This window comes from Arthrobacter sp. E70, from assembly GCF_058266945.1.
The window spans coordinates 229,398-272,147 of the sequence record NZ_JBYQFR010000008.1 but is presented as its reverse complement, the minus strand read 5'-3'; the positions used below and the strand labels follow the sequence as shown (position 1 = coordinate 272,147).

The window sequence follows — 42,750 nt, the reverse complement described above, 5'->3', positions numbered from 1 at the left end:
AGGCCCCATCTGGACCTTGGCCTTGATCCACTCCGGCTTGCGTTCGACCGGAACGGCAGCGTTGCGCTGCTCGATCCGCAGCATCTTCCGGCCTTCAGGTGCCAATGTCACAGTAGAGCTCCTTCAGGGCTCGAAACCAATGCTTCTTCGTGCTTGCGGAATTCCTCCACAAACCGGTCCACGATGTGGGCCGGATGGATGTCCTGGCCTGTCTCCAGGGACATCGTGGTCACCCCCGCGTCGGTGATGCCGCAGGCGATGATCTGGCCATATGGCGCGAGGTCGTTGCTGCAGTTGATGGCGACGCCGTGCATGGTGACGCCGTTCAGGACGCGGATGCCAATGGCGGCGATCTTGCGGTCCGGGCCCTTGGCGTCGGCCTTGATCCACACGCCGGCGCGGCCCTTGATGCGCTCGGCATTGATGCCGTAGTCCGCCAGGACGGTGATCATGATCTCTTCGAGGCGTTCAACGTAATCCCGGATGCCGGAGCGGTTCTTCAGCTTCAGGATGGGGTAGGCGATCAACTGTCCGGGCCCGTGCCACGTCAGTTTTCCGCCGCGGTCCACCGGAACGACAGGCGTGCCGTCGAACGGCCGTTCGTGGTCCTCGGTGAGCTTGCCGGCGGTGTAGACGGCGGCGTGCTCCAAAAGCAGGACGGTGCTGGGGGCAGCGCCGGCGACAACCTTGTCGTGGAGTTCGCGCTGGGCATCCCAGCCGTCCATGTAATCGACAAAGTCAGGGGCAAGACCCAGCTGTGAAAACTCAAGAGTCATGGCATCCAGCTTAGACCCCGCAGCCGCAGCGGCCCGGTTTAGTGTCCAAGCTCACCGCCCGCTCCCATTGTGACTGTTGTGGCGGGGCTGTGGATAACTTCTGCAGCCGGACGGAAACTCCGTTAGACATGATCCATGGATGATGCACAGGCACCTGAGGTGCCGGGGTACGACGTCGGCCGGCTGCTGGGCAGGGGCGGCAGCGCTGATGTGTGGCTGGCCAAGGAACAGCGGACCGGCCGGGACGTGGCACTCAAGTGCTTCCGGACTGGCGGCAGCAGGGTCAGGGGCAGCTCCCACATCACGGAGGACGACATGAGGAGGGAGATCCGCATCCTGTCGGTCCTGGACCATCCGCACCTCATCAGGTCGCACCATGCCGTCCCTTTGGCGGGTTCCGGCGACGCTGCGGCCCTGGCCATGGATTACGCCGCCGGTGGTTCGCTGGCACAGCTGCTGGGCGCCCGCGGCAGGATCAGCGTGGGGGAGACCGTCACGGTCCTGACTCCCATCGCCCAGGCGCTTGGCTACCTGCACGGGAAGGGCATCACGCACTCAGACGTAGCGCCCGGGAACGTGCTGTTCACGGGGCAGGGCAAGCCGATGCTCTCCGATGTGGGTGTTGCCCGGATGATCGGGGACCCGGGCAGCACGGAGCTTCCCGGCACCTCTGGCTTCCTGGACCCGGCACCCGTGGATGCCGTGCGTGCCGGGCTCCAGCCCGAACGGGACGTCTATGCGGCAGCAGCCCTGGGCTGGTTCTGCCTGACAGGCGAGGCGCCGGCCCGCACCGCCGAGCGGCCGCCGCTTTCCCTGCTGGTTCCCGGCGTTCCCAGGGAACTGGCCCTGGCACTGGAAGCCGGGCTCAATGAGGACCGGCGGCAGCGGCCCACGGCCATGGCACTGGCGACAGCCGTGTACCGCAGCGCCGCGCCGTTGCCGGTTGACCTCGCTGATGCCGTCCACCCCTCTGTGATTCCCGAACTGCTGACCCGCCGGCACGATCCGGGGCGGGACTCCGGCGCCGGGCTCACGGGCAAACTTCGTGGCATGTTCCGGCGGGCGACGTGCCGCCTGACCCGGCGGGCGCCGTCGGCCCCGAGGATGCCCTTTCCGCAATCGGCACGTACCGTCCCCGCCCGTGGAAAGCACGCGGACTCCCGTGCCTGTGGCTCTGCGTGGTCCAACGCACCGGTCCTGCGCGCCGCCGCCGTGCCGGTCCTGGCGGCAGCTGGAGCGGGAATCTGGTGGCTCGCGGCGCTAGCCGGCACCGCACCCGGCGGTCCGGCAGGCGGTTCCCGTCCCGAGCCGGCTGCGTCACTGGTTGCCGGCCCGGTCGCCGAAGAAGGAACGAGCGGCGACGATGAGACCAGCAGCAAGCGGAGCAGCACAGACGCGGCGCGGACCGATACTGCCGGCCTCGATGGTGTCCGCCGGCAAGCGCGGTCGACAGATCCGCTGCTGGCCGTGACCGGAATGGCCGCACTGCGGGACCATGCACTCAGCAGTGGCAGCCTGGAGCTGCTGGAGGCGGTCAACGCGCCCGGCTCACCCGCAGCTGCGGCAGATCAGCGTCTTGCCGGGCAGCTGGACGGTGCGGGCCTTCGGCTGGACGGATTCACCAGCACTGTGTCGGACCTGTCGGTCGATGACGGGGCAAGCCCAGGGCGCGCGGTGGTCGGGCTGACCTTGGCCACCTCCGCCTACCGGACGGTGGATGGCGGCGGCGCGGAGGTGGCAGCAGGTACTCCCAGCGCTGCCCAACGGCTCAGGCTGGTCCTGGTGCGGGTGGCCGAGCAGTGGAGGATCAGCGAGATCCTGCCCGGCGGCTAAGCTCCGGCTGCACGTCGAGCAATCCTCCCGCGAGCAATCCTCCCGCGAGCAATCCTCCCACGCGACTAGCCCCGGCCCCCGCTGTGCCGCCCTGCCACCCAGCGGGCCCCTGATTCCAGTTCCCTGTGCTGCCACTGGAAACCGGCGGAAGAAAGGACCGCGGGCTCCATGCGCTGGCTGTACAGCAGGAGCTCCTCGGCCAGGCCCGGCATCACGGTGCGCAGCACAGGGGCAGGCACGCGGAACACAGCCGGCCGGTGAAGAGCGCCCGCCAGGGCCGCGACGGTGGTGTTGACGTCCGATTGCTCGGGGGCGGACAGGTTGACCGGGCCAGTGACCGTGGAGTCGAGCAGGAAGAGGAAAGCGGCTGAAACATCGGGAAGTGTTACCCAGGGCCAGAACTGCCGGCCGCTGCCGAACGGACCCCCGAGGCCAAGGCGCAGCAGGGGGAGCAGCCGTCCCAGGGCCCCGCCCGAACGGCTGAACACTATCCCGGTACGCGGCGTCACGACGCGCACCCCGGACGGCGCCGCCAAGGCAGCCTGCTCCCACTCGACACAAATCCGGGCAAGGATGCCGGAACCGGCTGGCGCGTCTTCGCGCAAAACGGTATTGCCGGCATCACCGTAGTAGCCCGAACCGGACTGGCTGATGAACGTCTTCGGTGGGGAATCCAGCTGCGACATGGCCCGGACGAGGGTCCTGGTTGGCCCCAGCCGCGAACTGAACAGTTCCCTTACCCGCCTCCGCGTCCACGGCCTGTCCCCGATCCCGGCGCCGGAAAGATTCACGACGGCGTCGGCGCCGGCAAGTGCGTGCGGGTCCAGGGATCCTGTCGCAGGGTCCCAGCGGATCTCGGCCGCATGGGCGGGTGGGCGCCGTACCAGTGTCACCACCGAGTGGCCGGCGTCGTGGAAGGCCTTGGACAGGGACGTGCCGATGAGCCCGGAGGCGCCGGACATGACGATGCGCATGGTCCATCTCACCACGGCCACGGCCTCCCGGCACCTCCCGCGGCCCCGGGGAGGGTTGACTATGATCAAACGATGACCTCTTCGAGCTACCTCCGTTTTCCGCATGTGCACGGCGATCTGGTCACCTTCGTGGCCGAGGACGACGTGTGGATTGCGCCCCTGGACGGCGGCAGGGCCTGGCGTGTTTCCTCACTCCAGCTCCCTGCCCGCAACCCGCGCTTCACCCCGGATGGCCAACGCCTGGTGTGGAGCGTTGTTCAGGGAACGGCTCCGGAGGTCGTTTCAGCGCAGGTGGACGGCGGCGGCTACCGCCAGTTGACCTACTTCGGCCACAGCACCACCAAGGTGAAGGGTTTCACTGCCCATGGGGAGGTAGTGGTCACCAGCGCCTTCCGCCAGGCGGAGAGCCGGCATACCTACGCTTACAGCGTGCCGCTCGACGGCGGCTGGGCGCAGGAACTGCCGTACGGGCCGGTCGAATCGGTAGCCTTCGGACCGGAAGTGGGCGATGAGCGCCCGGTGGTGCTGGGAAGCGTGCTGTCCCGTGAGCCGGCGTGGTGGAAACGGTACCGTGGCGGCACTGCCGGCAAGTTGTGGATCGATACCGACGGCAATGGCGAATTCGACCGGCTGCTGCCGGACCTCGAGGGCAACCTCACCGACCCCCTGTGGGTGGACGGCAGGATCGCCTTCCTGTCCGACCACGAGGGCTACGGCAACCTGTATTCGGTCCTGCCCAGCGGCAAGGACCTGCGCCGGCACACTGACCACCAGGACTTCTACGTGCGGCACGCCGCCACAGACGGCAAGCGGGTCATCTTCGAGTCCGCAGGTGAACTCTGGGTCCTCCACGACCTGGGCTCGGACGCGGTCAAGCTCGACATCACCCTCGGCTCGGCCTCACAGAGCCGGCGGCCCGCGCTCCTCGATGCCGCCAAACATCTCGGAGCGGTGGTTCCGGACGGCACCGGCGCCGCCAGCGCTGTCGAGTCACACGGTACGATCCACTGGCTGCGGCACAAGGACGGCCCGTCCCGCATCATCGAGGCCACGCCCGGCGTCCGGGGGCGGCTGCCGCGGCCCCTCGGGGACGGCCGCGTCGCCTACATCGCAGACCACGACGGCGTTGAGGCGCTGCACATCAAGGACATCGCCGCTCCTGTCCTGCAGGGCACCGCAGGCGCGCCGAAGAATGACGTTACCGCGCAAACCGGCATTGGGAGTTCGGCGGCGACACCAGGCCACGCTCCGGGATCCGCGGAGGGGCAGGAACCGGTGCAGCTGCCACAGCCGGTGCCCGCGTCCGGTGCTGCAGTCCTCGCGGGGCACAGCAGCAGTCACGCTGCGGCCGACGACGAGCAGCAGGCCGATGTTGCCCCGGATACCTCGGCGTCCGTGGCAGACGCGCAGTCCGCCGTAGTGGGAGGGGGCATCAGCGTGCCTACGCCCGCGCGCGCCAGTTCCCTGGAAGCAAGCCCGGACGGCCGGTGGATCGCCCTCGGCACCTCATTCGGCGACGTGCACGTGGTGGACACACGCAGCGGGGACCTTTCGCAGGTTGCCAGCATCGGCGAAGGCAGCATTTCCGAGCTGGCGTGGTCTGCGGACTCACGCTGGCTGGCATGGTCGGAGCCGGTGACGTCCTTCGGGTCGCGGAGCAGACTGCGGCTTGCCACGGTGGACAACCTGGCTGCCGAACCGGTGGAGGTCACCGACGGCCGCTTCCGTGACGCGTCCCCGGCCTTCACCCCGGACGGTAGATTCCTGGCCTTCCTGTCCAACCGCAGCTTCGATCCCGTCTACGACGGGCACTCGTTCGACCTTTCCTTCCCCAGTCCCATCAAGCCCTACCTGGTGGCACTCGCCTCCGATACGCCGTCGCCCTTTGGCCCCTCGGTTGACCCCGCCGGCCCGGAGCCGGAAGCCGAAAGTGAGGCTGGCGGCAGCAGCGCGGCCAACAGCGGGGAAGACGCCGTCCATGTGGATGCGGAGGGACTGGCCCACCGCGTGATTGGCGTTCCGGTGCCGCAGGGCAACTACAGCTCGCTGAAGGCCGTTGACGGCGCGCTGCTGTGGCTCGACTCCGTCCTGGCCGGCGTCACCGGTGACGGCAAGGCCAGCCAGGAGGACAAGGACGCCCGCCCCAGCCTGGTGCGGTACGACATCGCGCAGCGCAGGAAGTCGACCCTGGTGGATTCGCTGGACAGCTACCGGCTCTCCGGCGACCGCAGCAAGGTGGTGCTGGTTTGCGACAAACAGGTCACCGTGGTCCCGGCCGACGCCAAGGCCGAAGAGGAATCCGGCAAGGTGGTCAAGGTGGACCTGGGCCGGATCCGGGTCATGCTGGACCCCGTCAGCGTCTGGGGACAGGCATTCGACGAAGCCTGGCGGCTGCAGCGCGACTTTTTCTGGACCGAGGACATGGCCGGCCAGGACTGGGAATCCATCCACGCCCGCTACCGCCCCCTGGTGGACCGGCTGGGATCCCACGACGACCTCGTGGACCTGCTGTGGGAACTGCACGGCGAACTGGGAACCTCGCACGCCTACGTCCGGCCCGCCGCCGTGACCGAACGCGGGAGCCGCGGCCAGGGGCGGCTGGGCGCAGACCTCGCCCACACCGCCGCCGGATGGGAAATCACCCGAATCCTGGCCGGGGAGTCCTCCGACCCCCTGGCAACCTCGCCCCTGACGCGGCCGGGCGTCGGGGCAAAGGCGGGGGACATCCTGCTGGCCATCGACGGCGTCCCCTTGTCCGGGAGCGTCACTCCGGCCATGCAGCTTGTCGGCGCCGCCGGCCGCGCCGTGGAGCTGACCCTCCTCAACGGCCCGGCACACGGCCCTGCCGCCGGCACCCAGCGCAGGGTCGCCGTCGTGCCCGTCAAGGATGAGGAACGTCTGCGCTACCAGGAATGGGTGGCCGGCAACCGGAGGACGGTCCGGGAAGCCTCCAACGGCACCTTCGGCTACCTGCACATACCGGACATGATGGCCAACGGCTGGGCGCAGCTGCACCGCGACCTCGACACCGAAACCGCATTGGACGGCCTGATTGTCGACGTCCGCCGGAACCGCGGGGGCCACACCTCGCAGCTTGTTGCCGAACTGATCGGCAGGAAGGTCACCGGCTGGAGCATGCCGCGCGGCGAGAAGCCCCGGACGTATCCGCACCACGCACCGCGCGGACCGGTGATCATCCTTGCCGATGAGTTTGCCGGTTCCGACGGGGACATCATCACCCAGGTCTCAAAGCTGCGGGGAATCGGACCGGTCATCGGCACCCGCACCTGGGGCGGCGTGGTGGGCATCGACAACCGCTTCGCGCTGGCCGACGGCACCGGGGTAACCCAGCCCCGGTACGCCACCTGGTTCGGTGGCGGTGTGGGCTGGAGCGTGGAGAACCACGGCGTGGACCCGGACATCGAAGTGGCGTTCCCGCCGCACGCGTACGCCGCAGGCCGCGATCCCCAGCTGGAATACGGCATCAGCGCCCTGAAGGAAATGATCCAGGAACTGCCCACCGACCGTCCGCCGGCCCGTGAGGGGTACCGCCGGCTGCGCCCGGCGCCCCTGCCCGCCCGCAGCCAGGGAAGCTAGCAGGCGCCTCCGGCAGCACTGCCGCCAGGGACCAGCTGCCGCCGGGGACCGAAAAGGCCCTGCCCACCGGACAACGTTCCGGCGGGCAGGGCCTTTTCGCAGAGGCGACAGGTGCGGGTCAGGACTCCAGCGTGGCGTCCATCGTGATGTCGATGCTTGCCAGGGCGCCGGATACCGGGCAGCCTACCTTGGCTTCGCCGGCGATTTTCTGGAACTCGTCTTCGGAGATACCGGGGACCCTGGCCGAAACGGTCAGGTGGCTGCCGGTGATGCCCGTGCCGGGAACAAAGGTGACATCGGCCTTGGCGCGGACTTCCTCCGGCGTGTGGCCCGCCTTTGCCAGTTCGTTGCTGAAGGCCATGGAGAAGCAGGCCGCGTGGGCGGCGGCGATGAGTTCCTCCGGGCTGGTCTTGCCGTTGGCCGCTTCAGTGCGTGCCTTCCAGGTGACATCGAACGTGCCCAGGCCCGAGGTGGCCAGGGAGGTGGTTCCCGCGCCCTCCGTCAGGTTGCCGTTCCATACAGCGTTTGCTGAACGGGTTGCTGCCATGATCACTCCTCACATCGTTTCGTCTTGGGGCCGGCACGGTTTATTGCTGCCGGTCCCCGCCGTTGTCCATCCTAGGGACCACGCCCCTCCGGCGCACAGGGTGTCCGCTGTCAGAGGATTATGACCACTCGGGTTGCCTTACTGCCAGAGGGTGGCGAGGGCGACGTTCACCAGCGCCAGGCCGCCCACGCCGTGCGCGAGGCCCGTGGAGACCGGCTGTCCGGTCTTTGCCTTGCGGGTCCCCACGACGGTCAGGACGGCCACCACAATGGCAATGACCAGCTTGATGCCCAGCTTGGCGTAGTTGGGGTTGGCGTCGGGCAGGAACGGGATCAGGCCCATCATCGCAACGCCCGTCAGGAGTTGCAGGAAGGCGCCGTCCCGCTGGCGCGGGTGCACGGTGGGTTCACGCATGGTGGCGATCCAGTAGCCAACGATCATGGCGGCGCCGACGACGTGCAGGAACACCAGGAAATTGAACAGAATAGTCATGGCTCCAGCTTAGCCAGTCAGTTCTACAGCCCGTAGCACAACCACGCAGGAAAGGGCCGGCCGGGATGGCCGCTTAACGGCGACGGCGGCACCCGCCATTGGTGGGGTTCCCACCGCAGGCGCGTGCCGCCGTCGTTTGCCGGCTGCTTCGCTTACAGTCCGAGGTCCGCTTCGAAGGCGCCTTCTTCAAGGCGTGCCTTCAGCGTCTGGAGGAACCGGCCGGCGTCCGCGCCGTCCACCAGGCGGTGGTCGTACGTCAGCGACAGGTACATCATGGAGCGGATAGCGATCGAGTCGTCGCCGTTTTCATCGGCCACCACCACGGGGCGCTTGACGATGGCGCCGGTGCCGAGGATGCCCACCTGCGGCTGGTTGATGATGGGGGTGTCGAACAGGGCGCCCACCGAACCGATGTTGGTGATGCTGAAGGTGCCGCCGGACAGCTCGTCCGGGCCGATCTTGCCATCACGGGTGCGGGAGGCGACGTCGGCGATTTTGCCGGCCAGTCCCGCAAGGTTCAGGTTGCCGGCGTCGGCGATGACGGGAACCAGCAGGCCCTTGTCGGTGTCGACGGCGATCGCCAGGTGTTCGGCGTTGTGGTACGTGATCTCCTGCTTGTCCTCGTCGTACGCAGCGTTGAGCTTGGGGTGCTGCTTGAGGGCCTCAGCCACTGCCTTCGCGATGAAGGGCAGGAAGGTCAGCTTGGTGCCGTTCTGGGCCTGGAACGAGTTCTTGGCCCGGGCACGCAGCTTGGCGACCTTGGTCATGTCCACTTCGTGGACCTGGGTCAGCTGGGTGGAGACTTCCAGGGACTCGCGCATGCGCCGGGCGATGACCTGGCGGATGCGGGGAGCCTTCTGGGTGGTGCCGCGCAGCGAGGAAGCAGCTGCGCCCGCTGCGGCCGGAGCGGCTGCGGCCGGGGCTGCTGCCGGAGCCGCAGCAGGAGCGGCCTTGGCCTCGGCGGCGGCGATCACATCCTGCTTGCGGATACGGCCGCCAACGCCGGTGCCGGAGAGCGAGGAGATGTCCACGCCGTGCTGGTTGGCCAGCTTGCGGACCAGGGGAGTGACGTAGCCGGACTCGGAGCCACCGGCAGGTGCTGCCTCCTGGGCTGCAGGAGCAGCAGCAGGCGCGGGGGCCGGTGCTGCTGCCGGGGCCGGAGCAGCCGCAGGGGCGGGCGCTGCAGCGGGAGCAGGTGCTTCCTGCTTGGGGGCTTCCTGCTTGGGCGCTTCGGGTGCCGCTGCCGGAGCCGGGGCGGCCTGCGGAGCTGCGGCCGGTGCGGCGGCAGCGCCGGCGCCGATGACGGCCAGGACGGAGCCCACCTCAGCGGTTTCGTCCTCGTTGACCCGGATCTCCTGCAGGGTACCGGCAACGGGGGACGGGATTTCGGTGTCCACCTTGTCGGTGGAAACTTCCAGCAGCGGCTCGTCTACCTCGACGGAGTCGCCGACTGCCTTCAGCCAGCGGGTAACCGTACCTTCGGTGACGCTCTCGCCCAGCGCGGGGAGGGTAACCTCGTGGCTCTCGCCGCCACCGGCAGCCGGAGCTGCTGCAGGTGCCTCTTCGGCGGGTGCTGCTGCGGGTGCCTCTTCGGCGGGAGCTTCTTCAGCCGGCGCAGCGGGTGCTTCCTGTGCGGGCGCCTCTTCCGCGGGAGCTTCCGCGGCAGGGGCGGAACCGCCGCCGGAGCCGTCACCGATGCGCACCAGGGGTGCGCCGACCTCGGCGGTCTCGTCTTCAGCGACCAGGATTTCTTCAATCACGCCAGCTACAGGAGAGGGGATTTCAGTGTCTACTTTGTCGGTGGAGACTTCGAGCAGCGGCTCGTCCACCTCTACCCGGTCACCCACCTGCTTGAGCCAGCGGGTGACGGTTCCTTCGGTGACGCTCTCACCGAGGGCGGGCAAGTTAACGGATTCAGACATGTCGTCCCCGTTCTCCTTATTGATCTTTAGTGCGAATGAATGCTGCCATGCTGGAAGCCTAGTGCACCCGGCCGGACGGGCCGGGTGCACCGGGCCTGGTAATGCTGGGGAAGGCTAGCCGTGAAGCGCCTTGCCGGCGAGGGCCAGGTGGGCTTCGCCCAGGGCCTCGTTCTGCGTCGGGTGGGCGTGCAGCAGCTGGGCCACATCCTCCGGGTAGGCTTCCCAGTTCACGATGAGCTGGGCCTCGCCGACCTGCTCGCCCATGCGGGCGCCGATCATGTGGACGCCCACCACGGGGCCGTCCTTCTGGCGGACCAGCTTGACCAGGCCGGAGGTGCCCAGGATGGAGCTCTTGCCGTTGCCGGCCAGGTTGTATTCCTGCGTCTGGACCTGGTCCTCGCCGAACTTTTCCTTGGCAGCCTTCTCGGTGTAGCCCACGGTGGCGATTTCGGGCTCGGAGTAGGTGACCTTGGGGATGTTGATGTCCTCCACGACCACCGGCTTCAGGCCGGCGATTTCCTCGGCCACGAAGATGCCCTGCTGGTAGCCGCGGTGGGCCAGCTGGACACCGGGGACGATGTCGCCCACGGCGTAGATGTTGCCGACCCCGGTGTGCAGGCGCTCGTTGGTGATGACGAAGCCGCGGTCGATGGTGATGCCCGCTTCCTCGTAGCCCAGGTTGGCGGTCACGGGGCCACGGCCCACGGCCACCAGGAGGAGGTCGGCTTCGAACGTCTTGCCGTCAACCAGGGTGACCTTGACGCCGTCGTCATTCTGCTCGACGCCCTGGAAGAACACGCCGGTGGAGAACTTGATGCCGCGCTTCTTGAACGCGCGTTCGAAGTTCTTGACGATGGTGGCATCCTCGTTCGGGACCAGCGAGGGCAGGCCTTCGACGATGGTGACGTCCACGCCGAAGGACTTCCACACCGAGGCGAATTCGACGCCGATGACGCCGCCGCCGAGGATGATGGCGCTCTTGGGGATGAAGTCCATGGTCAGGGCCTGGTCGGACGTGATGACCTTGCCGCCGATTTCGAGGCCCGGGAGGGTGCGCGAGTAGGAGCCGGTGGCCAGGACAATGTTCTTGCCCTTGTAGGCGGTGCCGTTCACCACGACGGTGTCGGTGCCCTGCAGCTTGCCTTCGCCTTCGATGACGGTGATGCCCTTGGACTTGATAAGCCCCTGCAGGCCCTTGTACTTGCCGGCGATGATGCCGTCCTTGTACGCGTTGACAGCGTTGATGTCGATGCTGTCGAGGGTGACGTTCACGCCGTACTTGGCGGAGTCACGGGCATGGTCGGCCAGTTCTGCCGAGTGCAGCAGTGCCTTGGTGGGGATGCAGCCGTTGTGCAGGCAGGTACCGCCCAGCTTGGCCTTCTCCACGAGGCCGACGGTAAGGCCCAGCTGTACTGCCCGCAGCGCCGCGGCGTACCCGCCGCTGCCGCCACCGAGTACCAGGATGTCGAATTCTTGCGCAGTTGCCTGATCGGCCACTTAAACGCTCCCTCGCGTGAACGATGACACGGTCAGCGCGCATCATCTGGTCTTGGAACTTGCACTGCCGTGATTATGTCAGCAGGGCAACTCTCTTGCATTTGTGACTACCGTGGTTCACCTTAGCGAACCACCTATCCATGCTCCACCTTGGCGCCGCGTTTGTGGAGCGCTTGTGTCCAGTGTCACGCGGCTTTGTGGCACAGGGATCTCCTGCGCCACAAAGCCGCGCGCCACCGCGGCTGCAGCCCGTCCTCAGGCCGCCGCCAGGATGTCTTCCACGTAGGCAACCAGGGTCCGGACGGTGCAGCCCGTGCCCTGCTTGTGCGTGTAGCCGTACGGGCTGCCGTTGTTGAAAGACGGTCCCGCGATGTCGATGTGCGCCCAGGGGATCTGTTCGCCCGCCTTGTCCTTACCCACGAACTCGCGCAGGAACACGGCCGCGGTCATCATGCCGCCGTGGCGTTCGCCGATGTTGGCGATGTCCGCCACCTGCGAGTCCAGGCTCGGGCGGAGTTCCTCCGGCAGGGGCATGGGCCACACCAGTTCCCCGGCGCGGTCCGCGGCGGCCTTCAGCGCCCCCGTGACGGTCTCCGTTCCCATGACGCCCGCGGTCCGGTTGCCGAGGGCGATCAGCTGGGCCCCGGTCAGGGTGGCGACGTCGATGATGGCGTCCGGGTATTCGCGGCTGGCGGCAACGATGCCGTCCGCCATCACCAGCCGGCCTTCGGCATCCGTGTTGAGTACTTCCACGGTCTTCCCGCCAAACATGGTGAGGACATCCGCCGGGCGGGACGCAGCGCCGGAGGGCATGTTCTCGGCGATGCAGAGCCAGGCGGTCGCCTTGACGGGCAGGCCCAGGCCGGCGAGGGCCAGGACGGTGTTAAGGACGACGGCGGCGCCGGCCATGTCGCTCTTCATGTCGCCCATGTGCAGGGCCGGCTTGATGGAAATGCCGCCGGTGTCGAAGGTGATGCCCTTGCCGACGAGGGCAATCTTCCTGGTGGCCTTGGCAGGGGAGTACTCGACCTTGACGAGGCGGGGCTGGCGGGCAGAGCCCTTTCCGACGCCCATGATGCCGCCAAAGCCTTCCTTTTCAAGGCGCTTTTCATCCCAGACCGTCACCTTGACAGGCAGCCCTTTCGCGAGGTCCTTGGCAGCCTCGGCGAAGGACTCCGGGTAGAGGTGGCTGGGGGGAGTGTTGACGAGCGAACGGGTGGAGTTCACAGCCTTGGCCACCAGCCCTGCCCGCTTGAGGACCGTGCCAAGATCGCTGCTGGCGGCCAGTTCGGTGAAGATGACCGCATTGCGGACCGGGTCCTTGAGGCCGTCGCTCGAGGAACGGAATTCGGTGAAGGAGTAGGCGCCCATCGCTGCACCCTCGGCGACCGCGGCGACGTCCTCCACGGTCGCCGTCGGAAACGCGAGGGTGACGGTGGCCAGCCCTGCCAGCTGCCGCACGGCCGATCCGGCGGCGCGGCGCAGCGATTCGCCGGTGAGGGGCTTGCCGTCCTGGACCTTGCCCACGCCGGCGAGGACCAGGATGCCGGATCCGGTTTCGGGCAGGCCGGGGAGGCGGACCAGTTGGTCCGCGGCGCCCGTCACGCCGAGCGGCTTCAGGGAATCGGCAAGGGCCTCGGCGGACTTGGCCGTCAGCGGGTTGTCCAGCAGGACGGGCCCGTCGGTTCCCTGCCCCACCCCGATGACCACGGCGTCGCTGGTGCCCTTCAGGCCCCGCGAGACGGTACTAAGGTTGATTTCAGTATTCTTGACCACAGGGATGAGTCCTCAATTCTCGAAAACGTTCGGGCAGGGATGCATGTTGGGCGCTCTGCCATGGTGGCCCGGATGCGGCCGTTCTGGACGCGGCCCGGTACGTGCAGGCCCGCCTGGCAGGCCAGTTCCGATCGTAGCCCTTCCCCTGCACGGCGGGAGAATTTCCTGAGAGGTGCGCCACACCGGCCGCCGGAATGCCCGCCACGCCGGCCGCGTTATGCATGATGTCCGCCCATACCTTTGAAAGGAATATGCCGTGCTTGAACGGATTTCCGGCTCCCTGCTGGACCCGGATGCGCTTTATGCGAGCAACATCGAGCTGTTCCACAGCCCTGAGCTGCGCGGGCTGAACCTGGTCATGGGGTTCACGGGCTTTGCCGATGCCGGGCACGTGGTGAAGCAGATCAACGCCGAGCTGCTGGATTCGCTGGACGCCCAGCCCGTCGCTGTGTTCGACGCCGACCAGCTGATCGACTACCGCTCCCGGCGGCCGCACGTGACGTTCGTCGAGGACCACCTGCAGGACTACCAGGAACCCCGCCTGGCGCTGTACAGGCTCGTCGACGGCCTTGGCAACCCGTTCCTGCTCCTGGCGGGTTTCGAACCGGACCTGCAGTGGGAGAGGTTCGCCCGCGCCGTGGTGAACATCGTCGAGAAGCTCGACGTCAACCTCGTTACCTGGATCCATTCCATTCCCATGCCCGTGCCCCACACCCGGCCCGTTGGCGTGACCGTGCATGGCAACCGGCCGGACCTGATCGAGGGCATCTCCGTGTGGAAGCCCACTGTTGAAGTTCCTGCCGCCGTCGGCCACATCCTGGAGCTACGCCTGGTCGAAGCCGGACGCAACGTGGCCGGGTACGTCATCCACGTCCCGCATTACCTGGCTGAAGCCGAATACCCCACGGCGGCCGTGGCGGGGCTGGAATACCTCGGTGCTGCGGCCTCGCTGATGCTGCCCACTGACAGGCTGCGTGAATCCGGCCGTGAAGTCAGCCGCCAGATCGCTGAGCAGATCGAGGCGTCCGAGGAGGTCCAGCAGGTGGTTTCCCGGCTCGAGACCCGGTACGACGAGAAGGCTGACGGCATGGTGCGCCGCTCACTGCTGGCCAATGAAAATGACGAGCTGCCCGACGCCGACGTGCTGGGTGCCGCAGTGGAGGCCTACCTTGCCCGGGAGAACCCCGGGCAGTAGTCCTTGTCACAGCTGCCGGGAAAGCGGCTGCCCGCCGGGCACAATGACATGGTGACTGCACCCCGCGCCTGGCTTATCTGGACCATCGGAATTTTCGGATACCTGGTGGCCGTGGCGCAGCGGACGTCCTTCGGCGTGGTGGGGCTTGAGGCCACGGAGCGGTTCCATGCCACGGCCTCCGCCATCTCCTTCTTTACTGTCCTCCAGCTGCTGGTATACGCAGGACTCCAGATCCCCGTCGGCGTGCTGGTGGACAGGTTCGGTTCGCGCGCCATGATCGCCGGCGGCGCCGTCCTCATGGGCCTGGGCCAGCTCCAGCTTGCCTTCGCCGACAGCATTCCCGGCGGTGTCGCCGGCAGGGTCCTGGTCGGCGCCGGTGACGCCATGACGTTCATCTCAGTGATCCGGCTCATCCCGCTGTGGTTCGCCCCGGGCCGGGTGCCCCTGGTAACCCAACTGACAGGCATGTCCGGGCAGCTGGGCCAGCTGTTCAGTGTGCTGCCGTTCGCGTTCGTCCTGCACGCCGCAGGCTGGACCCCGGCGTTCCTGATGCTGGCCGGAATGTCCGCGCTCGCCGTCGTACTGGTGGTATTGCTCCTGCAGGACGTCCCGCCCGGCACCGAACGCCCGCATGCCCGGCAGGGGCTTCGGGCCACGGGGGCCTCCCTGGCCAGGGCCTGGCGGCAGCCCGGGACCCGGCTGGGAATGTGGAGCCACTTCACGATCCAGTTCAGCGGTACCGTGTTCGCGATGACCTGGGGCTACCCCTTCCTGATTTCCGGCCAGGGCCTTGAGGCCGGTACGGTGGCCGCCCTGATGGCGCTGTACGTTGCTGCCGCCATGGCCGTGGGGCCCTTTATCGGCCGCTTCGTCTCCCGCCACCCCCTGCGCCGCTCCACCATGGTGCTGCTGATCGCGGGGGCCACCGCTGCGGCATGGGCTGCCGTCCTGCTGCTGCCCGGGCGCGCTCCGCTGTGGCTGCTCGCCGGCCTCGTGGTGGTGCTCGCCATCGGGGGCCCCGGGTCCATGATCGGCTTTGACTTCGCCCGGACCTTCAACCCCGCGCACCGGATCGGCACGGCCACCGGCATCGTGAATGTGGGCGGGTTCATTGCTGCCCTCGTATCGATCTTCCTGATTGGCCTGGTACTGGACGTCCTCTACGCCACCGGATTCTCGCAGGGAACGCTGTACGGCCTGGAGCCTTTCCGCCTGGCCCTCAGCATCCAGTTCCTGGTCCTCGGTGCCGGTGCGGCGGCGATCCTCGCCACCCGCCGGAAGGTGCGCCGGCAGATGGCTGCCCAGGGGATCGTGGTCCCGCCGCTTCGGGCCGCGCTGGCCCGGCAGCGCCGTGAGAACCTCGCCCGCCGCCGCGAACCGGCGGCCACTGACGACTGAAAGGCCCCTGTCCGCAGGCCTCTGCCGGGCAGGATGACATTCCCGTGCGGGAGCGTGGGTGACCAGCTGCCAGGGCGGCCGCACTGGTCCTCCACCAGCCCTGTCCCAGTGCCGTTTTGCACATAGCCGAATTCGCGGCTGCCATCGGTTGACCCGCCCGCGGAAGCTGGAGCCATGACAGCTCCTGAACGATTGACAGTCCGCGGCCCGGAGGACATTCTCGGCTTCATTCCCCACACGCTGGGCTACTGGCCCGCGAACAGCCTGGTGGCCATGACCCTGCACGGGACCAGGCTCGGGGCAACACTCCGCCTCGACCTCCCCGTGCCCCCGGTCCGGGCTGACCCCCGGGCCTTCGCCCGGGCCGTCCGCCGCTACCTTGAGTCAGACCACGACGCGGACGGCTCACTGCTGGTGCTCTTCGCAGGCGGCGACACGGCAGTGCCCTCCGGAAACCAGCGGCTCTTGTCGCAGGTGCGGTCTGTCCTGGACCAGGCAGGGATGCCCGTGCGGGAAGCCTGGTGCGTCGGTGACGAATACTGGCGCGACGCTTTCTGCACCGACCCGTCCTGCTGCCCCTTTCCCGGCCGGCCCGTGCAGCAGATCCGCGACAGCACGTTGAATGCAGAGATGGTGTACCGCGGCAGCAGTGTTGGTCCGGCGCCGCGGGCCGGCCGTGCCCCTGCTCCTGCCGTTCCGGCGCTCCACCGGGCAGCCGTCCTTGAGGCGGAGGCGGCGTGGGCGGAGGAGCTCGCCGGCCGGACAGCTGACAGGGCGCAGTTCAACGCCGTGCTGGACTGCTGGGAAAGTGTGCTGGGGATGCCCGAATCCGAGCCCTGGTTGCCGGAGGTGGAACGCGACGCGTTCCTGCGGGCCACGCTGCTCTCCACTGTCTGGCGGGACGCGGTCCTCATCATGGCGGCAGCGGGCAGGCACGCCGCCGAGGCCGGTGCCGGGCAGTTCGGTCTGCTGGACGGCAGGTCGGACGCTGACGGAACCGCTGGACCAGGTGAGATGCCGCCCGTGCTCCCGCCCGCACTGTCGGCGGAACGTCCCGCCGGTGGACCGCTGCGGATCGTCCCATCCGGCAGGGAACTGGGCGGGTGCGGGAAAAGCAGCCCCCGGGGCACTGTCGGCGCCGCTACCCCTGGATACGGGGATGTCCTGATGGGCGTAGCCCCGCAACTTCCGCACTGGACCAGCCTTGACCGCCTGGACCGGATCTTCGAACAGCTCGCAGCACTCGGCGGGCAGCCGGCGGCAGCCGCCTTCACCGGCCGGGGCTGGATTGCCTGGTGCCGCGGCCGGGGTTCGTACGCCGCAGCGTATTTGGGCCAGGCCCTCGAAGTTGACCCGGACTACCGGCTGGCAGGCCTGCTGCTGGAACTGGTGGGCCGTGGCGGCGTCTGCGGCTGGGCGGCGCGGAAGGAGGCTGCCTGGCAGAAATTCCGGGACGAGCCGGCGCCGCCCAGGTGAGGGTGCACGGGAGGGAGCACGGGAGGAAGCACTGGAGGGAACGGGACCGTGGGAGAGGGTAACCCGTGCAGGTCCTTGGGCCTGGACGGCGTTGCAGTAACGGAAGCGGCAGGGGAGGCCGGATCCGGCCAAATCATGAGACAATGGATGCCGAGACCCGGTTGGGTCCGTGTATCGGGTGTTTGTAATGTGCCCCGCGTGGGAACATTACAGCCGCGCCGGCAGTTGTCTTAAGTGACTCTGACGGCCGTGGTGGCGCTTGGTTTTCACCACGGACTTGACAGGGTCATAGTGGTGTTGCCCGTATGGTGATTCCACAGACCACCGCTAGAAAGGTTTTCTGTGACCCCGTCTTCCACGAAGAAGGATTCCGCCGCCCAGGACGTCTTGTCCCCTGAGGAGAAGCAGGCCGCGACCAATGCCAAGCGGGCAGCTACGCGGGCAGCCAACAAGGCTTCGGCCGGTGACGCTGCAGCGGACGGCAAGCGCGAGCCCAAGAAGCGCGGGCCCAAGCCCGGCGCCAAGGCTGCAGCGGAAGCTGCGGGCAAGTCCGCTGCCGGTGACGTTGACGCGGACGACGCAGCCGACGTCGAAGAGGAATTTGACGAGAGTGCCCTCGAGGGACCGGACGCGGTTGAGGACACCGACACGGACACCGACGAGGAACCTGCAAAGGCTGCTGCCGGTTCCGGCAAGGGCTTCGTCTACTCGGACGCCGACGACGACGATGCCCCCGTCCAGCAGGTCATGTCCGCCGGTGCCACGGCCGACCCCGTCAAGGACTACCTGAAGCAGATTGGTAAGGTCGCGCTGCTCAACGCCGAGCAGGAAGTGGACCTTGCGCTCCGGATCGAGGCCGGCCTGTTCGCCGAGGAAAAGATCGCTGCTGACGACGGCTCAATGGATCCGAAGTACAAGCGCGAACTCGAGTTCATCATCCACGACGGCAAGCGCGCCAAGAACCACCTCCTGGAGGCCAACCTCCGCTTGGTGGTATCGCTGGCCAAGCGCTACACCGGCCGCGGCATGCTGTTCCTGGACCTGATCCAGGAAGGCAACCTTGGGCTGATCCGCGCCGTGGAGAAGTTCGACTACACCAAGGGCTTCAAGTTCTCCACCTACGCTACGTGGTGGATCCGGCAGGCCATCACCCGCGCCATGGCAGACCAGGCCCGCACCATCCGTATCCCGGTGCACATGGTTGAGGTCATCAACAAGCTGGCGCGCGTCCAGCGGCAAATGCTGCAGGACCTGGGCCGCGAACCCACGCCCGAAGAGCTGGCGCTGGAACTGGACATGACCCCGGAAAAGGTCGTGGAGGTCCAGAAGTACGGCCGCGAACCCATCTCGCTCCACACCCCGCTCGGCGAGGACGGCGACTCCGAGTTCGGCGACCTGATCGAGGACTCGGAGGCCGTGGTTCCGGCCGATGCCGTGAGCTTCACCCTGCTGCAGGAGCAGCTGCACTCAGTGCTGGACACCCTGTCCGAACGCGAGGCCGGGGTCGTTGCCATGCGCTTTGGCCTGACCGACGGACAGCCGAAGACTTTAGACGAAATCGGCAAGGTCTACGGCGTCACCCGCGAACGCATCCGCCAGATCGAATCCAAGACCATGTCCAAGCTCCGCCACCCCTCGCGGTCGCAGGTGCTCCGGGACTACCTGGACTAGACCCGGGTTTGGCGAGGGCCGATCCCTGTCCATCGAGGATGGATGGGGATCGGCCCTCGCCGCTTAACGCGCGGGCCCGCAGCGGCAGCCCTTAAACGCCGGTGGGACCGTTCCTCAACGGAAGGGTCCCACCGGGTTCGTTGCTACCGATGCTCATCTAGTCGATCTCAACGGCAGCTTTCTCGTGAAGCTTTCCCGTTTCGTCGTGCCAGTCGGAGCTCAACGGCTTGAGCGTCGCCTCGACTGCACGGGCGTGGTGGCCGCAGAACAGCAGCTCACCGCCGGAGGACTCGAGTACAACCCGCACATACGCCTGAGCTCCGCAACGGTCGCACCGGTCCAGTGCGTTGAGTGTGCGATCTGCCACTGCTGTTGTCATATCGGCCTCCTTAGTAGATCTGTACATCTATATAACCAGCATTCGTATCCAAACCAGCGCAAGGATGGGGCAAGTTCGCTGTCCGCGTATCCACAAGGTTCGGTCAAGAATGGCCCATCGCATCACCGCCGCGAACGCTGGTGGCGCGCTGCACACCCGCTTCCGGGTGTGGCAGACGGGTGTGCCGTGCGCGTCCGACTACCCTAGAGGGAGCGGTTTTAGCTCCCGCTTCCACGTTCCTCGAAGGAGTTCATCACCAGTGGCACCAAGCTCTGAGTACACTGCCCGGCACCTCTCCGTGCTGGAGGGCCTCGAAGCCGTCCGCAAGCGGCCGGGCATGTACATCGGTTCAACGGACTCGCGCGGCCTCATGCACTGCCTCTGGGAAATCATCGACAACTCCGTGGATGAGGCCCTGGCCGGCTTCGGCCACGACATCCGGATCATCCTCCATGCTGACAACTCCGTGGAAATCCACGACGACGGCCGCGGCATCCCGATCGACAAGGAACCCAAGACCGGGCTCACCGGCGTCGAAGTGGTCTTCACCAAGCTGCACGCCGGCGGAAAGTTCGGCGGCGGCTCCTACACGGCCTCCGGTGGCCTGCACGGTGTCGGAGCCTCCGTGGTGAACGCCCTGTCCTCGCGTCTGGACGTCGAGGTGGACCGCGGCGGCAAGACCTACCGGATGTCCTTCCGCCGCGGTGAGCCGGGCCGGTTCAAGGACACCGGATCCCGCCTGGACCCGTCCGCACCCTTCACTCCGTTCGTCGAGGACTCCGTCCTGGACGTCGTGGGCAAAGCCAAGAGGGGCGTCACGGGAACCCGCATCCGGTACTGGGCCGACCGGCAGATCTTCACCCCGGACGCCAAGTTCTCCTATGACGACCTCGTGGCCCGTGCCCGGCAGACTTCCTTCCTGGTGCCCGGCCTCAAACTCACCGTGCGCGACGAGCGCAAGCTCCCGGGGACCCCGGCCGAGGCCGGGCCGCACGAGGAGGTCTTCCACCACGACGGCGGCATCTCCGAATTCGTCGATTTCCTCGCAGCCGATCCTGCCGTCACGGACGTCTGGCGGCTCCACGGTTCGGGCAAGTTCAAGGAAACGGTCCCCGTCCTGGACGATCGCGGGCACAGCCAGCTGGCCGAGGTGGAGCGCGACTGCGAAGTGGACGTGGCGCTGCGCTGGGGGATCGGCTACGACAGCACCGTCCGCAGCTTCGTCAACATCATCTCCACCCCCAAGGGCGGCACCCACCAGTCCGGCTTTGAACAGGCCCTGGTGAAGACGTTCCGCAAGGCAGTGGAAAACAATGCACGCAAGCTCAAGGCCGGCAACGACAAGATCGAGAAGGACGACATCTTCGCCGGCCTCACGGCGGTCCTCACCGTCCGGCTCGCCGAGCCGCAGTTCGAAGGCCAGACCAAGGAGATCCTGGGCACCTCCGCCGTCCGGGCCATCGTGGCAAAAGTGGTGGAGCGCGAAATCACGGCCAAGCTCAGTTCGTCCAACAAGAACGACAAAGCCCAGACGGCGTTGCTCCTGGAAAAAATCGTCAGCGAGATGAAGTCGCGCATCTCCGCCCGTGTCCACAAGGAAACCCAGCGCCGGAAGAACGCGCTGGAAACTTCCTCGATGCCCACCAAGCTGGCTGACTGCCGCACGGACGACGTCGAACGTTCCGAATTGTTCATCGTGGAAGGCGATTCCGCGCTCGGAACAGCGAAGCTCGCCCGGTCCTCGGACTTCCAGGCCCTGCTGCCCATCCGCGGCAAGATCCTCAACGTCCAGAAGGCTTCGGTGGGGGACATGCTCTCCAACGCGGAGTGCGCTGCCCTCATCCAGGTGGTGGGAGCCGGGTCCGGCCGCAGCTTCGACATCAGTGCCGCGCGTTACGGCAAGGTCATCCTCATGACCGACGCCGACGTGGACGGAGCCCACATCCGTACCCTGCTGCTGACCCTCTTCTTCCGGTACATGCGGCCCATGATCCTCGAAGGCAGGGTGTTCGCCGCCGTGCCTCCGCTGCACCGCGTGGAGGTCATCAACGCCGGCCAGAAGGCCAACGAAATGATCTACACCTATTCGGAAGCCGAGCTGCATGTGTTGCTGGCCCGCCTGGCCAAGGAGGGCAAACGCTACAAGGAACCGATCCAGCGGTACAAGGGCCTGGGGGAGATGGACGCCGAGCAGTTGGCCGAAACCACCATGGACCCGCGGCACCGCACCCTGCGCAAGGTGGGGATTGAGAACGCCCAGCAGGCGGAGGAGATCTTCGACCTGCTGATGGGGTCGGATGTGTCGCCGCGCAAGGACTTCATCATCGCCGGTGCATCCAGCCTGGACCGGGAGCGCATCGACGCCTGACGGGCTACGGGGACAGGCCGGCGGGCTTGTCGGGACCGGGACGCCGGCAAGCCCAGCCAGCGGCATCAGGCACGACGGCGGCAGTTCAGTCCAGCAGGCCGGGAACCACCAGCAGGGCAGTGGGGAGCGCCAGCAGCAGGACGGAGCACGCCAGCACCAGGCTGCGGACGGCGGCCGGAAGTTGCGGCTGGGGTGACAGCAGCCGGCTGACCCGGGAGGCGGTGGTACGGACCGCGTCCGCTCCGGGGCCGCCGGGGCCCGGCTCGAGGCTCGACAACGCAAGGCCAGGCGAGGCTGTCCGGAGCTCACCGGCTGCTGCGTTTCCGGCCGAGCCGCTGGCGACGATGGCGATGGCCTTGATGAGTGTCGCCTTGCTTTCGGTCTTCAAGGCGACGTCGTCGGCCAGCATTTCGATCAGCGAGTTGACCGACTCCTGGGCCAGCCGGGTGGTGGGAAGCCACGGCAGCGCCTGCCGCCAGGCCGCGAAGGCCCAGAGGAGCAAGTGATGCCGCTGGCTGAGGTGGGCATTTTCGTGGCTGAGGACAGCGCGCAATTCAGCAGGCTCAAGGGCTGCCATCAGCCCGTCGGACAGGACTGTCACGGAGCGGGCGCCGCCGGGGAGGCAGTAGGCGACAGGGGAGTCGTGGCTGATGACCAGTGTTCCCGCGTCCTGGCCTGACGGAGAAGCCAGCAGGGCAAGCAGTTCACGGTGCCGGCGCCGCTGCCGCTGGATCTTGTAGTACGTCAGCAGCAGGGTAAAAACGAGGTGTGCCGTGAGCAGGGCCGCGGCGGACAGCGCAAAGATGTGCCAGAACCCCAGGGCGGTGGTGGGTGCGTTGAAGAGCACCATGCCCGCCAGCGCCCGCAGCCCGGCGATCAGGTTGTCGCCGACCGGTTCCAGGCCGTAGACCAGCATGGCGCCGATCATCGACAGGCCACCGGCGAGTGCGATCGCCTGCCACAGGAGCATGGCCGTGAACGGCGAGCGCGCAGGCCATTGCGCCTTCGACAGGAGGATCGGCACCGGCCAGGCAAGGATTATTGCAAGGACCGCCAGCAGGTATGAGGCCCAGAACATGGTCCGCTACGCGTGGCCAAGCAGCTTGCGCAGTGTTTCAGCTTCACCCTCGGAGACGGATCCAATAAACCGCGCCAGCACTGCTTCACGGTCCGGTGCGGAGCCCAGGACCTCGTGCATCAGTTCGGCGGTGTGGTCCGCGCGGCTGGACACTGCCTGGTACCGGTGCGGGCGGGTGCCGCGTTCGCGTTCCACCAGGCCCTTCTTTTCCAGCCGTGAGAGCACCGTGAGGACGGTGGTGACGGCCAGTTCCTTGCCCTCGTGGCCTGGGCCGCCCTGAGCCGCCGACGATCGGGCCAGCTGGTCCCTCAGGGTGTTGGCCGTAGCCGCTTCCTGGCCCGCCCAGAGCAGGTCCATCACTGCCCGTTCCAGTTCACCGAGACTAGCCATAGCACTTTTCCTTTGTATCCCCGCACCGGCCGCCCTTCGGCGTCCAGTGACTTCACACGGTTGTTCAACTACATCACTAAATTTACCCGGAAACCGCCCTACTTTCTACACCAGGTAGAACATCTGGCGTGCCGCGCCCGTACGCGCCATCCTTGGAAGGGGGCCTTTCGGTTTCACCACCGCCGGACATGTTCTACACTTTGTAGAAGTCGTAGTTCTACAGAACGTAGAAGAACTGCATTGCCTAACAGTAGGGACTGCCTTGGACGCCTTGGAAATCGCACGCTGGCAATTCGGCATCACCACCGTCTACCACTTCATGATGGTGCCGCTGACCATAGGACTCGGCCTGGTGGTCGCCGTGATCCAGACCGCCTGGTACCGCACCGGCAAGCCCGAGTACCTCCGCATGACGAAGTTCTGGGGAAAGCTGTTCCTCATCAACTTCATCATGGGCGTGGCCACCGGCATCGTCCAGGAGTTCCAGTTCGGGATGGCGTGGAGCGAGTACAGCCGCTTCGTGGGGGACGTCTTCGGCGCCCCGCTGGCCCTTGAGGCCCTGCTGGCGTTCTTCGTCGAATCCACGTTCCTCGGCCTGTGGATCTTCGGCTGGAAGCAGCTCAAGCCCGCCATCCACCTCGCCTGCCTGTGGGTGGCCGTCATTGGATCGGCGCTCTCCGCCTACTTCATCATCGTGGCGAACAGCTGGATGCAGCACCCGGTAGGGGTGGAAATGATCAACGGGCGGCCGGTGATGACTGACGCCTGGGCCGTCTTCACCAACAACACCGCCCTGGTGGCCGTCCCGCACACCCTGTTCGGTGCCCTCGCCGTGGCCGGCGGCTTCCTGCTGGGCATCGCCTGGTACCACCTGTGGCGGAGGCGGCACGACGGCGTGGACACGGTCGGTGCCGACGGCCGGGTGGTCCCCGGCGAAGACGCGCGCATCCCGGGCCGTGACCGGGCCGACCACAAGGTGTGGATCCGCTCCCTGCGGATCGGCGCTGTGGTGGCCATGATTTCGTTCGCCGGCACCGCCGTCACCGGCGACCTCCAGGGCAAGCTGATGTTCCAGCAACAGCCCATGAAGATGGCCGCCGCGGAGGCCGCCTGCCACGACGGCACCGGCTTCTCCATCCTGAGCGTGGGCAATGTGGGCTCGAAGAACTGCGATGACGTCGTGGCAGTGATCGAAGTCCCCGGCATCCTCTCCTTCCTGGCCAAGGGCGACTTCACCACCGAAGTCAAAGGCGTCAACAGCCTGCTGCCCGAGTACAAGGCAAACTACGGCACCCACCTGCCGGACAACCCGATCTACGGCGAACGCGCGGGCCAGGAAATCCAGTACGTGCCCGTCATGGAAGTCACCTACTGGGGATTCCGGATGATGATCGGCTTCGGCGGGCTCGCCGCCCTCGCCGCACTGGTGGCCCTCTGGCTCACCCGCAAGGGGACGGTGCCCGTATCCCGGTGGCTGATGCGGCTGGCGGTCTTCGGCATCCTGGCCCCCTTCGGCGCCAACGCCGCCGGCTGGATCTTCACCGAGATGGGCCGCCAGCCGTTCGTGGTGGCACCCAACCCGGATCCCAGCGGCATTGACCAGGTATTCATGTTCACCGCCGCTGCCGTGTCACCGGGCGTCTCCGCCGGGGAACTGATTGCTTCCCTGGTGGCCCTGACCGCCGTCTACGCCGTCCTCCTGGTGGTGGAAGTGAAACTGCTGGTCAAGTACATCCGCGGCGGCGTGGTCTCCGCGATGCCGGAGCTTGCCCACGCACCCGCGGACGAGAACGAGGACCAGGCGCCCGGCGGCCCCGGCGGAGCCAAACCGGCCGACGACGTCCTGGCCTTCGCCTACTAGCAGAGGAAACGAACAATGGAACTGCTTCCCACCATATGGTTCATTGCCATCGCAGTGCTGTGGACCGGCTACCTCTTCCTGGAGGGCTTCGACCTGGGCGTCGGGATGCTGATGAAGGCCTTCGCCCGCAACAACACAGAACGGCGGGTGCTCCTGAACACCATTGGGCCGGTCTGGGACGGCAACGAAGTGTGGCTCCTGACCGCGGGCGGCGCCACCTTCGCCGCCTTCCCCCTCTGGTACGCCTCGCTGTTTTCGGCCCTGTACCTGCCGCTGCTGGTGGTGCTGCTCGCCCTGATCTTCCGCGCCGTCGCGTTCGAGTACCGGGGCAAGGTGGACACCGACAGCTGGCGCAACCGCTGGGACTGGGCCATCGCGCTGGGGTCGTTCTTTGCGGCCTTCGGCGTGGGCGCCGCCCTGGCCCTCACCACCACCGGGCTGCCCCTGAACGCGAACGGTGACCGCGAGGGCGGTCCGCTGGCCTGGTTCAGCGGCTATGCGGTACTGGGCGGCCTCGCCGTGGTGGGCTTCTCCCTGCTGCATGCGCTGGCCTTCCTCGCCCTCAAGACCGACGGCGAGGTCCGGCACCGTGCCCGCCAGTGGTTCGTGCGGCTCCTGCCGGTCCTGCTCCTGCCCATTGCAGCGTGGGCCCTGATCATCCAGTTCCTGGACGGAAAGCCCTGGACCTGGGCCGCCGTCGTCCTGGCCGTGGCGGCCGCCGCCACCGCCTGGCTGCTGGCCCGCAACGGTTCCGAAGGCCGCGCCTTCCTGGCCCTGGGCGCCTTCCTGGTGCTGGGCACCGCCTCCATCTTCGGCGCCGTGTTCCCGGTGGTGCTGCCCTCCACGCTGGACAGCGCCTTTGACCTCACTATTTCCAACGCCTCATCGTCGGACTACACGCTGGGGCTGATGAGCATTGTGGCGGCCTTCGGCCTGCCACTGGTGATCGCCTACCAGGCCTGGACCTACTGGGTGTTCCGCCGCCGGGTCAGTGCGGCGCACATCCCGGAGGCCCACAGCTTCCTCCCGGCCATTGCCGCCAAGGCCTTCACCACCAAGGGCTGACGTGCGGCCCACCTTCCCCTCCGGTCCCGCAACCCGTTCGGCCCTCTACTGGCTGGGCCTCCTGGCGGCGCTCAAGGCGCTGTCCCTGGTCCTCATCGGCCAGGCGCTGGCCTCAATCCTGGCCGGGCTGGTTGCCGGGAACCCGGACTGGGGAGGGCAGTTGGCCGCAGGATCCGCCGGGGTCGTCCTCCGTTCGCTGACCGTCTGGGGCCAGGCCGTGGCGGCGCGCCGGGCAGCTTTGGGCGTCAAGGAGGAGCTCCGCGCCGGACTGCTGGAACACGCGCTGCGAACCGGTGTACGCACCACGGGTCCGGCCGACGGCGGCCTGGCGGTCCTTGCCACCAGGGGGCTCGATGCCCTGGACAGCTACTACACCCAGTTCCTGCCCGCCCTGGTCAACTGCGCCGCCGTCCCGCTGCTCCTCGGCGCGCGGATCCTCTTCGCAGACTGGGTGAGCGCCGTCGTCATCGTGCTGACCGTTCCGCTGATCCCCGTGTTCATGGTGCTGATCGGCCGGTACACGGAGGACAGCGTGCGCCAGGCGCAGGCGTCCCTGGCCCGGCTCTCCGCGCACATGCTCGAACTCGCCAAAGGCCTGCCGGTCCTCGTCGGCCTTGCCCGCGCCACAGCCCAGCGCAAGGCCCTGGAGGAGATCTCCGAGGAATACCGCACCCGCACCGTGGGCACCCTCCGTACGGCCTTCCTGTCCGCCCTGGCCTTGGAACTCATCGCCACCATCTCCGTGGCGGTGGTGGCCGTGTTCATCGGCGTCCGCCTGGTCCATGGCGACATGCCGCTGGAAGCAGGCCTGCTGGCCCTGCTCCTGGCACCGGACTGCTACCTTCCGCTGCGGGAGCTGGGCACAGCCCACCATGCCAGCGACGACGGCCGGGCAGCGCTCGCGGAAACCACCGCCGTAACGCACGGGGGCGGGCAGGCCCCGCTGCCTGCCGCGAAGGCGGGCAGGCCCGCCGCTCCGCTCGAGGTCACTGCGCTGACGGTGCGCTACGGCGGACGGTCCGGTGCCGCCGTCGGTCCGCTCACGTTCGCGGCCCCGCAGGGAAGGATCACGGCACTGGACGGCCCCAGCGGCGCGGGCAAGAGCACCGTGCTGGGCGTACTTGCGGGAACAGTCGGGACCGGCGGCGGGACCAGCATCACCGGATCCATCCGCAACCTGGACCGCCACGCGGCGGCCTGGGTGCCGCAGCATCCGGTCATGGCGGCGGACACCGTCCTGGACGAAGTCCTGCTGTACCTCACGCCCGACTCCGGACGCGCCGCCGGCCGGTCCGCCGTTGAGGCAGCAGAGCGCTGCCTGGCCCGGGCCGGAGCCGGACACCTGGCCGGGAAACACCAGTCGGAACTGAGCCCCGGCGAGCTGCGCCGCGTGGCGCTGGCCCGCGGGCTGGCCAGGATCGAAACAGGTGCCACCCTCCTGCTGCTCGACGAACCCACGGCGCACCTCGACGATGCCTCCGCCGCCCTTGTCGAGGACGCCATCCGGCGGCTCCGCGGGCAGGCCACCGTCATCCTAGTGGCACACAACGAACGCACCCGGAACCTTGCCGACCACCTGGTGCCGGTCATTTCGGCGGGAACGGCGGAGACGGTGCCCGCAGGCGCGGAAGACCGCGCCGGCCGGACCGGTGCGGTGCTGCCCGCGCAGCAGGTGGCTTCCGGGGCGCTCCAGGAAACCCCGGAGGAAGCTGGCGGTACGGGCCCGGCCCCCGGCAGTCCCTCAGCGGAGCCCGCCCGGGACGCGTCCGGTGCTGCCCGGCTCCTCGCTGCCATCCTGGCGCCCGTGCGTGGCAAATTCGCTGCCGCGGCCTTTGTCGGCATCCTGGCGGCCGTCTTCGCCGTCGCGCTTTCAGGACTGTCCGGCTGGCTGATCATCCGGGCCAGCGAACAGCCGCCCATCCTGTACCTCCTGACGGCAATCGTGGGCGTCCGGTTCTTCGGCATCGGACGGGCCGTCTTCCGCTACTGGGAACGGCTCCTGCTGCACGACGCCGTCTTCGCCGCCCTCACGAGGCTGCGGGGCCGGCTCTGGGAATCGCTGAGCCGGCGGGCGCTGTCCCTGCGGCGGCTCCTGCAGGGCGGCAACGTCCTGGGCGCGGTGATTGACGACGTCGACACCATCCGCGACCTGATGCCGCGCGTCATCCTTCCGCCGATCACCGCGCTGGCGGTGACGGTTCTTGCCCTGGCCACCACAGGCATCCTGGTGCCGGCCGCGCTCCCCGCCGTCATTGCGGCGGCAGCCGCCGGACTGCTGCTGGCGCCGGCGGCCGCCCTGTGGGGGGACCGCCGGTCCGCAGCGCGCGAACAGGCCCTGCGCTCCAGCGTGCTGCGGCGTATCGCGGCGGCCCTCGATGCACGGGCGGAACTGCAGGCCAACGGCGTGGCGGCCCGCGTACTCGAGGACCTGGGGGCAGAAGACCGGAGAGCCACCCGCGCGTCCCAGCGTTCGGCCTGGGCTGACGGCCTGGGCCACGCCATTGCCACCGCCGGCTGCGGTGCGGCGGCACTGGCCGCCGCGTGGCTGGCCGCCCCCGACGTCCTGGCAGCACGTCTTGCACCTGCGACGGCGGCCGTGGTGGTCCTACTGCTCCTTGCACTGGTGGAACCGTATGCGGCCATGACGACGGCGGCGCGGCAGTTCCCGGCCCTGCGCACCGTGGTGCGGCGGGTGGGCGGATCCGGGGCGCTCGACGGCGGGGCGCACCTGCCCTCCCAAGGTGGTGACAACGCCACGGGCCTGCAGCCGGTTCCGGCCAGGAACGGCCGGAAACCCGGGGTCGAGCTGGCAGGCCTTGCCGCTGCGTGGCCGGGCGGGGACCCGGTCTTCTCAGGCCTGGATGCCGTCGCGGAACCGGGTCGCTGGCTGGCGGTCACCGGCCCGTCGGGATCGGGAAAATCCACTCTGCTGTCGGTCCTGCTCGGCTTCCTCCCCGCCGCAGCCGGTGCCGCACGGGTCACCGGGAAGGCGGCCTGGTGCCCGCAGGAGGCGCACCTTTTCGACTCGACCATCCGCGGCAACCTGATGCTGGGCCGGCCCGGCCGGGACGGCACTGTCCCCAACAGCACTGTCCCCAACAGCACTGTGTCCAACGACACCGCCGGCGAACAGGACAGTCAGCTGGAGGCGGTGCTCGCCGCCGTCGGACTGGCAGGGCTGGTGCGCCGGCTGCCCGCCGGCCTGGATACCCGGATCGGCCCGGGCGGCGCCTTCCTCAGCGGCGGCGAGCGCACCCGGCTGGCCGTGGCGCGGACCCTGATGACGGGGGCCGCAGTCATCCTGCTGGATGAGCCCACGGCGCACCTGGATGCGGAGTCCGCCGCGGCCATGCTGGCTGACCTTCGCGCCGGCCTCCGGGACCGCACGGTCGTGCTGGTGACGCACAATCCCGCCGACATCCGCCCCGACGACGCGCGGCTGGACTTGGCAGCGGCCTCGGGGCAGCCGGCGGGATCGCTGGCCGGTTCGCGCTAGGAGCCCGGACGCCGGCCGGCGCTACCCGTCGACGTCGTGGAGGTGGTGGACAACGTCGTGCAGGAAGTACCGGGAGAGGGTCAGGACGGTGAATTCGGAGCCGTTGCTGCGCAGGCCCTTCCGCGGCCACTCCTCCTCGCGGACGGCGGCGAAGGACTCGGCCACCTGCTGTCCTTCGGCGGTGAGCTCGGCGCTCACCACGGCGGGGTCGGCGTCGGCGTAGTCCTTTTCCACTGCGGTCCGGTCCTGGTCCCAGTCCTCGAACCGCGCGTCATCGGATGCCAGCATCAGGTTCAGCCGCTGGTCGAACAGGGTGAAGACGTCACGGACGTGGCAGGCATACTCCAGTGGGGACCAGGTGCTGTCGTCGGGACGCTCCGCCACGTCCGGCCGGCGCAGGACTGCGCGCCACCGGGGGAGCACGCTCAGGATGCTCCCGGGGACCGTCGACGGCGTCACGGTTGAGGCGTCGAAGGAGCATTCCGGGCAGGCGCGGGACAGGACCCAGGTCCAGTCCTTCTCATCGGGGACGATAGGCATGAGAGCAGTCTAGGCGGGATGCGCCGGCGCCGTGCACAGCAGTCCCGCCAGAGTCCAACGCCCCCGCCGCAGGCCAAAGGACTCTGGAGCGGCGTGCAGGCCGGGCCTAGCCTTGGCTCCATGAGCGGGGAATATCTGGTGCAAACCGCCGGGCTGACGAAGCGTTTTGGCCGGACAACGGCGCTCGACGGCGTCAGCCTCACCATCGGCCCGGGCGAAGTATTCGGATACCTGGGTCCGAACGGGGCAGGCAAGACCACCACCATCCGGCTCCTGATGGGCCTGCTGCGGCCCACGTCCGGCACCGCGCATGTGCTGGGGCTGGACGCGTGGCGGCAGTCGCGCGAAGTCCACCGGCTTGTGGGGTACGTACCCGGGGAGCCGGCGCTCTATGACCGGCTGACCGGCCGCCAGCACATTGCCTACTGCGCCCACCTGCGGCACCGCGACGACAGCGAATTGGCGGCCCGGACCGCCGCGCGGCTCGAACTGGACCTGGACCGGCCCGCCCGCACGCTGTCGCGGGGCAACCGCCAAAAGCTTGCAGTGGTCCTTGCGGTGATGTCCCGGCCGCGGCTGCTGGTGCTGGACGAACCAACCAGCGGCATCGACCCGCTGGTCCAGCAGGTCTTCCACGCCATCCTGCGCGAGCACACGGCGGCCGGTGGCTCAGCGCTGTTTTCCTCCCATGTCCTGGGCGAGGTGGAGCGCGTCGCCGACCGGATTGGTGTGGTCCGTGCAGGGAAACTGGTGGCGGTGGAGCGCCTCCAGGAGCTGGCTGCCCGGTCCCTGCACCAAGTGCGGGCCCGTTTCGCCGAAGAAGTGTCTGCGGCCGAGTTCGCGGGGGTGCCCGGCGTGCGGGACGTGCGGGTGGAGGGCCGGTCCCTGGCCTGCAGCGCCCCGCAGGCAGCCCTTGACGCGCTGCTGAAGCGGGTCAGTGCCCGGCAGGTGGAGGATTTCGAGTGCGCCGAAGCGCCGCTGGAGGAAACGTTCCTGGGGTACTACGGGATGGACACGGCCGGGACAGGCAGGCCCGGCGAGGCGGAAGCGGAGGTTGGGCATGCTCGCTAACGTCCTGCTGAAGACGCTCCGGGACCAAGGCAGGGCGCTGCTGGCCTGGGCCGTCTCCCTGGCGCTCATCGTGGCCACGTATGCGGCGATCTGGCCCTCGGTCAAGTCCCAGCCCTCGATGAGCGACTTTATCGACCAGATGCCGGAGGCCTTCCGCTCCCTGTTCGCCACCTCCAGCGCGGACATGTCCACCCCTACGGGCTACATCCAGGTGGAACTGCTCTCCTTCATGGGACCCATTGCCGTGCTGATCTACTCGATCAGTGCCGGTGCCGCTGCCATTGGCGGGGAGGAGGACCGGCACACCCTGGACCTGCTGCTGTCCAACCCGGTGGGCCGGGGCCGGGTGGTGCTGGACAAATTTCTCGCCATGGTTCTGGGCACGTTCCTGCTGGCCGCCGTGATGGGGGTGTCCCTGGTGCTTGAAGGCAGCATGGTGGACATGGTCCTTCCCACGGACAAAGTGGCGGCCGTCATGTTCCACCTGGCCCTGCTCGGCGTCGTATTCGGCTCCCTTGCCCTGGCACTGTCGGCAAGCACGGGACGCACCGGACTCAGCCGCGGAGTGCCTGCCGTGCTGGCGGTGCTCGCGTACATCGTCAACGGCCTGGCACCGCTGGTGGATGCCTTTGACCGGATCCAGAAGGTGTCCCCGTTCTTCCAGTACATCGCCCACGACCCGCTGCGGCAGGGCACGGCCTGGGACAGCGTGCTGGTGTCCGCCGGTACGGCCGCGGTACTGCTGGCGCTCGCCGTCGTGGGATTCCGGCGCAGGGACGTGGCAGCCTAGCGCCGTACCCCCGGCTTTACCCTTCCCCCGCTGCTTCGTCCGTCCATGCCATGGCCGGTCCCACGGCCTCCACGGCCTGGGAGAGCGGGACGCCCGAGCCGTCACGCCGGCCGTGCTCCTGGGGCAGCGACCGTGCCACGCCGGCGGCGGATGAAGCTTTTGCAGGGCCGTGCCCGGCCCAGGCCAGCAGCAGCACGTCCTCGCCCTTCAGGAACCGGTGCGACCGCACCCCGGCGGTGGCACGGCCCTTGACCGGGTATTCCGAGAAAGCGGTCACCTTTGCCGTGCCCGGGGCGGTGCCGGGAAGGGCACCGTTGCTGCCGGCGATGGTCACGACGACGGCGGCCTCGTCCTTGGGCTGGACGGCCCCGAAGAAGTTCACCTGGTCGCCGGCGGCGAGTTTGATGCCGGCCATGCCGCCGGCTGTCCGCCCCTGCGGCCGGACGTTGCCTGCCGGGAACTTCAGGAGCTGCGCCTGGCGGGTGAGGAAGACCAGGTCGGCGTCGTCCGCGGCCGCCGGTGCCACGCCCACCACGAAGTCCTTGTCCTTGAGCGTGATCACTTCCCAGTCCTCGCGGTTCAGCGGGTAGTCCGGCTGGACGCGCTTGACCACGCCCTGGGCGGTGCCGATGGCCAGGACCTCGTCCAGGCGCACGAAGGCCACCAGCGATTCTCCCTTCACCAGGGTCAGGAATTCCTTGGCCGGAACGCCGCCGGCCAGGTTGGGCAGCCCGGCCACGGGCGCCAGCACCGGCATGTCCATGACCTGCAGGCGGAGCATCCGGCCCAGGGAGGTGACGGCGGCGATCTCACCGCGCGCCGATGTCTTCACCACCGAGGTGTAGACATCATGCTTGCTCCGCGGCCCGGCTTCGGCCAGCGGTTCCTGGTTGGTAGTGCGGGCCACCTGCCCGGATGCGGTGAGGATCGCCCAGCAGGGGTCGTCCGCAATCTCCAGCGACAACGGCGCAGCCTTGCCCTTCTTGCCGTTGGCCCCGGACAGCTCGGCGGCCACGGTGGGGGAGACGGCCTCGGATTCGAGCAGGACCGTCCGTCGCGGGGTGCCGTGTTCCTCGGCGATGGCGCCGAGTTCGTCGGATACCACGGTGCGGAGCAGTTCCTCGGAGTCCAGGATGGCCTGGAGTTCGGCGATCTCGCGCCGGAGCTCGTCCTGTTCCTTTTCCAGCTCGATCCGGGAGTATTTGGTGAGCTGGCGCAGGCGCAGTTCCAGGATGTAGTTGGCCTGGATTTCGGTGAGGTCGTAGATGGACATCAGCCGCTCGCGCGCAGCGGCGGCTTCGTCGGAGGACCGGATGATCTGGATGACCTCGTCGATGTCCACGATGGCGATGAGGAGGCCCTCCACCAGGTGGAGGCGGTCCTTCTTCTTCCCGAGCCGGAAGACGGTCCGGCGGCGGACCACGTTGATGCGGTGGTTGACGTAGACGCTCAGCAGGTCCACCAGGCCCAGCGTCTGCGGCTGGCCGTCCACCAGGGTGACGTTGTTGATGCCGAAGGAGTCCTCCATCGGCGTGTACCGGTAGAGCTGCTGCAGGACCGCGGTGGGGTTGAAGCCGTTCTTGAGCTCGATCACCAGCCGCAGCCCGTGCTTGCGGTCGGTGAGGTCCACGATGTCGCTGATGCCGGTCAGCTTCTTGGCGTTGACGGCGTCCTTGATCTTCTCGATGACCTTTTCCGGGCCCACCATGTACGGCAGTTCCGTGACCACCAGGCCGGTGCGGCGCGCAGAGAGCTGTTCGATTTCCACCTTGGCGCGGGTCTTGAAGGAGCCGCGGCCCGTGGCGTAGGCGTCCCGGATGCCGTCCAGGCCCACAATGCGCCCGCCGCTGGGCAGGTCAGGGCCCGGCACGAAGCGCATGAGGTCATCCAGCGTTGCCTCGGGGTTGGCGATCAGGTGCCGGGCGGCGGAAATGACTTCCACCAGGTTGTGCGGGGCCATGTTGGTGGCCATGCCGACGGCGATGCCGGTGGCGCCGTTGACCAGCAGGTTGGGGAACGCGGCGGGAAGGACGTCCGGCTGGGTGAGCTGGTTGTCGTAGTTGGGGACGAAGTCCACCACGTCTTCGTCGAGGTGGTTGGTGAGCGTGAGGGCCGCCGCCGCCAGCCGGGCCTCCGTGTACCGCGGCGCTGCCGGGCCGTCGTCGAGCGAACCGAAGTTGCCGTGCCCGTCAATCAGCGGCAGGCGCAGGGAAAAGTCCTGCGCCATGCGCACCATCGCATCGTAGATGGCGGCGTCGCCGTGCGGGTGCAGCTTGCCCATTACCTCGCCCACCACACGCGCGCTCTTGACATGTCCGCGGTCCGGGCGCAGGCCCATGTCGCTCATCATGTACAGGATGCGGCGCTGTACCGGCTTCAACCCGTCCCGGGCGTCCGGAAGGGCGCGCGAGTAGATCACCGAATACGCGTACTCCAGGAAGGAGCCCTGCATTTCGGACGTGACATCGATATCGACGATGTTTTCCGTGTAGTTGTCGTCGGCGATCGGGGCTGGGCTTTGGCGGCGGGCCATGGGGCTGGTAAATCCTTCTGGGGTTACTGCGCAGCCTGTAGGGCGTGCTGCGATAGTTTTTGGCTAGGCTAAGCCTATGGTGGATCAGCCCGGGGACGGCGAATATCCGGAACATTGGGAAGCCGATGTCGTCCTGCGGGACGGCGGGACAGCGCACCTGCGTCCTATCCACCCCTCTGACGCCGACGCCGTCCAGGCCTTCCACACCGGGCAGTCGCAGGATTCAATCTACATGCGCTTCTTTGCGTTCAAGGCCAGGCTGTCCGCGAAGGAACTCAAGCGCTTCACCGAGGTGGACTACAAGGACAGGGTGGCGTTCGTGATCACCATCCACGGCGAAATCATCGGGATCGGGCGCTATGACCGGCTTCCCGACCGCACCCAGGCCGAGGTGGCGTTCAACATCGCCGACGCCCACCAAGGGAGGGGAATCGGCTCCATCCTGCTGGAGCACCTGGCCGCTGCCGCCCATGAGAACGGGATCCGCAAGTTCACCGCCGAGGTGCTGCCGGAGAACCGCAAGATGCTGATGGTCTTCTCGGACGCCGGCTACGACGTCAAACGCCATTTCGACGACGGCGTCGTCAGCCTCGAATTCAACATCGACCCCACGGAGAAATCGCGTGCGGTGATGGAATCCCGCGAGCACCGGGCGGAGGCGAGGAGCGTCCGGGACCTGCTGGCGCCGTCGTCCGTTGCCGTGATCGGAGCCAGCCGCAAGTGGGGCACCGTGGGCTACCAGCTGCTGGAGCACATCATTGAGGGCGGCTTCCACGGGCCCGTCTACGCCATCAACCCCGAAGCGCTGGAACTGGCCGGCATGATGTCCTACGGCAAGCTGTCCGAGGTTCCCGATCCCGTCCAGCTGGCCATCGTCGCGGTGCCGTACGAGGAGGTCAGCGGCGTGGTGGCCGAGTGTGCCGCCGCAGGCGTCAAAGGCGTGGTGATCGCCTCGGCAGGCTTCGCGGACGACGGCGAACGCGGCCTGCTGCGGCAGCGCGCCCTGGTGCGCCAGGCCCGGGCGAACGGGATGCGGGTGATCGGGCCGGCGTCGCTTGGCATCGTCAACACCCACCCGGACGTGTCCTTGAACGCGTCCATGGCCCCCTCCCTGCCGCTGCGCGGGGGCCTGGGCCTGTTCAGCCAGTCGGCCGCGATCGGCGTGGCACTCTATGCCGCCTCCAGCCGGCGCCGGCTGGGCTTGTCCACCCTCCTTTCCGCCGGAAACCGGGCCGACGTCTCCGGCAACGACCTGATGCAGTACTGGGAGGACGACGCCGACACCTCCGCCGTGGGCCTTTACCTGGAGTCGGTGGGCAACCCGCGCAAATTCTCGCGCATCGCCCGGCGCCTTGCCCGGACCAAGCCGGTCATCGTGGCCAAGTCGGACACCATGGGCCTGCGCCTGCCGCCGGGGCACGCCGTGCGCACCACGCAGGCACCGGCCGGAGCGCTGGATGCGATGCTCCGCCAGTCCGGGGTGATCCGCGTTGAAACCGTGGAACAGCTCGTGGACGTGGCGCAGGTCGTGTCGGGCCAGCCGCTTCCCACGGGAGCGGACATTGCCGTTCTCAGCAACTCGCCGGCCCTCGGCGCCGTCGTTGCGGACAGCGCCAAGGCCCACGGCCTGGGCGTGGCGCACGTGGTGGCCGGCCTCGACCTCGACACGGGCCAGTCGGTGGCGCTGCCCGCCCTGCGGACCGCCGTGCTGGAGGCGCTGGCGCCGGACACCGTGCACGCCGCCGTCGCCGCCCTGCTGCCGGCGCGCGGGCTGGAGCCCGACGCCATAGCCACGGTGCTTGCGGAATGCTCGGCAGCGGCCGGCAAACCGGTGGTGGCCGTCTTCACCGGCATCCTTGACCCCGCCGTCAACGTGGAGGGGATGGTGGGAAGCAAGGACTGCACCCTTCCCTGTTTCTCCAACCCCGGAGCCGCCGTGGCCGCGCTCGCGGCCGTGGTCCGGTACGCCGAGTGGGCAGCCCGTGACCAGGGGCACTTCGTCGAACCCGCCGGGTGCGATCCCCGGCAAGCCGACGCCCTGCTCGAAACACTCCTGGCGGACGTCACGGGCGAACAACTCAAACAGCTGGACCCCGCCGCCGCGGCCACACTCCTGGGCCACTACGGCATCTCCGTCCTGCCGTCAGTGGGCTTCACCACGCCGGAAGAGGCGGTGGCGGCCGCAGACTCCCTGGGCTGGCCGGTGGTGCTGAAGACCACCGACCCCGCCCTCCGGCACCGCCTGGACCTGGGCGGCGTGCGCCTTGGCATCGAGGACGCCGAATCGCTGCGCCAGAACGTGCTGCAGATGCGCCGGGCGCTCGCCGCCTACGGCAGCCCGGCGCTGGAAGTCCAGGCCATGGCGCCAGTGGGGCAGGCATGCACCTTCCGCGCCATCGAGGACCCCCTGCTGGGTCCGGTCATTTCATTCGGGCTGGCCGGGGACGCCGTCAACCTCCTGGACGACTGGGCGCACCGGGTGCCGCCGCTCTCTGCCGCGGATGTGCACGACTTCATCCGGTCCCCGCGCGCCTCCCGGAAGCTGTTCGGCTACCAGGGCCTGCCGGCTGTGGACGTTGCCGCACTGGAGGACCTCGCCGGCAGGCTGGCCTGGATGAAGGACAACCATCCCGAAATCGCGTTGGTGGAATTCAACCCCGTCCTCGTAGGAACCTCCGGAGCCACCATCCTTGCCGCGGATGTCCGCATTGGCAACGCCGCCCAGCGCACGGACAGCGCGCGCCGGGCCATGCTGGGCTGACGCGGTTGGTAAGTTGGCCGGGCGATCTGTGAAAATAGGGGGCATGAGCTTTCCGCCTCCCGCGTCCGCGCCCGAAACGCCCGGCAACGAAAACCAGGCAGTGCGCCAGCACAGCTCACACAACCACGGTGAGCAGGGCCGGAGCCTTGAGGACGCACTGCAGAAGGCCGGGTTCTACCCGCGCCTCGTCTCGGACGTCGTCGACGACGCGCTCGACGGCCGGGAATGCGTGGCCCACCTGGTGCACCTGGAAACCCACTTCGACCGCGCCGAGGTGCGCCGCCACATCACCGTGCTGGTCCTGACGGCCGACATGCTGGTCATCACCCACGTGGATGACCAGCAACTGGACGAGGCAGGGGAGCAGATCGTCGCCCAGATCTCCACCGAATCGGTTCCCGTGGCGCAGATCCGTTCCGTGGTGCTGAGCTACATGTACGCCCAGCCGCAGAACTACAAGCCGTCCGATCCTGTGCGTGAGCTCACCCTGTCCATCGCATGGTCCGGTGGCCAGCGGCTGGACATGGGCCCGGCCAGCTGCGGCGACCCGCAGTGCGAAGCGGACCACGGCTACACCGGCACCATCGCCCAGGAAGACATCGTGCTGCGGATCAGCGCGGAGGCGGACGGGCTGCAGGCCGTGCAGGATGCCAAGCTGTTCGCCCGCGCCCTGCGCGCTGTCAACACCGGCTCCCCGGCTCCCGTGTCCCACGTGCAGTCGATGGCGCCGAGGCCGCGCTCAGGAGTGTTCGGCAACCGGCTCAGTCGCGGGCACCAGCAGCGCTGATGCCGGACGACAGCCACCACGCCGCACCAGCTCCCGCCGTTTCCGGTCGCGTCCCCGACCTGCCGCCGCCGCCCGCGTACGGGCGGCGTTCCGTCGCCGAAGTCCTGACCAGCGCCGCTGCCAGCATGGGCGTGGACGGTTTCAGCAACACCCTTGGCCTTCCTGCGGCCAGCCGCGTCTGCGTGGTGCTGGCGGACGGCCTGGGCAGGAACCTGCTGAAGCAGAAGACGGCGCACACGCCGTTCCTGCGTTCGGTCATCCAGGCGGGGCAGGGCGAAGTTCCCGTGTGGCTGGACTCGGCATTCCCTTCCACCACCGCGGCAGCGCTGGCCAGCTTCGGCACAGGATTGTCCGCCGGCCAGCACGGCATGGTGGGCTACGACGTCCTGGATCCTGAGCAGGACAAGGTGGTGAACCTCCTGGGGAACTGGGACGCCGGCGTTGACCCGTCCACCTGGCAGCCGTTCCCGACTGTCTTCGAGCGCGCCGCCAGCGCCGTGGACGTCAGCACCGTGAGCCTTTCCCAGTTCGATGGCTCGCCCATGACACGGGCCGCCCTGCGCGGCGGCAGGTTCATCTCGGGCACCACGGCACACGCCAGGACCGCTGCGGCGGCTGAGGCCATGGCTGCCGCAGGCCCGTCGCTCATGTACTTCTACGTGAACGAGCTGGACAAGGCCGGCCACCGGTACGGCTGCCAGTCCGAACAGTGGGAGCACCAGCTGGAGGAACTCGACGCAACGGTGAAGCGGCTCAGCGCCTCACTGCCCGCCGGCACCACCATCCTGCTTACTGCGGACCACGGAATGCTGGATGTTCCGGTGCCGCAGCGCATCGACTTTTCCACCGACCCGGCGCTGGTGGACGGCGTCCGCCACACCGCCGGTGAACCCCGGATGGTGCACCTGTACCTGGAGGACGGCCACGGCGCCGATGGCCGGGAACGCCTGCTCGCTGCCTGGAAGGCGCGTTTCGGCACCAGGGTGTGGGCCTTTACGCGTGACGAAGCCATAGCCGGGGGACTTTTCGGTGAGGTCCGTCCCGCCGTCGAACGCCGGATTGGTGACGTGATGATCGCGGCCCGCGACGCCCTTGCCTTGTACGATGGCCGGCGGATGCGGCCCACGGCCATGGAAGTGGTGGGCCAGCACGGCTCCCTGACCAAGGCCGAGCGGGAAGTCCCGCTGCTTTGCTTCACGGCCGAGGGGAGACGCAGGCGTGGCTGAACTGATTTTTTTCTCGGGGACCATGGACTGCGGGAAGTCCACGCTGGCCCTGCAGATGGACTACAACCACCGGGCCCGGGGGCGCGGGGGCGTGCGCTTCAGCCGGAACGACCGTGCCGGCGAGTCCCGGATCTCCAGCCGCCTTGGATTGGAGACGGACGCCGTGGAGGTGGTGGACAGCACCGACTTCTGGGAGGAAGTCATGCTGCGCAGGACCCGCGGCCAGCGGGTGGACTACCTGATCTGCGACGAGGCCCAGTTCTACTCCCCGGAGCAGGTGGAGCAGCTGGCCAAGGTGGTGGACGAGATCGACGTCGACGTCTTTGCGTTCGGCATCACCGCGGACTTCCGCACCCGGTTGTTCCCGGGCTCCCAGCGGCTCATCGAACTGGCGGACCGGGTGCAGGTGCTGCAGGTTGAAGCGCTCTGCTGGTGCGGGCGCCGCGCCACGCACAACGCCAGGACGGTCGACGGCGTCATGGTCACCGAAGGTGCCCAGGTGGTGGTGGGCGACGTGGACATGGTGGTGGATGCCACGGCAGCCCCGGAAGCGGAGCATCTTCCCGTGGTGGGGTACGAGACGTTGTGCCGCCGGCACTTCATGCGCCGGGTGAGCGCCCACGGTGCGAAGCTGATGGCCCAGCAGGACCAGTTGCTGCCGTTCGAGGTCGACGCCTGCCTGTGGCGCGGAACCGGCGGTCCGGGCGCGCCTGGTACCGGGGCTTAGGCAGCATTGGCCGCGATCGCGGAGTGAAGCCCTGCAGTGTTCAGTGCGCCCGTGTCCTTCGGCGGCCAGCGATAAGGCCGGCAACTCCCGCTCCTATCAGGGTGGGAATCACCGGGGACTTGGCACCCGCCCATGCGCACGCAGGAGTGACCGTAGTTAAGCCGACACCTATCCACGTGCTCCTGCCTCAAGGGATCCGCGCAGGGCTCTGGGCGTGGATTGGCTGCTCATTCAGCAGACTGGGCAAGATCGTCCGCAACACTCCCCGGCGTCTTGAAAATCCAGGGTATTGAGTGAAGGGAAACCTCGAGTCGATGCGGAATCAGCTTTGGGGTCCTTGAGGGAATGGTTCATGGGGGACAGGTCCCCTCGCGATATAGCATCGCCTAGTGATCGTTGCAGTTGAGGGTCCCAGTGCGGCCGGGAAAACGACGTGGTGCAAATCGACCTCCGTTGAGTTCGTGGCTGAATACGCACCAACGGGTACCGAACCGGACGGACGTGATACCGCGAGCCAAGCCCATTACTGGACTGGCGTGAATACAGCCCGCTGGTCGCAGGCGCTGGACCTTGAGAAGAGTGCGGGAGTGGCGATCTGCGACGGCGATCCGATGAAGCTGCACTACTCGTGGTGCTTGGCGCGAGTCGGTGCAGCCCCGTCCTCACGGTTTGCTTCCGAGCTAGCATGCGTGCGCGAAGCCATGAGCTACCAAAAGCTGGGATTTGCGGACCTCGTGCTGGTGACGGTCCCCGATGAAAATACCTTGCGGTCACAGAAGGAAGGCGATGCTTCCCGCTGCCGGCGGTCATTCGAGCTTCATGCGAAGCTGCGGGAGCCCCTTATCGAGTGGTACCAATGCCTCAATCGACTCAGACCGAATCGGATATTTTGGCAACTACCCGGCGATGGCCTTGGTTCAATCACAGAGACGACGCACGTCGCTGATCGATTCGATCTGCGGCTTTTGGATGCCTTTGTAGCCGACCTACCCCGTATTTAGTGAGCTGTACCTATAGCCAATCCTTTACCGGGTTGAATCATTCATGAAGCGGTTCACCTGGCACTGGTCGAGCAGATGGGCGGGAAGACTGTTTCTGAACCATTCCGGGTTTCTGGTTAGGGCAAATGCAGGCAGCCGATTGCGGACTTGTTGGGCAGCCAGCGTCTAGACACGCAACTAGTTCGTGTTGGCCCAGCCAGAGCTGACGTCAGGGCAGTCAGAATGTCGTACCCCCTTGCCATGATGGGTTTATGGGGAAAGCAGCGGTGGCCAAGGCTTATGAGGACATCCGTGCTGGCCTTGCTGTGCTTCATGCCGAGGTGGAGGGGTGCGGTCCCGAGCCGTTTTCGGGAGCTGATCCCTTAGCGGGGTTGGCGGATGGTTGCCTGGATATTCTTGCCGGAGCCCGTGAGGTGGAGGGCGGGTTCGCGGGGTTGAAGGCGAAGGCTGCGGTGAAGTATGCAGAGAGCGCCCATGCGGTTGCCGGGCCGGATGTGCCGGTGCAGGCGCAGGAGATGGCGGTCGCGGCGGAGATCGGGTGTGTGCTGGCTCTGGGGCCGCGGGCTGCGGGATCGTTCCTGGCCGCCTCCCATGCCCTTGCCACTACGCTGCCCAGAACCCTTGCGGCCCTGGAGGCCGGGGCCCTGTCCTGGCAGCACGCCCTGGCCATGGTGGACGAAACGGCCAGTCTTGATGCTGACGGTGCCGCCGCGCTGGAGGCCCATTTCCTGGACCCTGACGCTCCGGGCCCTGCCAGGGGATGCCCGGTGGGGCAGATGCCGGCGCACCGGTTCAGGACCAAGGCCAGGTCCTGGCGGGAACGTCATCATGCCGAGAGCATCGAAATCCGCCATGCCAAGGGGATCTTGGATCGGCGGGTGGAGTTCCGGCCGGACGATAACGGCATGGCCTGGCTGTCGGCCTACCTGCCCGCGGACCGGGCGCTGGCGGGGTGGAACCGGCTGACCGCCACCGCCCGGAGCATGCAGGGCCCGGATGAGCCCCGCACCCTGGCCCAGCTGCGCGCTGACAACTTCACTGACGCGATCCTGGGCAGCGGTACCACGGCTGAGGATGTCGAAGCAGCAGATGGTCTGTCGCCGCGGATCCGGGCCCAGGTGCTGGTCACGGTCCCGGTGTGCTCGCTGACGGGCCAGACGGACGAACCGGCCATGCTGGACGGCTACGGGCCGATCCCGGCGTCCATGGCCCGGCAACTGGTCGCCAACGGCGCCGACTCGTTCTACCGGGTGCTGGTGGATCCCCGGGACGGGGCGCCGCTGGAGATCGGGCGGACCAGCTACCGGGTCACCAAAGCGATGCGGGCCTGGCTGCGGCTGCGGGACGGCAAATGTCCGTTCCCCGGGTGCAGCAACAATTCCACGGACAACGAAGCAGACCATCTCCTCGCCTGGGCCAACGGCGGCACCACCGGGGTCAGCAACCTGGGACAGCCCTGCCGAAAACACCACCGGCTCCGGCACACCACCGGCTGGACACCCACTCCGGCCAGCAAAAACGAA

At 67.9% G+C, this 42,750-nt stretch carries 30 protein-coding genes and 1 pseudogene (1 of these 31 cut by a window edge); 18 read left to right on the top strand and 13 right to left on the bottom strand.

The annotated features are described in order from the left end of the window. Window positions 1-111: pseudogene (locus AC3IMC_RS12755) on the bottom strand (lipoyl synthase); the annotation flags it as partial. Then, window positions 108-785, bottom strand: coding sequence for a lipoyl(octanoyl) transferase LipB (gene lipB, locus AC3IMC_RS12750; RefSeq protein ID WP_490918920.1), 678 nt, complete (start codon window positions 783-785; stop codon window positions 108-110). The gene lipB and the pseudogene AC3IMC_RS12755, both read right to left, overlap by 4 nt. A 126-nt stretch (window positions 786-911) precedes the next feature. On the opposite strand from lipB, the gene AC3IMC_RS12745 reads away from it, so the two are divergent. Further along, complete coding sequence (locus AC3IMC_RS12745) at window positions 912-2,609, top strand: serine/threonine-protein kinase (protein WP_490918911.1); 1,698 nt, start codon at window positions 912-914, stop codon at window positions 2,607-2,609. 65 nt (window positions 2,610-2,674) lie between these two features. Here AC3IMC_RS12745 and AC3IMC_RS12740 read toward each other — a convergent pair whose 3' ends face one another. Beyond that, window positions 2,675-3,583 carry a TIGR01777 family oxidoreductase gene (locus tag AC3IMC_RS12740; protein ID WP_490918919.1) on the bottom strand — a complete coding sequence of 303 codons (909 nt, stop codon included), beginning with the start codon at window positions 3,581-3,583 and terminating at the stop codon, window positions 2,675-2,677. Between the two features lie 72 nt (window positions 3,584-3,655). Here AC3IMC_RS12740 and AC3IMC_RS12735 point away from each other — a divergent pair, with 72 nt between their 5' ends. Then, window positions 3,656-7,180 (top strand): S41 family peptidase, encoded by a 3,525-nt coding sequence (locus AC3IMC_RS12735; RefSeq protein ID WP_490918910.1) that lies wholly within the window; start codon window positions 3,656-3,658, stop codon window positions 7,178-7,180. A gap of 118 nt (window positions 7,181-7,298) precedes the next feature. Here the strand turns inward: AC3IMC_RS12735 and AC3IMC_RS12730 are convergent, their stop codons facing one another. The 5 genes from AC3IMC_RS12730 to AC3IMC_RS12710 form a co-directional block, all read right to left on the bottom strand. Continuing rightward, on the bottom strand, window positions 7,299-7,727 hold the full coding sequence (locus tag AC3IMC_RS12730) for an OsmC family protein (protein WP_221387530.1): 429 nt from the start codon (window positions 7,725-7,727) through the stop codon (window positions 7,299-7,301). Between the two features lie 138 nt (window positions 7,728-7,865). Continuing rightward, window positions 7,866-8,219, bottom strand: coding sequence for a hypothetical protein (locus AC3IMC_RS12725; protein WP_490918909.1), 354 nt, complete (start codon window positions 8,217-8,219; stop codon window positions 7,866-7,868). A 152-nt stretch (window positions 8,220-8,371) separates the two neighbouring features. Continuing rightward, complete coding sequence (gene sucB / locus AC3IMC_RS12720) at window positions 8,372-10,141, bottom strand: 2-oxoglutarate dehydrogenase, E2 component, dihydrolipoamide succinyltransferase (RefSeq protein WP_490918908.1); 1,770 nt, start codon at window positions 10,139-10,141, stop codon at window positions 8,372-8,374. Between the two features lie 114 nt (window positions 10,142-10,255). Continuing rightward, entirely contained in the window at window positions 10,256-11,638 is a 1,383-nt protein-coding gene (gene lpdA / locus AC3IMC_RS12715) for a dihydrolipoyl dehydrogenase (RefSeq protein WP_454486952.1), read from the bottom strand. Window positions 11,639-11,893: 255 nt separating this feature from the next. After that, window positions 11,894-13,414, bottom strand: coding sequence for a leucyl aminopeptidase (locus tag AC3IMC_RS12710; RefSeq protein WP_490918907.1), 1,521 nt, complete (start codon window positions 13,412-13,414; stop codon window positions 11,894-11,896). A gap of 256 nt (window positions 13,415-13,670) precedes the next feature. Between AC3IMC_RS12710 and AC3IMC_RS12705 the strand changes: the two genes are divergently transcribed. The 4 genes from AC3IMC_RS12705 to AC3IMC_RS12690 all read left to right on the top strand — a co-directional run bounded on the left by AC3IMC_RS12705 (window position 13,671) and on the right by AC3IMC_RS12690 (window position 19,154). Then, entirely contained in the window at window positions 13,671-14,609 is a 939-nt protein-coding gene (locus AC3IMC_RS12705) for a proteasome assembly chaperone family protein (protein WP_490918906.1), read from the top strand. Window positions 14,610-14,660: 51 nt separating this feature from the next. Further along, window positions 14,661-16,007, top strand: a complete 1,347-nt coding sequence (locus AC3IMC_RS12700; protein WP_490918918.1) for an MFS transporter — start codon at window positions 14,661-14,663, stop codon at window positions 16,005-16,007. Between the two features lie 174 nt (window positions 16,008-16,181). Continuing rightward, window positions 16,182-17,483, top strand: coding sequence for a DUF4192 family protein (locus AC3IMC_RS12695; RefSeq protein WP_490918905.1), 1,302 nt, complete (start codon window positions 16,182-16,184; stop codon window positions 17,481-17,483). Window positions 17,484-17,825: 342 nt separating this feature from the next. After that, complete coding sequence (locus tag AC3IMC_RS12690; protein ID WP_490918904.1) at window positions 17,826-19,154, top strand: RNA polymerase sigma factor; 1,329 nt, start codon at window positions 17,826-17,828, stop codon at window positions 19,152-19,154. 157 nt (window positions 19,155-19,311) lie between these two features. On the opposite strand, the gene AC3IMC_RS12685 is transcribed toward AC3IMC_RS12690, so the two are convergent. Beyond that, entirely contained in the window at window positions 19,312-19,533 is a 222-nt protein-coding gene (locus tag AC3IMC_RS12685; RefSeq protein WP_013600696.1) for a DUF7455 domain-containing protein, read from the bottom strand. A gap of 259 nt (window positions 19,534-19,792) precedes the next feature. Here AC3IMC_RS12685 and AC3IMC_RS12680 point away from each other — a divergent pair, with 259 nt between their 5' ends. Continuing rightward, complete coding sequence (locus AC3IMC_RS12680) at window positions 19,793-21,901, top strand: DNA gyrase/topoisomerase IV subunit B (protein WP_490918903.1); 2,109 nt, start codon at window positions 19,793-19,795, stop codon at window positions 21,899-21,901. 85 nt (window positions 21,902-21,986) lie between these two features. Here the strand turns inward: AC3IMC_RS12680 and AC3IMC_RS12675 are convergent, their stop codons facing one another. Together AC3IMC_RS12675 and AC3IMC_RS12670 are read right to left on the bottom strand one after the other, a co-directional pair. Continuing rightward, window positions 21,987-22,979 (bottom strand): M56 family metallopeptidase, encoded by a 993-nt coding sequence (locus tag AC3IMC_RS12675; protein WP_490918902.1) that lies wholly within the window; start codon window positions 22,977-22,979, stop codon window positions 21,987-21,989. Between the two features lie 6 nt (window positions 22,980-22,985). Then, complete coding sequence (locus tag AC3IMC_RS12670) at window positions 22,986-23,369, bottom strand: BlaI/MecI/CopY family transcriptional regulator (protein ID WP_490918901.1); 384 nt, start codon at window positions 23,367-23,369, stop codon at window positions 22,986-22,988. Window positions 23,370-23,631: 262 nt separating this feature from the next. On the opposite strand from AC3IMC_RS12670, the gene AC3IMC_RS12665 reads away from it, so the two are divergent. Genes AC3IMC_RS12665 through cydD form a run of 3 tightly spaced genes read left to right on the top strand, consistent with a single transcriptional unit; the run spans window position 23,632 to window position 29,791 of the window. Then, window positions 23,632-25,230 (top strand): cytochrome ubiquinol oxidase subunit I, encoded by a 1,599-nt coding sequence (locus tag AC3IMC_RS12665; protein ID WP_490918900.1) that lies wholly within the window; start codon window positions 23,632-23,634, stop codon window positions 25,228-25,230. Between the two features lie 15 nt (window positions 25,231-25,245). Next, a complete protein-coding gene (gene cydB, locus AC3IMC_RS12660) occupies window positions 25,246-26,295 on the top strand; it encodes a cytochrome d ubiquinol oxidase subunit II (protein WP_490918899.1) in 1,050 nt (349 codons plus the stop codon). A gap of 1 nt (window position 26,296) precedes the next feature. Further along, entirely contained in the window at window positions 26,297-29,791 is a 3,495-nt protein-coding gene (cydD, locus tag AC3IMC_RS12655) for a thiol reductant ABC exporter subunit CydD (RefSeq protein ID WP_490918898.1), read from the top strand. 21 nt (window positions 29,792-29,812) lie between these two features. Here the strand turns inward: cydD and AC3IMC_RS12650 are convergent, their stop codons facing one another. Continuing rightward, the gene (locus AC3IMC_RS12650) at window positions 29,813-30,331 is read right to left on the bottom strand and encodes a DinB family protein (protein ID WP_490918897.1); all 519 of its coding nucleotides are present in this window, start codon (window positions 30,329-30,331) and stop codon (window positions 29,813-29,815) included. A 120-nt stretch (window positions 30,332-30,451) separates the two neighbouring features. Between AC3IMC_RS12650 and AC3IMC_RS12645 the strand changes: the two genes are divergently transcribed. Both AC3IMC_RS12645 and AC3IMC_RS12640 read left to right on the top strand, forming a co-directional pair. Then, complete coding sequence (locus AC3IMC_RS12645; protein WP_490918896.1) at window positions 30,452-31,402, top strand: ABC transporter ATP-binding protein; 951 nt, start codon at window positions 30,452-30,454, stop codon at window positions 31,400-31,402. Further along, the gene (locus tag AC3IMC_RS12640; protein WP_490918895.1) at window positions 31,392-32,192 is read left to right on the top strand and encodes a DUF2705 family protein; all 801 of its coding nucleotides are present in this window, start codon (window positions 31,392-31,394) and stop codon (window positions 32,190-32,192) included. Before AC3IMC_RS12645 ends, AC3IMC_RS12640 begins: the two co-directional genes overlap by 11 nt. Before the next feature lie 16 nt (window positions 32,193-32,208). Here the strand turns inward: AC3IMC_RS12640 and AC3IMC_RS12635 are convergent, their stop codons facing one another. Further along, window positions 32,209-34,725 (bottom strand): DNA gyrase/topoisomerase IV subunit A, encoded by a 2,517-nt coding sequence (locus AC3IMC_RS12635; protein WP_490918894.1) that lies wholly within the window; start codon window positions 34,723-34,725, stop codon window positions 32,209-32,211. A 76-nt stretch (window positions 34,726-34,801) separates the two neighbouring features. On the opposite strand from AC3IMC_RS12635, the gene AC3IMC_RS12630 reads away from it, so the two are divergent. The 6 genes from AC3IMC_RS12630 to AC3IMC_RS12605 form a co-directional block, all read left to right on the top strand. Next, a complete protein-coding gene (locus AC3IMC_RS12630; protein WP_490918893.1) occupies window positions 34,802-37,486 on the top strand; it encodes a bifunctional acetate--CoA ligase family protein/GNAT family N-acetyltransferase in 2,685 nt (894 codons plus the stop codon). Between the two features lie 43 nt (window positions 37,487-37,529). Beyond that, complete coding sequence (locus tag AC3IMC_RS12625; RefSeq protein WP_490918892.1) at window positions 37,530-38,273, top strand: DUF5998 family protein; 744 nt, start codon at window positions 37,530-37,532, stop codon at window positions 38,271-38,273. Then, the gene (locus AC3IMC_RS12620) at window positions 38,273-39,499 is read left to right on the top strand and encodes an alkaline phosphatase family protein (protein ID WP_490918891.1); all 1,227 of its coding nucleotides are present in this window, start codon (window positions 38,273-38,275) and stop codon (window positions 39,497-39,499) included. The genes AC3IMC_RS12625 and AC3IMC_RS12620 overlap by 1 nt, the downstream gene beginning before the upstream one ends. Then, window positions 39,492-40,226, top strand: a complete 735-nt coding sequence (locus AC3IMC_RS12615) for a thymidine kinase (RefSeq protein ID WP_490918890.1) — start codon at window positions 39,492-39,494, stop codon at window positions 40,224-40,226. The genes AC3IMC_RS12620 and AC3IMC_RS12615 overlap by 8 nt, the downstream gene beginning before the upstream one ends. Before the next feature lie 389 nt (window positions 40,227-40,615). Then, window positions 40,616-41,227, top strand: a complete 612-nt coding sequence (locus tag AC3IMC_RS12610; protein WP_490918889.1) for a hypothetical protein — start codon at window positions 40,616-40,618, stop codon at window positions 41,225-41,227. Window positions 41,228-41,478: 251 nt separating this feature from the next. Next, window positions 41,479-42,750, top strand: partial view of an HNH endonuclease signature motif containing protein gene (locus AC3IMC_RS12605; protein ID WP_490918888.1) — the 5' portion only. The gene runs 141 nt beyond the window's last position; only the first 1,272 of its 1,413 coding nucleotides appear in the window; it begins with the start codon at window positions 41,479-41,481; the stop codon falls past the right edge of the window.

Excerpts from the sequence above, each read along its gene's own strand:
- AC3IMC_RS12745 (WP_490918911.1), top strand. The coding sequence starts at position 912 with ATGGATGATGCACAGGCACCTGAGGTGCCGGGGTACGACGTCGGCCGG.
- AC3IMC_RS12740 (WP_490918919.1), bottom strand. The coding sequence starts at position 3,583 with ATGCGCATCGTCATGTCCGGCGCCTCCGGGCTCATCGGCACGTCCCTG.
- AC3IMC_RS12735 (WP_490918910.1), top strand. The coding sequence starts at position 3,656 with ATGACCTCTTCGAGCTACCTCCGTTTTCCGCATGTGCACGGCGATCTG.
- AC3IMC_RS12730 (WP_221387530.1), bottom strand. The coding sequence starts at position 7,727 with ATGGCAGCAACCCGTTCAGCAAACGCTGTATGGAACGGCAACCTGACG.
- AC3IMC_RS12725 (WP_490918909.1), bottom strand. The coding sequence starts at position 8,219 with ATGACTATTCTGTTCAATTTCCTGGTGTTCCTGCACGTCGTCGGCGCC.
- sucB (WP_490918908.1), bottom strand. The coding sequence starts at position 10,141 with ATGTCTGAATCCGTTAACTTGCCCGCCCTCGGTGAGAGCGTCACCGAA.
- AC3IMC_RS12695 (WP_490918905.1), top strand. The coding sequence starts at position 16,182 with ATGACAGCTCCTGAACGATTGACAGTCCGCGGCCCGGAGGACATTCTC.
- AC3IMC_RS12685 (WP_013600696.1), bottom strand. The coding sequence starts at position 19,533 with ATGACAACAGCAGTGGCAGATCGCACACTCAACGCACTGGACCGGTGC.
- AC3IMC_RS12675 (WP_490918902.1), bottom strand. The coding sequence starts at position 22,979 with ATGTTCTGGGCCTCATACCTGCTGGCGGTCCTTGCAATAATCCTTGCC.
- AC3IMC_RS12670 (WP_490918901.1), bottom strand. The coding sequence starts at position 23,369 with ATGGCTAGTCTCGGTGAACTGGAACGGGCAGTGATGGACCTGCTCTGG.
- cydB (WP_490918899.1), top strand. The coding sequence starts at position 25,246 with ATGGAACTGCTTCCCACCATATGGTTCATTGCCATCGCAGTGCTGTGG.
- AC3IMC_RS12650 (WP_490918897.1), bottom strand. The coding sequence starts at position 30,331 with ATGCCTATCGTCCCCGATGAGAAGGACTGGACCTGGGTCCTGTCCCGC.
- AC3IMC_RS12645 (WP_490918896.1), top strand. The coding sequence starts at position 30,452 with ATGAGCGGGGAATATCTGGTGCAAACCGCCGGGCTGACGAAGCGTTTT.
- AC3IMC_RS12640 (WP_490918895.1), top strand. The coding sequence starts at position 31,392 with ATGCTCGCTAACGTCCTGCTGAAGACGCTCCGGGACCAAGGCAGGGCG.
- AC3IMC_RS12635 (WP_490918894.1), bottom strand. The coding sequence starts at position 34,725 with ATGGCCCGCCGCCAAAGCCCAGCCCCGATCGCCGACGACAACTACACG.
- AC3IMC_RS12630 (WP_490918893.1), top strand. The coding sequence starts at position 34,802 with ATGGTGGATCAGCCCGGGGACGGCGAATATCCGGAACATTGGGAAGCC.
- AC3IMC_RS12625 (WP_490918892.1), top strand. The coding sequence starts at position 37,530 with ATGAGCTTTCCGCCTCCCGCGTCCGCGCCCGAAACGCCCGGCAACGAA.
- AC3IMC_RS12620 (WP_490918891.1), top strand. The coding sequence starts at position 38,273 with ATGCCGGACGACAGCCACCACGCCGCACCAGCTCCCGCCGTTTCCGGT.